Origin of the sequence: Rossellomorea sp. GAMAL-10_SWC (assembly GCF_049568075.1) — a bacterium.
Classification (GTDB): Bacteria; Bacillota; Bacilli; order Bacillales; family Bacillaceae_G; genus Gottfriedia.
Window position 1 is genome coordinate 2,363,555 of sequence record NZ_CP144911.1, and the last position, 57,671, is coordinate 2,421,225.

Annotated in this window: 62 protein-coding genes and 1 other annotated feature (2 of these 63 running past the window's edge); of the genes, 4 read left to right on the forward strand and 58 right to left on the reverse strand. The window is 32.3% G+C overall.

Translation table 11 applies throughout. The features are described 5' to 3' along the window. Together V5E38_RS11600 and V5E38_RS11605 are read right to left on the reverse strand one after the other, a co-directional pair. A protein-coding gene (locus V5E38_RS11600; RefSeq protein ID WP_097978862.1) for a hypothetical protein crosses the window boundary here: on the reverse strand, positions 1-169 show its 5' portion. 83 nt of this gene lie to the left of the window's left edge; 169 of the gene's 252 nt are visible here — the first part of the coding sequence; it begins with the start codon at positions 167-169; its stop codon lies beyond the left edge, outside the window. 409 nt (positions 170-578) lie between these two features. Further along, positions 579-1,589, reverse strand: coding sequence for a DUF2515 family protein (locus V5E38_RS11605; RefSeq protein WP_499213402.1), 1,011 nt, complete (start codon positions 1,587-1,589; stop codon positions 579-581). A gap of 94 nt (positions 1,590-1,683) precedes the next feature. Here V5E38_RS11605 and recU point away from each other — a divergent pair, with 94 nt between their 5' ends. Then, positions 1,684-2,295 (forward strand): Holliday junction resolvase RecU, encoded by a 612-nt coding sequence (gene recU, locus V5E38_RS11610; protein ID WP_056466590.1) that lies wholly within the window; start codon positions 1,684-1,686, stop codon positions 2,293-2,295. Positions 2,296-2,345: 50 nt separating this feature from the next. After that, positions 2,346-5,078 (forward strand): transglycosylase domain-containing protein, encoded by a 2,733-nt coding sequence (locus V5E38_RS11615; RefSeq protein WP_499213403.1) that lies wholly within the window; start codon positions 2,346-2,348, stop codon positions 5,076-5,078. 99 nt (positions 5,079-5,177) lie between these two features. Here V5E38_RS11615 and V5E38_RS11620 read toward each other — a convergent pair whose 3' ends face one another. The 17 genes from V5E38_RS11620 to V5E38_RS11700 form a co-directional block, all read right to left on the reverse strand. After that, on the reverse strand, positions 5,178-5,681 hold the full coding sequence (locus V5E38_RS11620; RefSeq protein ID WP_499213404.1) for a YpoC family protein: 504 nt from the start codon (positions 5,679-5,681) through the stop codon (positions 5,178-5,180). Continuing rightward, complete coding sequence (gene nth, locus V5E38_RS11625; protein WP_387326847.1) at positions 5,671-6,333, reverse strand: endonuclease III; 663 nt, start codon at positions 6,331-6,333, stop codon at positions 5,671-5,673. Before nth ends, V5E38_RS11620 begins: the two co-directional genes overlap by 11 nt. Before the next feature lie 229 nt (positions 6,334-6,562). After that, complete coding sequence (locus V5E38_RS11630; protein ID WP_499213405.1) at positions 6,563-7,273, reverse strand: DnaD domain protein; 711 nt, start codon at positions 7,271-7,273, stop codon at positions 6,563-6,565. A 288-nt stretch (positions 7,274-7,561) separates the two neighbouring features. After that, complete coding sequence (locus tag V5E38_RS11635) at positions 7,562-8,749, reverse strand: pyridoxal phosphate-dependent aminotransferase (protein WP_499213406.1); 1,188 nt, start codon at positions 8,747-8,749, stop codon at positions 7,562-7,564. 15 nt (positions 8,750-8,764) lie between these two features. Beyond that, positions 8,765-9,229, reverse strand: a complete 465-nt coding sequence (locus tag V5E38_RS11640) for a cell wall elongation regulator TseB-like domain-containing protein (RefSeq protein ID WP_499213407.1) — start codon at positions 9,227-9,229, stop codon at positions 8,765-8,767. 11 nt (positions 9,230-9,240) lie between these two features. Next, entirely contained in the window at positions 9,241-9,411 is a 171-nt protein-coding gene (locus V5E38_RS11645; RefSeq protein ID WP_082459338.1) for a YpmA family protein, read from the reverse strand. Between the two features lie 107 nt (positions 9,412-9,518). Then, positions 9,519-12,308 (reverse strand): ATP-dependent DNA helicase DinG, encoded by a 2,790-nt coding sequence (gene dinG / locus V5E38_RS11650; RefSeq protein ID WP_499213408.1) that lies wholly within the window; start codon positions 12,306-12,308, stop codon positions 9,519-9,521. 201 nt (positions 12,309-12,509) lie between these two features. Further along, positions 12,510-12,893: an aspartate 1-decarboxylase gene (gene panD / locus V5E38_RS11655; RefSeq protein ID WP_025671415.1), complete on the reverse strand. Its 384-nt coding sequence runs from the start codon at positions 12,891-12,893 to the stop codon at positions 12,510-12,512. A 26-nt stretch (positions 12,894-12,919) separates the two neighbouring features. After that, on the reverse strand, positions 12,920-13,765 hold the full coding sequence (panC, locus tag V5E38_RS11660) for a 4-phosphopantoate--beta-alanine ligase (RefSeq protein ID WP_499213409.1): 846 nt from the start codon (positions 13,763-13,765) through the stop codon (positions 12,920-12,922). After that, positions 13,762-14,604: a 3-methyl-2-oxobutanoate hydroxymethyltransferase gene (gene panB / locus V5E38_RS11665; protein ID WP_097978873.1), complete on the reverse strand. Its 843-nt coding sequence runs from the start codon at positions 14,602-14,604 to the stop codon at positions 13,762-13,764. The genes panC and panB overlap by 4 nt, the downstream gene beginning before the upstream one ends. Before the next feature lie 379 nt (positions 14,605-14,983). Next, on the reverse strand, positions 14,984-15,967 hold the full coding sequence (locus tag V5E38_RS11670) for a biotin--[acetyl-CoA-carboxylase] ligase (protein WP_097978874.1): 984 nt from the start codon (positions 15,965-15,967) through the stop codon (positions 14,984-14,986). Then, the gene (locus V5E38_RS11675) at positions 15,952-17,145 is read right to left on the reverse strand and encodes a CCA tRNA nucleotidyltransferase (RefSeq protein ID WP_499213410.1); all 1,194 of its coding nucleotides are present in this window, start codon (positions 17,143-17,145) and stop codon (positions 15,952-15,954) included. The genes V5E38_RS11670 and V5E38_RS11675 overlap by 16 nt, the downstream gene beginning before the upstream one ends. Position 17,146: 1 nt before the next feature. Continuing rightward, positions 17,147-18,277, reverse strand: coding sequence for an N-acetyl-alpha-D-glucosaminyl L-malate synthase BshA (gene bshA / locus V5E38_RS11680; protein ID WP_499213411.1), 1,131 nt, complete (start codon positions 18,275-18,277; stop codon positions 17,147-17,149). A 30-nt stretch (positions 18,278-18,307) separates the two neighbouring features. Continuing rightward, on the reverse strand, positions 18,308-19,009 hold the full coding sequence (bshB1, locus tag V5E38_RS11685; RefSeq protein WP_499213412.1) for a bacillithiol biosynthesis deacetylase BshB1: 702 nt from the start codon (positions 19,007-19,009) through the stop codon (positions 18,308-18,310). 20 nt (positions 19,010-19,029) lie between these two features. Continuing rightward, entirely contained in the window at positions 19,030-19,392 is a 363-nt protein-coding gene (mgsA, locus tag V5E38_RS11690) for a methylglyoxal synthase (protein ID WP_097978877.1), read from the reverse strand. A gap of 14 nt (positions 19,393-19,406) precedes the next feature. After that, positions 19,407-20,210, reverse strand: coding sequence for a 4-hydroxy-tetrahydrodipicolinate reductase (gene dapB / locus V5E38_RS11695; RefSeq protein ID WP_499213413.1), 804 nt, complete (start codon positions 20,208-20,210; stop codon positions 19,407-19,409). Position 20,211: 1 nt separating this feature from the next. Next, entirely contained in the window at positions 20,212-20,541 is a 330-nt protein-coding gene (locus V5E38_RS11700; RefSeq protein WP_499213414.1) for a nucleotide pyrophosphohydrolase, read from the reverse strand. 136 nt (positions 20,542-20,677) lie between these two features. On the opposite strand from V5E38_RS11700, the gene V5E38_RS11705 reads away from it, so the two are divergent. Further along, positions 20,678-21,550, forward strand: a complete 873-nt coding sequence (locus tag V5E38_RS11705; RefSeq protein WP_097978879.1) for a YitT family protein — start codon at positions 20,678-20,680, stop codon at positions 21,548-21,550. A 68-nt stretch (positions 21,551-21,618) separates the two neighbouring features. Here V5E38_RS11705 and V5E38_RS11710 read toward each other — a convergent pair whose 3' ends face one another. The 26 genes from V5E38_RS11710 to V5E38_RS11835 all read right to left on the reverse strand — a co-directional run bounded on the left by V5E38_RS11710 (position 21,619) and on the right by V5E38_RS11835 (position 46,426). After that, positions 21,619-22,299, reverse strand: coding sequence for a zinc metallopeptidase (locus V5E38_RS11710; protein ID WP_069031878.1), 681 nt, complete (start codon positions 22,297-22,299; stop codon positions 21,619-21,621). 58 nt (positions 22,300-22,357) lie between these two features. Next, positions 22,358-23,140 carry a sporulation protein YpjB gene (locus V5E38_RS11715; RefSeq protein WP_499213415.1) on the reverse strand — a complete coding sequence of 261 codons (783 nt, stop codon included), beginning with the start codon at positions 23,138-23,140 and terminating at the stop codon, positions 22,358-22,360. A gap of 59 nt (positions 23,141-23,199) precedes the next feature. Then, positions 23,200-23,784: a DUF1405 domain-containing protein gene (locus tag V5E38_RS11720; RefSeq protein WP_097978882.1), complete on the reverse strand. Its 585-nt coding sequence runs from the start codon at positions 23,782-23,784 to the stop codon at positions 23,200-23,202. A gap of 151 nt (positions 23,785-23,935) precedes the next feature. Further along, the gene (locus V5E38_RS11725) at positions 23,936-24,712 is read right to left on the reverse strand and encodes a menaquinol-cytochrome c reductase cytochrome b/c subunit (RefSeq protein ID WP_056466650.1); all 777 of its coding nucleotides are present in this window, start codon (positions 24,710-24,712) and stop codon (positions 23,936-23,938) included. A gap of 63 nt (positions 24,713-24,775) precedes the next feature. Then, a complete protein-coding gene (gene qcrB, locus V5E38_RS11730) occupies positions 24,776-25,450 on the reverse strand; it encodes a menaquinol-cytochrome c reductase cytochrome b subunit (protein WP_025671403.1) in 675 nt (224 codons plus the stop codon). Positions 25,451-25,452: 2 nt separating this feature from the next. Next, positions 25,453-25,956, reverse strand: coding sequence for a QcrA and Rieske domain-containing protein (locus tag V5E38_RS11735; RefSeq protein WP_097978883.1), 504 nt, complete (start codon positions 25,954-25,956; stop codon positions 25,453-25,455). A gap of 143 nt (positions 25,957-26,099) precedes the next feature. Continuing rightward, complete coding sequence (locus tag V5E38_RS11740) at positions 26,100-26,549, reverse strand: DUF2487 family protein (protein WP_387326896.1); 450 nt, start codon at positions 26,547-26,549, stop codon at positions 26,100-26,102. A gap of 601 nt (positions 26,550-27,150) precedes the next feature. Next, entirely contained in the window at positions 27,151-27,690 is a 540-nt protein-coding gene (locus V5E38_RS11745; RefSeq protein WP_499213416.1) for a YpiB family protein, read from the reverse strand. Positions 27,691-27,744: 54 nt separating this feature from the next. After that, positions 27,745-29,004 (reverse strand): tetratricopeptide repeat protein, encoded by a 1,260-nt coding sequence (locus tag V5E38_RS11750; protein WP_499213417.1) that lies wholly within the window; start codon positions 29,002-29,004, stop codon positions 27,745-27,747. 17 nt (positions 29,005-29,021) lie between these two features. Next, entirely contained in the window at positions 29,022-30,305 is a 1,284-nt protein-coding gene (gene aroA / locus V5E38_RS11755; RefSeq protein WP_499213418.1) for a 3-phosphoshikimate 1-carboxyvinyltransferase, read from the reverse strand. 196 nt (positions 30,306-30,501) lie between these two features. Further along, positions 30,502-31,587: a 3-dehydroquinate synthase family protein gene (aroB, locus tag V5E38_RS11760; RefSeq protein ID WP_499213419.1), complete on the reverse strand. Its 1,086-nt coding sequence runs from the start codon at positions 31,585-31,587 to the stop codon at positions 30,502-30,504. Further along, the gene (aroC, locus tag V5E38_RS11765) at positions 31,587-32,756 is read right to left on the reverse strand and encodes a chorismate synthase (protein ID WP_499213420.1); all 1,170 of its coding nucleotides are present in this window, start codon (positions 32,754-32,756) and stop codon (positions 31,587-31,589) included. The genes aroB and aroC overlap by 1 nt, the downstream gene beginning before the upstream one ends. A 425-nt stretch (positions 32,757-33,181) precedes the next feature. Further along, positions 33,182-34,267, reverse strand: a complete 1,086-nt coding sequence (locus tag V5E38_RS11770; RefSeq protein WP_499213421.1) for a bifunctional 3-deoxy-7-phosphoheptulonate synthase/chorismate mutase — start codon at positions 34,265-34,267, stop codon at positions 33,182-33,184. 107 nt (positions 34,268-34,374) lie between these two features. Continuing rightward, positions 34,375-34,601, reverse strand: a binding site (T-box leader). A 230-nt stretch (positions 34,602-34,831) separates the two neighbouring features. Continuing rightward, positions 34,832-35,278, reverse strand: coding sequence for a nucleoside-diphosphate kinase (gene ndk, locus V5E38_RS11775; RefSeq protein ID WP_025671395.1), 447 nt, complete (start codon positions 35,276-35,278; stop codon positions 34,832-34,834). A 226-nt stretch (positions 35,279-35,504) separates the two neighbouring features. After that, positions 35,505-36,467, reverse strand: coding sequence for a heptaprenyl diphosphate synthase component II (gene hepT, locus V5E38_RS11780; protein WP_387327841.1), 963 nt, complete (start codon positions 36,465-36,467; stop codon positions 35,505-35,507). A 44-nt stretch (positions 36,468-36,511) separates the two neighbouring features. Then, a complete protein-coding gene (locus tag V5E38_RS11785) occupies positions 36,512-37,222 on the reverse strand; it encodes a class I SAM-dependent methyltransferase (protein ID WP_499213422.1) in 711 nt (236 codons plus the stop codon). 41 nt (positions 37,223-37,263) lie between these two features. Next, positions 37,264-37,935: a heptaprenyl diphosphate synthase component 1 gene (locus V5E38_RS11790; RefSeq protein ID WP_499213423.1), complete on the reverse strand. Its 672-nt coding sequence runs from the start codon at positions 37,933-37,935 to the stop codon at positions 37,264-37,266. Between the two features lie 175 nt (positions 37,936-38,110). Continuing rightward, positions 38,111-38,683 (reverse strand): GTP cyclohydrolase I FolE, encoded by a 573-nt coding sequence (gene folE, locus V5E38_RS11795; RefSeq protein WP_335414089.1) that lies wholly within the window; start codon positions 38,681-38,683, stop codon positions 38,111-38,113. Positions 38,684-38,925: 242 nt separating this feature from the next. Beyond that, complete coding sequence (locus V5E38_RS11800; protein WP_056466694.1) at positions 38,926-39,198, reverse strand: non-specific DNA-binding protein Hbs; 273 nt, start codon at positions 39,196-39,198, stop codon at positions 38,926-38,928. A 470-nt stretch (positions 39,199-39,668) separates the two neighbouring features. Continuing rightward, complete coding sequence (gene spoIVA, locus V5E38_RS11805) at positions 39,669-41,147, reverse strand: stage IV sporulation protein A (protein ID WP_499213424.1); 1,479 nt, start codon at positions 41,145-41,147, stop codon at positions 39,669-39,671. A gap of 196 nt (positions 41,148-41,343) precedes the next feature. Further along, entirely contained in the window at positions 41,344-42,060 is a 717-nt protein-coding gene (locus V5E38_RS11810) for a YphF family lipoprotein (protein WP_499213425.1), read from the reverse strand. Between the two features lie 20 nt (positions 42,061-42,080). After that, positions 42,081-42,278 carry a DUF2768 domain-containing protein gene (locus V5E38_RS11815; protein ID WP_056466707.1) on the reverse strand — a complete coding sequence of 66 codons (198 nt, stop codon included), beginning with the start codon at positions 42,276-42,278 and terminating at the stop codon, positions 42,081-42,083. Positions 42,279-42,720: 442 nt separating this feature from the next. Then, on the reverse strand, positions 42,721-42,990 hold the full coding sequence (locus tag V5E38_RS11820; RefSeq protein WP_056466710.1) for a stage VI sporulation protein F: 270 nt from the start codon (positions 42,988-42,990) through the stop codon (positions 42,721-42,723). Positions 42,991-43,312: 322 nt separating this feature from the next. Further along, complete coding sequence (locus V5E38_RS11825; protein ID WP_499213426.1) at positions 43,313-44,350, reverse strand: NAD(P)H-dependent glycerol-3-phosphate dehydrogenase; 1,038 nt, start codon at positions 44,348-44,350, stop codon at positions 43,313-43,315. 42 nt (positions 44,351-44,392) lie between these two features. Next, a complete protein-coding gene (gene der, locus V5E38_RS11830) occupies positions 44,393-45,703 on the reverse strand; it encodes a ribosome biogenesis GTPase Der (protein WP_097979290.1) in 1,311 nt (436 codons plus the stop codon). A 132-nt stretch (positions 45,704-45,835) separates the two neighbouring features. Next, on the reverse strand, positions 45,836-46,426 hold the full coding sequence (locus tag V5E38_RS11835) for a YphA family membrane protein (protein ID WP_499213427.1): 591 nt from the start codon (positions 46,424-46,426) through the stop codon (positions 45,836-45,838). A gap of 128 nt (positions 46,427-46,554) precedes the next feature. Between V5E38_RS11835 and V5E38_RS11840 the strand changes: the two genes are divergently transcribed. Beyond that, a complete protein-coding gene (locus V5E38_RS11840) occupies positions 46,555-46,692 on the forward strand; it encodes a YpzI family protein (RefSeq protein ID WP_069031858.1) in 138 nt (45 codons plus the stop codon). A 47-nt stretch (positions 46,693-46,739) separates the two neighbouring features. Here V5E38_RS11840 and rpsA read toward each other — a convergent pair whose 3' ends face one another. The 13 genes from rpsA to V5E38_RS11905 form a co-directional block, all read right to left on the reverse strand. After that, positions 46,740-47,858, reverse strand: coding sequence for a 30S ribosomal protein S1 (gene rpsA, locus V5E38_RS11845; protein WP_499213428.1), 1,119 nt, complete (start codon positions 47,856-47,858; stop codon positions 46,740-46,742). Between the two features lie 108 nt (positions 47,859-47,966). After that, the gene (gene cmk, locus V5E38_RS11850) at positions 47,967-48,647 is read right to left on the reverse strand and encodes a (d)CMP kinase (RefSeq protein WP_097979287.1); all 681 of its coding nucleotides are present in this window, start codon (positions 48,645-48,647) and stop codon (positions 47,967-47,969) included. A 138-nt stretch (positions 48,648-48,785) separates the two neighbouring features. Next, complete coding sequence (locus V5E38_RS11855; protein ID WP_069031855.1) at positions 48,786-48,971, reverse strand: DUF5359 family protein; 186 nt, start codon at positions 48,969-48,971, stop codon at positions 48,786-48,788. A 157-nt stretch (positions 48,972-49,128) separates the two neighbouring features. Further along, positions 49,129-50,097: an asparaginase gene (locus V5E38_RS11860; RefSeq protein WP_499213429.1), complete on the reverse strand. Its 969-nt coding sequence runs from the start codon at positions 50,095-50,097 to the stop codon at positions 49,129-49,131. 118 nt (positions 50,098-50,215) lie between these two features. After that, entirely contained in the window at positions 50,216-51,190 is a 975-nt protein-coding gene (locus tag V5E38_RS11865; RefSeq protein ID WP_499213430.1) for a YpdA family putative bacillithiol disulfide reductase, read from the reverse strand. A 142-nt stretch (positions 51,191-51,332) separates the two neighbouring features. Further along, the gene (locus V5E38_RS11870; RefSeq protein WP_098233016.1) at positions 51,333-52,613 is read right to left on the reverse strand and encodes a Glu/Leu/Phe/Val family dehydrogenase; all 1,281 of its coding nucleotides are present in this window, start codon (positions 52,611-52,613) and stop codon (positions 51,333-51,335) included. Between the two features lie 237 nt (positions 52,614-52,850). After that, positions 52,851-53,459, reverse strand: a complete 609-nt coding sequence (locus V5E38_RS11875) for a genetic competence negative regulator (RefSeq protein WP_025672362.1) — start codon at positions 53,457-53,459, stop codon at positions 52,851-52,853. Positions 53,460-53,535: 76 nt separating this feature from the next. Next, on the reverse strand, positions 53,536-54,444 hold the full coding sequence (locus V5E38_RS11880) for a MerR family transcriptional regulator (RefSeq protein ID WP_335447919.1): 909 nt from the start codon (positions 54,442-54,444) through the stop codon (positions 53,536-53,538). A 34-nt stretch (positions 54,445-54,478) separates the two neighbouring features. Then, positions 54,479-55,129 (reverse strand): hypothetical protein, encoded by a 651-nt coding sequence (locus V5E38_RS11885; protein WP_499213431.1) that lies wholly within the window; start codon positions 55,127-55,129, stop codon positions 54,479-54,481. 372 nt (positions 55,130-55,501) lie between these two features. After that, positions 55,502-56,158: a CBS domain-containing protein gene (locus V5E38_RS11890; protein WP_499213432.1), complete on the reverse strand. Its 657-nt coding sequence runs from the start codon at positions 56,156-56,158 to the stop codon at positions 55,502-55,504. Positions 56,159-56,270: 112 nt separating this feature from the next. Beyond that, positions 56,271-56,888, reverse strand: coding sequence for a LysM peptidoglycan-binding domain-containing protein (locus tag V5E38_RS11895; RefSeq protein WP_499213433.1), 618 nt, complete (start codon positions 56,886-56,888; stop codon positions 56,271-56,273). Continuing rightward, positions 56,885-57,469, reverse strand: coding sequence for a CPBP family intramembrane glutamic endopeptidase (locus V5E38_RS11900; RefSeq protein WP_499213434.1), 585 nt, complete (start codon positions 57,467-57,469; stop codon positions 56,885-56,887). Before V5E38_RS11900 ends, V5E38_RS11895 begins: the two co-directional genes overlap by 4 nt. Positions 57,470-57,478: 9 nt before the next feature. After that, on the reverse strand, positions 57,479-57,671 hold the final stretch of the coding sequence (locus V5E38_RS11905; RefSeq protein WP_499213435.1) for a RecQ family ATP-dependent DNA helicase. 1,325 nt of this gene lie beyond the right edge of the window; the window shows 193 of its 1,518 coding nt (coding positions 1,326-1,518); its start codon lies beyond the right edge, outside the window; it ends in the stop codon at positions 57,479-57,481.

Here is a 57,671-nt window from a genome sequence, read left to right on the forward strand (position 1 = left end):
CAAAATGATGAAGATGCACTGTTGTTGACTGGATCTTATTTAAAAGTAAATTCTTTTCTTCATCACATTTTTGATCAATTCTTAAAGCTAAGGAGTGCTCAATAAATTCTACCTCATTTAAAAATTCATCAATTGCTCGAAAAAATTCATCTCTTTGAATTAACTCCATACAGTTCAACTCCTCTTCCTATTTTTCTATACAGAATAAATTCAACAACAGTTCATCTACCTCCTTCCCTAGTGACAAAACTAGAACTATTTCGCTAAACAAAGTGAATAAAGGTATTTTCATCTATAATTTCGACAAAAAAACTTGTAACGTGGAACAGAATTGGGAAAGGTATATTACATGGAGGTGTTTCAAAATGGCAAAAAACAAAAATGAAAAAAAGAAAAAACAAGAAAAAAGTAAAAGTCAACAAACTGGTAATCCAAAATTAGATGGTCCTAATTTCCCTGCTACATAAATAGTGGGAAAACTGGTTTTCATCGACATACTTTCTATTGAAAATCGATTTAAAAGAAAAAAGTTAGCATTTGTGTGCTAGCTTTTTTCAGCGAAAATTTATAACCCATTTTTATTGAAAGATCGATTTCAATTTTAACAATGAACCAAGCAGCTCTTGTTTTATTAAAAAAGACTGCTTAAAACTATCTCCATTAATAACTTCCTCATATTCATACCATTCATTTAAAATTTTACTATTTGTATACCAATCATCTAGAGCAGTTCGTGTATGAGGAATTATTGGATAAACATCTCTTAATTTCGGATTATTTGAACTTGTAATTCCAACTAATCCTTCATAATCACTTCTACTGCCTGTGTGAATAGTTTGCATGGCAAAATCGATAAATTCATTGTGTAAATCCTCATGAAATAAAATGGAATATAATTGTTTACCAATTTGAATTCTTTTCGTTAAATCCTCAAATTGGTAAACACCAAGTCCATATAGTTCACCATTTCTTGTTGGAAATATAACATAACTAAGTTTTAATTGTTCCTGTAGTTTAAATGCTAAAGAATTAAAAACTTCACTTTTAAAAAATTTATTTTGAATGACTGGTCTTTCAATCATATTTTGTTCATTAATAATTAATGAATAAACTAGTCTTTTCTTATCACGATCCGTCCAATATTTCTCCCATTCAATTTCCATAAAACTAGATACTGAAAAATATTTCAATAAATAAAATAATGGCTTATTATTCACTTTTGAATATTCAAAAAGAAGTAACTGTGGGAATGCATCTAAAAAAATAATCCAATTTGCCCGTTCATATGTCATAAAAAGCTGTTTTCTTTGTTTTACACTTAGTCCATTAACGAATATTTGGTTTTCCAAATCTGTCATGTTATAGCCTGCATTACGTGACACCATACTTGCAAGAAAAGACCACTCGATTTCACTTTGTCTTAAAAAATATTCTTGGTATGCAATCGTTCTGGAAATATTATCAGCATTATATTTAACTGTTTCTTTCTTTATTAAATCAATAAGTTTTGCTTCTTCCTTTGATAAATTGTGGTGCTCTTCTCTTCTTTCTTTTATGAAACCTTTCCAGCTTTCATGGTTTGCATTCATTGACTCACCCCAAGCAATCTGGTATTTTTTTACACGAACATCTGTTTTAGTGCTATAATACAAGTTGTATGTAAATTAAGGTGGAGTTGGTTTTATGACGATAAGTTACCCAAATCGAAGAAATAATGTAGTTCAAAAAAGTCAAAAAAATAACGAAATACAAGTAAAATCAAATAATACTTATAGTAATCGCGGAATGTCCCTTGAAGATGATTTAAATGCTACTAATACGTATTATTTATCAAATAACATCGCAAACATACATAAAAAACCAACACCTGTACAAATCGTAAAAGTAGACTATCCAAAAAGAAGTGCTGCAGTGATTAGAGAAGCCTATTTTAAGCAACCATCAACTACTGACTATAATGGCATCTATAAAGGGAAGTATATTGATTTTGAAGCTAAGGAAACCAATAATAAGACTAGTTTTCCTTTACAAAATTTCCATTTACACCAAATAGAGCATATGGAAAATGTACTGAATCACGGTGGAATTTCGTTTGTCATATTAAAATTTTCATTATATAATGAAATTTATTTTATGAAAGCCACTGATATTCTTACCTTTTGGAAAAGGCAAACAGATGGTGGAAGAAAATCAATTTCTAGAGAAGAATGCAAAGAGTATGGAACGTTACTTAAACCAAGTTATCCAATCATAGTTCCTTACTTAAAATGTATCGATGAACTTTTTGTAATTTAATATTTTCATAATTTCATTAAGTTCATTTGAAAGGCAGGAGAAACAAAAAAATGGCAAAAGAGTATAGTTCACGACAAGAACGAAAACAAATGGAAATGGAAAAGCCTTCAAATGTCAAACCAAAAAAACGTGAAGGTTTATGGAAAAAGATTACTTTATCAATATTAACTTTAGCGGTACTTTGTATTCTTGGGGGTGTTGGAACTTTCTATTATTTAGTAAGTGATGCACCTAAACTTGATGAATCAAAGCTTAAAGTACCTTTATCGTCTACGATTCTAGATAAAAATGGCAATGTTATTGCTGAGCTAGGAACTGAACAAAGAACGAAAGTTTCATATAACGAGATTCCTAAAGTAGTAGAAGATGCATTTATTGCTACTGAGGACGTACGTTTTTATAAGCATAAGGGTGTTGATATCCGCCGTGTGCTTGGCGCAGTTTTAGCTAATATTACTGGTGGATTTGGATCACAAGGTGGTAGTACAATTACTCAACAAGTTGTCAAAAACTCATTCTTGTCTCCACAAAAAACAATTAAACGTAAAGTACAAGAATGGTATTTATCATTCCAGCTTGAACAAAAATATTCTAAACAACAAATTTTAGAAATGTATTTAAATAAAGTTTACTTCTCAAATGGTTTAAAAGGCCGAGGAGTTTATGGTGTAGCAAAAGCAAGTGAAACATATTTTAGTAAAGATTTATCGAAAATTACATTACCTGAAGCAGCTACACTTGCTGGTATGGTACAAAGTCCAAACAACTACAATCCAGCAAAACATCCAGCTGAATCAGAAGCTAGAAGAAATGTTGTATTAAGCCAGATGAAAAAATATGGATTTATAACGAATGAACAATATGCTAGTGCAAAAGCAATTCCAGAGAAATCAATAGTAAAAGTTCATGAAAGTGGTCAAACAAAGTATCAAGCATTCATTGATGTTGTTATGGATGAGGTAAAAAAATACGGGGATGCAGATATAAATACAGATGGACTAACAATTGAAACAACTATAGATCCAAAAGCACAAGCTAAAGCAGATGAAATTATTAATCGTGGATCTGACTTTTATCCAAGTGATGATTTCCAAACTGGTTTTGTATTAACTGACACTAAAACAGGTGAAATTAAAGCTGTAGGTGCTGGAAGAAACACAACAAGTGGTGGTTTAAATTTTGCAACAGATATTAAAAGACAACCTGGATCAACTATTAAACCAATCCTAGACTACGGTCCTGCGATCCAATATTTAAAATGGTCTACTAATCATCAACTTGTTGATGAGCCATACCAATATTCTGATGGGACACCTATTCGAAACGCTGATAAATCCTATAAAGGTAAATTATCGATTCGTAAGGCGTTAATCGGTTCAAGAAATATTCCTGCATTAAAAACTATGCAGCAAGTTGGATTAGATAAATCACGTGAATTTGGAAACGGACTTGGATTTAACTTCCAAAAGGACAGTTTTTATGAGTCTCATGCAATCGGTGGATTTACAGGTGTATCTGCAATGGATATGGCAGGTGCATATGCAGCCTTTGGTAATGGCGGTGTATATATAAAACCACATGCTGTTACAAAAATTATCTATCAAGATAAAACTGAAAAAGTATTAGCTCCTGAACCAAAACAAGCTATGAGCGATTACACTGCATATATGATTACAGATATGCTACGTGACGTTGTTAAGGCTCCAGGTGGTACTGGTGGTAGAGCTAATGTACCTGGTCTGGATATGGCAGGTAAAACTGGTACGACAAACTACCCACAAGAAGTAAAAGACAAATATGGCTTCCCTTCAAACGCAACTCGAGATAGTTGGTTTGTTGGTTATACTCCAGATGTAACTATTTCGGTATGGACTGGATATGAGAAAAATAAAGAAGGTCATTATTTAAGTAAAACATCAACAAATTTAGCTAAATATATTGCTAGAGATATGTTAGCAGCAACAGCTGATCGTTCATCTGAGTTCCATAAACCAAGTTCAGTTGTAAAAGTACAAGACGAATTATATATTAAAGGTGAAAAAATGGATGATCTACCAACACCTGATACATTAGATCCAGCTAAAAGTGTTACAGCGAAATATGATGAAAAAACGAGCAGTGTTTCATTAAATTGGCAGTATCCTTCTGAGTTACTTGCTTCTACTACTTTTGAAGTAAACTATGATATTAACGGTGTTAAAGGTCAAACTCAAAAAGTAAATGGAACATCAGCAAAAATCAATGGTATCGTCGCTGGAAACAAAGTAAAAATTACAATCGTGGCAACTAATGGCGATACTAAGAGTGCGGCGGTTACTGTTACAGTCGATTTATCTACTACCCAAGAGCCTACTACCCCACCAGCTGATAATAATGGTAATGGCAATGGTAATGGTAATGGTAATGGTAATGGTAATGGTAATGGCAATGGCAATGGCAATGGTAATGGCAATGGTAATGGCAATGGTAACGGTAACGGCACGGGTACTGGCAACGGTGACGGCACGGGTACTGGCAACGGTGACGGCACGGGTACTGGCAACGGTGACGGCACGGGTACTGGCAATGGTGATGGTACGGGTACTGGCAACGGTGACGGCACGGGTACTGGTACAGGTGATGGTGGCGGAGCTGGAGATGGTAATACAAATCCAACTACACCTCCTACTACACCAGATCCAAATAAACCTTCAAAACCAACAAATACGAATCCAACTTCGTATAACTCAGATTCATACTCTAATAATCGATTTAATAAGTTGGAACGTAATATCATTGCATAAATTAAAACCTCCTCGTTTTTTGAGGAGGTTTTTCTATGTAATTAATCTAAACATTAAGCCTAAGAATAAATGATCTACTCTAAATATAAATAAGCCTCCTCATCTTGAGGAGGTTATTTTTTGCTTATAATAAAGCTTTTCCAACTCCGTATATAAGCCAGAAAGTTGAATGAATGAGTGATAGTGATCTGGTTGATTTAATACAAAACTAATACGCTCGTCTAAATTGATTGGCTTAATCTTTAATTTATCTAACTCAAATAATAAATTATTTAAATTAAGCAGCATTTGGCCATTTATCCAAGTAAGAATTGATATAAAATTAGCTAAGCCTCTTATCATTGGTTCACTCGCAAGTTTTCGATTCCGTTGTTTAAAGTAGTTAGAAATGTGTTCAGACTCCTCTTTCCATTCATTAATCATCTCTTTAATAATTTCATCGCATTCATTCGGGATGTTAGTGCTCTTATTAACTAGAATCTGATTGCTTTCATAAAAAAACGGTTTATTTTTAATTTTAATTTCTTCATTGATTATTTGGTCATTAGCATTTTCTTTATAAAATGGCGTAACGATAAAATCCTTATAAATACTATTTGTCATTTACTTTCTTCACTTTCATACGTTTTTTTCCTTCTCTACACAGATCAAGTAAAGGACATACCTCACAACTCGGCCTTTGTGCTTTACAATGGTATCTACCAAAAAATATGAGTCGATGATGTGTTACTCCCCAGTCTTCGATTGGAACTTTTTTCATTAATGTCTCTTCTACTTCTAATACAGAATCTTTCCAACGGCATATAGCTAATCTTTTTGAAACTCTTTCAACATGAGTATCTACAGCAATTGCTGGTATATTAAATGCGACTGACATTACTACATTAGCTGTCTTTCTACCAACTCCAGGCAATTTAACGAGTTCTTCCCTAGTACGTGGAACTTCACCATTAAATTCATTAATAATCATTTCACTTAATTTTTGGATATTTTTTGCTTTGTTCCTAAAAAGTCCGATTGACCGAATATCATTTTGTAATTCCTCTAAAGTAACATTTAAATAATCCTGAGGTTCTTTATATTTTTCAAATAGATTTTTTGTTACCTTATTTACTAAAACATCAGTACATTGAGCGGATAAAGCAACCGCTACTACTAATTCAAACGGATTCTTATGGTTTAATTCACAATGTGCATCAGGGAACATATCACCAATTATATTAAGAACCTCATTTATTTGTTGTTTATTTAACATCCCAAAACACTCCTTACTAAACAAAAGCGAGGAGCATGTCCTCGCTTCAGACTACCTGACAATCGCCGCTTTCTTCGTTGTTTCGGCTGCCCTGTAGTGCTCATTACCCTTTAAAGGTTACTCCGCTCTTCACCAAGCTTCACGCCTCGAAAGACAAACGCTTTTTTGACAGTCTGTTTAAATTTTTTGTACATTGTTTACACAATAAAGCGAGGAGCATGTCCTCGCTTTATTTTTCAAGCCAATTATAAAAAGGAATTGATCCTGTATACTTTGTTTCGTTATGTGGTTCTCTTGTTTCTTTTTTTCTAAAATGCTTACTATAATTCATTGCTTGGTCTACTTGCTTTATTCCATTTTTCTTCCACTCAAAAAGAATACGATCTATATAACGAAAATTTAATTTCCCACTTATAACTGCTTCTTTAAGTGCTGTTTTTATTAGTTTTTCATTATGATCATCTTGGTCCATCCACATTGTTAAAGTTTCAATCTCAAAAGGAGACAATAATCTACCAAATTCTTTTTCAAACACTAAGTAAATTGATTCCTCTTCTTGTTCAATAATTGAAGGAATAGTATGTTTTTCATTTGATTGTTGACCATTCTGGGTCAAATCAATTAATTTTAACCATAGCGGAGATAGTGAATATGCCTCACAACGTAAATTATGATGGTCAATTTCTTCTGTAATTTCTAATAAACCTTTTTTTAGAAGTTCTCGAATAACTTCCATACATTTTTGTTCATTTATTGACATAATCTTTGCTAATTGAGTAGGTGTTGGAAACGTATGACCTTGTTGTTGAAAAGAGAAAAGCTGTAGTATCATGACTAGTTCTTCTTCATTTATGTTTAAAGAAGAATAATGACTGAGAAGTATATTTGGAATACTAATATTCCCAAATTGAATCCAGTTTAGAATGCTATTATTATTCACTTCGAACACCTCTAGCATAGTATAGCATGATTACATAAAATATACAGTAAAAGAAACTCGTGAAATAAAAATAAATAGAGGCATGTAAATCACACCTCTATTTTAGTATATCTATTTAGTATTTAAAAAACCAACTAATAAATTATTTAATTAAGGATATAGTCAGTTTAATAAATTGGAAATGCTTTTGCTTAGTGGTGCTTAAAATTAATACAAAAAATGTATTGAAAAAAGCTAAGCATTTGCTTAGCTTTTTTATTAAAAAATATGAGTTACCAACGATTGAAATTAACTTAAGATACTTGCTTTCATAAATTGCTCAATGCGATCTAAAGCTTTATCTAACTGTACTTGAGATGTTGCATATGATAGGCGGATATTATCAGGTGAACCAAATCCTGAACCAGGGATTACCGCTACATTAGCTTTTTCAAGTAATTCAGTAGAGAATTCATCAACATTTTGATATCCAGCCATTTTAGCTGCCTCAGTCACATTTGGGAATAAATAAAATGCACCCTTCGGTTTAACACAGCTAAATCCTGGAATTGTAATTAAGCGCTCATAAGTTTTATTTAAACGATCTTCAAACGCTACTCTCATTTCCTCAACAGGACCATCGCCTAACTCATATGCTTTAATCGTAGCGATTTGAGCCATTGTAGTAGGATTTGAAGTAGAGTGGCTAGCAAGATTTGTCATGGCATTAATTATTTCCTTATTACCAACAGCATATCCAATTCTCCATCCTGTCATTGAATGAGATTTTGATACACCATTGATAATAATCGTTTGCTCTTTAAGCTCTGGGCTTAACGAAGCAATTGAAACATGTTTTGCACCATCATATACTAATTTCTCATATATTTCGTCAGAAACGATTAATATATCATGTTTTAAACAAATTTCTCCGATTGCTTTTAATTCTTGCTCATCGTAAATCATACCAGTTGGATTACTTGGTGAATTAATAATGATCGCTTTTGTATTCTCTGTAATCGCTGCTTCGATTTGTTCAGGAGTTACTTTAAATTGTTGATGTTCATAACCTTCAATAAATACTGGTACACCTTCTGCTAATATAACTTGCTCAGGATAGCTTACCCAGTAAGGTGTCGGAATAATTACTTCGTGACCAGGATCTAAAATCGCTTGGAAAAGTGTGTAAAGTGCATGTTTTGCACCATTTGTTACAACAACCTCTCCTGGGGAGTAAGTTAATCCTTGATCTTTCAATAACTTATCACAAATCGTTTGTCTTAAAGCTGGTAAACCGTTTGAAGGAGTATATTTAGTTTGGCCTTTAAGCATTGCTGAATAAGCTTCTTCAATAATTTCAACTGGTGTATTAAAATCAGGCTCACCTGCTCCTAATCCTATTACATCAATTCCTTGATCCTTCATCTCTTTTGCTTTTGCTGTAATAGCTAGTGTTGTAGATGGTGTTAGTGCACTTACTCTTTTTGCTAGTTTCATCTTGTTAATTTCCCCCTAAATACTATAACGTTTTAAAAGCTCTCCATTTTCGAAAGCAGCGTAGTAAAAATTATATCGGCCGTCTTGGTCTATATATATTACTTCCCAAAGTGGTATTTTGTTCTCTATTCCTAACTTTACTTTATGTATTTTTTTTGGGTTTCTCTCACTGACAACTTTGTCAATGATTTGTTTTTGGGTCAATCCTTCACTTTTCTTTCGTGTAATAACTTCTCCATCCTGTACCCACGCGATCATTTCATTATTTGCATCATCTTTACCACTTACAACGATCGCTTGTTCTTTTCCATGGAAATAATCAGAAGTTTCCACAGATTTTAAATACCCTTGATTTAAAACAAGCTCTTCGGCATGTTTTTTATCATCACTTAGCTTTGAAATTGATGATTGATAGGTGGCGATTAAAAATAATGATAGAAAAATGATGCTTAATCCAAGGATGACTAACCATTTTTTCATATATACCTCATTTATGTTCGATAAATTGTAAATACCGCATATTCTTGATCTTCTTTATCAAGTGCAAGTCCAAACATTAAATCTTTTTCTTTTAAAGTACGATTTAAACTATCAACAATTTTGTATAAATCTCTAGTATATTCAATTTTTGTTGTTGATAATACTTCAATATTTGAATTCATGTTGCTCCTCCTAAAAATGTATTATAAATACATTACAATTTATGTCATTATACCACACGTCTAACCTTAAATCCCCTACTATTCTTATGCTAAATTTTGAAAAACTCCTAAAAATCTTTTAATAATTCATCCATTGTATTAATTTTTATTTTGTTTTTCGGGATTAACTTTAAAAATTCTGAACCATAACTAGTATTTATTATGCGATTATCTAAAACAAATAATGAACCTTGATCTTTTTCATTTCGGATAAGACGACCATAACCTTGTCTGAACTTAAATACTGCTAATGGTAAAGCTAAACTTGAGAAAGAATTTTCTCCAGCTTTTTTTAATAAATTTGATTTAGCAATAAACATAGGCTTTTCAGGGTTTGTAAACGGTAAGCGTACAATGATTAAACAATCTAATTCTTCATTAGGTAGATCAATTCCTTCCCAAAAAGTGTTCGTACCTAATAAAATTGTTTGTTTAGATTGTAAAAACTGTTTTATTAACTTTTGTTTTCCACCAGGAGAAACACCTTGAGCTAATACAGATGAATTCAGTGAGTCTAAATCTTGTATTAATTGATCATAAGTCTGTTTTAATAAATCAAAAGCTGTAAATAAAACTAATGTTCTACCTTTTATTTCCGTAACAATTTTGCGAATTGTATTCGAAGTTTGTAATGCATACTCTTCTTGTGTAATCTCTTTTATTCCCATTAAATCTGAAGGAATATAGACCCTCATCCCTTGGGCAAAATCATTTGGGACAGGGTAGATTTTTTCAATAACATTGTTATTTTCACTAATTCCTAATGATGACTTTATAAATGAGAAGGATGAATCAATCGACATTGTAGCAGATGTTAGTACAATAGAATTTCTTCCACTAATTAAATAATTTTGTATTAAATCTGCATTTTCAACTTTCTCACTATAAAGCATTGTCGTATGAAATGAACCTTTTGCTTCAGTTTCCATCCAACAAATATAATGATCATTTTTATCGAATAATATTTCATAAAGACCATTTTTCATGCTTTTTAATTGGTCAATAATCATTTTAAACTCCGTAACGATTGAACGGTGAAACGCTGATACCTTATTATCTTCAATTAAATTTAAATATTGCTCGCAACCCGTGAATAAAGTGTTATTCACATGTATTAATCTATTCGCACATTCTTGAATAACCTTCCAATTTTGGCTAGCAGTATTTTTATCACTTAATGTTATTGACTGTCTAATATTTTCTTTATCAAGTTCATTTTGTTTACTTAAAATAAAATCACGTAATAACCTAAATAACTCATCTGATTCATACTTTATTTCTTTTACTAAATGATCAACTTTTTTCCACCATTTTTCACGATTTGGTATTCCCTCATCAAATTTATATAATCGGTGAACAAGTTCATTACTATCAGTAGTACTTAATCTACTTAAATATTGATAATATTTTAAACAAGAAAAAGTAATTCCAAAAGTTTTTGATGCAGTCTCCTCAAGAGTATGTGCCTCATCAATTACAATCGTTTTAACAGAATTAATTAAGTGATCTTTATTTTTTAAAGTAGACAATAAATATGCATGGTTTGTAATAATTATATCGGCTAACATTAATTGATTTTTAGCCTTTTGATAAAAACATTTATGAAACCAAGGATTTGCTTTTTTATTTTCACTTTCTTCGTTACAACAAACACGATCCCATAAATGTAAGCCACCTGAAGGAAGTGATAATTCATCTAATTCCCCAGTTTCAGTTTCAGTTAACCAAACTGTAATCATAGCCTTAGATAAAATACTATCGTAATTATCATCAAATTGTTCGCCAACAATATACTCAAATTTTTGCAGACATAGATAATTTCTTTTACTTTGTATAGAAGCTATTTTTAACTGAAATGGAACTATTTTTTCAACCGTTTTTATATGTTTTTTAAGTAATTGTTTTTGTAACGCGATGGTACTTGTACTAATGACAACTTGTTTGCCAAATTGTTTTGAGAAAAATGCTGATGGAATTAAATAACCAAATGTCTTGCCAACACCTGTCCCAGCCTCAGCTAAGAGAATATTATTCTGGCTAAATGCATCGAACACATCGTGCATATACGCAAATTGTTCATCTCTTTTTATAAAATTTGGAATTTCTACAGCCATCTGATCTACAAGCTCACGTTTAAGATGCTCGTCGAATTCTACAAAATCTTCTTCTTCTTGAGGTAAACTAAAGCTTCTTTTTTTAAGCGCTATTCGTCTAAATTCTTCATAATCAACAGATTCATTTGAAAAGGATTCAGATTGCTTTTGAAGTAGATCCGAAATATAGTATGTAATGTCACTTTTAAAGCTAGTGCTAAGTTTTTCTAATATTTTTAATGATGCATATGGCAAGCTCTCAAGTTTTTTTAATAAAATGGTTAATAATTCGGCAGTTACTTCAGCATCACTATCAGCTTGATGTGGGTTTTCATGTTGTATATTGAATACTTTTGCTAAATCGGATAATTTATAACTAGTTAAAGTTGGATATAAAATTCTTGTTAACTCCACTGTATCAATAGCTAACGGTGAAATTTTTGGTAAACCAATCCGCTCAAATTCTTTTTGCAAAAATGTTAAGTCAAAATGCACATTGTGTGCAACAAAATAAGCGTCATCAAACATCGGGTATAATTCTTCGACTATTTGTTCAAATTGAGGAGCATATTGAACCATTTCATCTGAAATCCCTGTTAGTTCAGAAATAAAGGTTGGAATATTCATATTTGGATTAATAAAACTTGAAAACTGTTCAATAACTTCTCCACTTTCCAATAAAAAGGCTGCAATTTGAATAATTCGATCTTGACCTCTATTATTATTTCCGGTTGTTTCTAAGTCAACGACCACAAATTTATTCATATTTTGCCACCTCCAAATTCTCTATATAGATATTATTTTGCATAAACTGATTAAACAATGCAACCAACAAAAAAATCCCCTAAAGAAGGGGATTTCAAATTGCCCTCAAACGCTCGTTTTCTTCGCTGTTTCTCTTGTTGTGTTAAATACTTTTGATCATCATCATGTAACTTCATGCTTCGAAATTCAAAAGTTGACTTTTTACTTAACTGTACCTGCAATTTCTTTGCCAATCATTTCGACAATTTCATTTGCATCATTTAAAATAGCAATCTTTGGTTCATGTTGATCCAGTTTCTCTTCCTCTACCTGACCATATGCAATAATAATTACTTTGTCGCCTTCTTGAACCAATCTAGCTGCTGCACCGTTAAGACAAATTACACCACTTCCACGTTTTCCTGGAATAACATATGTCTCAAGTCGTGCACCGTTATTATTATTTACAATTTGAACTTTTTCGTTTTCAAGTACATCAACTGCATCCATTAAATCTTGATCAATTGTAATACTTCCAACATAATTTAAATTAGCTTCTGTAACTGTAGCTCTATGAAGTTTTGCTCTCATCATTGTGCGAATCATGTCATTTCCCCCTAGTTGTTCAATCCTTAAATAGAAATTAAAATATTATCGATTAAGCGAGCATTAGAAAATTTAACTGCTAACGCAATAATTACTTTTCCATTTATTTTATTTAAAGGCTCTAAATCTGGATAAGAATAAATACTTACGTAATCTACTGTTCCAGATGTTTCACTTTGTATTGTAGAAATAATATTTTGCATAAGTTGATTTGGATTTAAATTCCCATTATTTATCTCTTCAACTGCTTTTTGTAAACTTTTATAAAGAACTGGTGCTTCTTGTCTTTCTTTGTCTGTTAAATAGACATTTCTAGAACTTTTAGCTAATCCATCTTCTTCTCTAATAGTTGGAACTGGATTAATTTTTACAGGAATATTAAAGTCTTCAACTAAACCTTCAATTACAGCGACTTGCTGAGCATCCTTTAATCCAAAATAAGCCTGGTCTGGTTGAACAATATTAAATAATTTTGTTACAACTAATGCAACACCATCAAAATGTCCAGGTCTTTTTTCACCACAAAGGACATCTACTCGTTTTGTTACTTTCATAGTTGATTTTAATTCATTAGGATACATTTCTTCAACTGTTGGATAAAAGAGGCAATCAACACCAGCATTTAGTGCAACTTTTTCATCTCGTTCAAAGTCCCTTGGATATCGATCAAAATCTTCATTCGGGCCAAATTGAGTCGGATTAACAAAAATACTTAAAACGACGATATCATTATTTTTTCTAGCTTCTTCTAATAATGACGCATGACCTTCATGTAAAAATCCCATTGTTGGAACAAATCCAATCGATTTTTCATTTTTTCTGTGAATTTTTAATTCATTTCTTAAATCATTTATCGTGTGAAACACTTTCATTGCGAACTTCCCCCGTATAATGCCTTTAACTGTTCTTCTTTCATCGTAAAAGAATGTTTAGTATCTGGAAATTGTCTAGTTTTAACTTCTTGTACATATGAAGCAATTGCATTTTCAATTGTTGTAGAGACATTTGCATACTGTTTAACAAACTTAGCTACACGACCAACACCATATGTTATTAAATCATGGTAAACAAGTACTTGACCATCTGTATCAACACCAGCACCTATTCCTATTGTTGGAATGGAAAGATCCTTGGTAATATCCTTTGCAATTTGCTTTGGTACACATTCAAGTACGATTGCAAATGCACCTGCTTCTTCACATTTTTTTGCATCGTTAAACAATTTCATCGCACTTTCAGAGTCACGTGCTTGTACTTTATAGCCACCTAATACACCTACAGATTGAGGAGTCAATCCTAAATGAGCTACAACTGGTACTCCCGCGATTGTTAATGCTTTAATCACATCTAAGACATTTTCATCTGCACCTTCAACTTTAACAGCGTGTGCATCACCTTCTTGCATAATGCGACATGCACTACGTAATGCTTCTTCTTTTGAAAAGTGGTAAGACATGAATGGCATATCTGTCACTATAAACGTATTTTTTGCCCCTCGTTTAACAGCTTTTGAGTGATGAATCATGTCATCTACAGTCACCTTAATTGTAGAATCATATCCTAGGACAACATTCCCAAGTGAGTCACCGACTAAAATCATATCTACTTCACTTGCTTCTGCTAATAGTGCTGAAGGGTAATCATAAGCAGTAATCATGACAATTGGGTCATTATTTTGTTTCATGTTTAAAAAATCTTTTGTTGTTTTCATCTTTTTTCCTCCTTTTAAATGAAGAGGAAATGGGGGCTACAATAAAAAAACTTTGCTCAAAAGAGAACAAAGGAAAATTGTAAACCGTCTCATTCCTCTGTCCCAGTCCTTATAGGATCAAGGCAGACACATTTTTAGAATTGATTTTTTAAAACCTGGTGTAGTTCTTCTTAGGATACTAAAGTTTGATTAACCCTATTCAGATACCACCCTTGAAGTATCAGCGATAGTCGCGACCCTTCCAATACAGTTTATAGTAAGAATAGCAATTAAGTAAAGAAAAAACTTGGTATTATTTACAAATATACGTGGCAATTATACAACAAATAAAATAACTCTCTTTCAAATATAAAAGAGAGTTGTTTTATTTCGTATTACATTATTTATTTATCGAAATATCCGCTGAATAAATTGTATGAACATTACCTAAGTGGTCTTCAATCAATAATTGACCTTCATCAGTAATTCCAATGGCATTACCGACAATTTCTTCGGTTAAAGTCGTGGCTTTTATTTGTTTCCCTAGCGAAATTGCATAGCTTTCCCATAAAATTTTTATCGGTTTAAAACCTTTTTCTAAAAATATTTCATAGAACTTTTCAAATTCAGCTAATATAGCTTGAATTAAATTTGCCCTCAGAAAGGTTTGTCCTTTTTCAATACGTAATGATGTAGCAATATCTGACAGTTCTAATGGGTAATCTTCTTCAACTTGATTTACGTTGATCCCAATACCTATGACAACGCTTTTAATGCAATCAGCGTCACCTTGCATTTCAGTTAAGATTCCACAAACTTTTTTATTATTGATTAAAATATCATTTGGCCATTTTATATTTGGATGTAAACCGGTCACTTTTTCGATGGCTGAAGCAATGACTACAGCCGTTAATAATGTTAGCTGAGGTGCTACTCTAGGTGAAATAGCTGGTCTAAGGATAACACTCATTGCTATTGCTTTTCCATCAGAAGTTAACCAGTTTCTTTGTAATCTGCCTCGACCTAATAATTGACGCTCAGCCAAAACGATCGTACCTTCTGGAGCATCATTTAGCACTAATTCATTAGCAATCGTTTGGGTTGAATTAGTTTCTTCTTGGTACACGACATTTCTTCCAAATTTTTTCGTTTCTAAACCAAGTTGAATATCCGTTGGAGTTAATCGATCAGATTTGCCTGTAATTTTATATCCAACCTTCCTTACTGCTTCAACTTCAATTCCCTCATCTTGCAATTCTTTCATGTATTTCCATATTGCAGTACGTGAAATTCCTAATTTATCACTCAAAAATTGACCTGACAAATATTCATTACTATTTTCCGTAAACAATTGTATAATTCTTTCTTTTACTTTTGAAGCCAATTTATGAACCACTCCTTAACAGCAAGTTGGTTATTCTCAAGCTGTTTCTCTACTAATTGAAATTCTATTTCACTTAATACTTCTTTCAACCATGGACCACCTTTTAATTGTGACCATTCTAATAAATCATTACCTGTAATACATATATCTGACTTAGAATAAATCGGTAATTGATTATATATATTTTTTAATAATTCCTCATTAAATTCATTTGCATTGATATGATCAATGACACACTGTAAACGCTCATATTTTATTGCATCCTGTAATCCAACTTGATATAACTTTGTATTGCTCCATTTAATTTTCGTTTCATTTAACAAATGATATATCTTTAATATTTGTTTCATGCGACTATTCGACATCTTCCAATTTCTTAAAACCTGTTCTGGGTTATCAACATTACATTTATATATTATTAGCGCCCAAATCTCTTCAATTGTTTTTAATGATTGAATAGGAAGTTCTAATAGATCATTAAACTGATTTTTATATTCTTTTAAGCTTGGAAGATGATTTACTAAATTTGTTTGTATTAATAGTCCGATGCCTTTTTTAGGTGACTTTCCTATTAACATTTTTTCTATTTCAACCGAAATGCGTTCAATGGCTATATTTTCAATTAAATGTTTATTTGATTTAATTGCGTTAATCGTTTCATCATGTAAACGAAAATCTAATTGGCTTACAAACCGTATACCTCTTAGCATTCTAAGAGCATCTTCTTGAAATCTTTCCTTAGCTTCACCAACACATCTAATTAGCCCATCATAAAGATCAATTGTACCATTAAAAGGATCTATTATTTCATTATTCGTCGTCATAGCAATGGCATTCATTGTAAAATCTCTTCGTTTTAAATCTTCTTCGATTGATTTTACGAATGTAACCTCCGATGGTCTACGAAAATCATGATATGTTGATTCAGTTCGGAATGTTGTAATCTCATATGGCTCACTATTTTGTATAACTAAAACAGTTCCGTGCTGTAATCCAGTAGGAACGGTTTTTGGAAATATTGACATAACCTCTTCAGGTAAAGCTGAAGTTGCAATATCAATATCTCCAATTGTTCTATTTAATAATTTATCTCTTACACAACCGCCGACAAAATAGGCCTCGAAACCATTTTTTATTAATTGATCTAATATCGGCTTTGCTTTATCAAAAATTTCCATATTATTTCATTCCTAATAACTCATTATAAATGGATAAATATTGTGAAACGATTTTATTTGATTGAAATCTTTCTTTAACAATTTCAATCGAGCGACTCGCTATGCGTTTATATAGTTCTTCATCTTGTAATAAGTTGAGTGTATAATAAGCGATTTGTTCAATATCTCCTAGTTCACAAATAAATCCGTTTTCTCCATGTTCGATTACTTCTGGAATCCCACCAACTCTAGTACCGATACATGGAACTCCACAAGCCATCGCCTCAAGTAACACTAATCCAAAGCTTTCTTTTGACGAAAGAAGTAATTTTATATCGCTCATTGAAAGTAACTCTTCAACATTTTCTTGCTTTCCTAAAAATAAAACATCATCCTCAATACGAAGCTCTCTTACTAATTTACATAAACTTGAGATTTCCGGACCATCTCCAACTAATAGTAACTTAGATGGAATTTCTTTTCTTACTAAATTAAATACATCTACTACATCTTTTGTTCGTTTAACTTGGCGGAAATTAGAAATATGTATAATGACTTTTTCATGCTCTAAAATCCCGTACTCTGCTTTTAATGCCCGGCAATTTCTTTTGTAATACACTCTTTCATCAATAAAATTATACACAGTTTTTATTTCTTTATCAGGGTTAACTAATTCCTCTGTTTGACGAATTAAATCATTTGAGACCGCAGTTACAACATCTGATTTTTCAATCCCGAACTTAATTAACTCTGTTAAAGATGAGTCATAACCAAGGACAGTTATATCTGTACCATGTAATGTCGTTACAATTTTAATATCATGATGAATCATTTGTTTTGCTAGAACAGCACATATTGCATGCGGAATCGCATAATGTACATGTAAAATATCTAATTTTTCACGGTTTGCAATTTCAGCCATCTTACTCGCCAATGCTAAATCATATGGAGGATATTGGAAAACTGAATATTGATTTACTTCAACTGCATGATAATAAATATTAGGATATACTTTATTTAAACGAAACGGCATACTTGATGAAATAAAATGAATTTCATGTCCTAGTTCTGCTAATAACTTTCCTAGCTCAGTTGCAATCACACCAGAACCGCCTACTGAAGGATAACATGTAATCCCAATTTTTAATTTCATTTTATCTCTCCTAAACTTCTTCATTTCTTCTTAAACTAACCAATCTGCATTTAATAGGAGTGGTCTTTTTGCCATAAACCCTTCCCCATATGGCACTCCGGCTTCTTTCCCAAAAATTTTTTCTCTTGCAATTACGCTATTTACATAGTCGTTTGTTAAAGGCGTAACGACACCATCTGGACCGGGAGTAAATTGACTTTCATATGTTTCTAAAGCTGCTCTTTTGACTTCAATCGTTTCAGAAACATCAACTATAAAATTAGGTCGATGAAACCCATTAATCATATATTGAAAAACGTGTTTTACCTTGTGAGCTTCATGATTTGTATTTACATTAAATTTTCTAATCCCAGATGAAAAAACGGCTTCTTCTACTATTTTTGTACAATTACCATGATCAGGATGACGATCCACTTCATATGGCGAGAAAATAATACTAGGCTTCGTCATTCGAATTAATGCAGCTACTTGTTTAATCGCTTCCTCAGATAAGTATAGCCCCCTATCTGGTAATGATAAATTAAAACGCTTTGAAACCCCTAAAATCTTATCTGCTTCTTCAGCTTCTTTTCTTCTAATAAAAGTATCTCCATTTGATGAGAGCTCCGCTTCCGTTAAATCACAAATAGCAACCTTATAGCCTAACTTAGTAAACTTAGCAATCGTACCTGCCATTCCAATCTCAACATCATCTGGATGCGCTCCAAACGCTAGTACATCAAAATATTCCACTTATCTCACTCTCTTTCAAACTAACTAAAAAATTTCACAACTGCCTTAGCGGTTTGAATGTTCGTTGCCACCGGGACATGAAAAACATCGCATAGCCTTAATAAAGCATTTACATCTGGTTCATGCGGTTGAGCAGTTAATGGATCCCTAAAAAAGAAAATTGCGTCCATTTTCCCTTTAGCAATTAATGCACCTATTTCTTGATCTCCTCCGAGTGGACCAGATTGAAAACGATAAACGTTTAAAGTTGTATTTTCCATTACACGTAGTCCTGTAGTACCTGTTGAAAATAGTTCATGCTGCTGAAAAAAAGATTCATTTTCTTGAACGAACGTTACTAATGCGTCTTTTCTGTTATCGTGAGCAATTAGAGCTATTTTCACTACCTACCCCACCTTTAGTCCATTATATTTTCTAATCCGTAGACTAGCTCTGTAAGCTTCATTACTTCCTCAACGGCTACTTTAACTCCAGACATAAAAGAAGCTCGATTCATTGAATCATGTCGAATTGTTAATAGTTGACCATCACCACCGAATAAAACTTGTTGATGCGCAACTAAACCAGGTAATCTCACGCTATGAACTCTCATTCCATTTAGATCTGCACCTCTAGCTCCAGCTTCAGTTTCAACTTCATTTGGATGTCCTTGTATTTTCGATTCACGAACTTCCTCAATCATTTGAACTGTTTTAAGAGCAGTACCTGAAGGCGCATCTAATTTTTGGTCATGATGTAACTCAATAATTTCGATATCTTTAAAATATTTGGCTGCCATTGCAGAGAATTTCATCATTAATATAGCACCAATTGCAAAATTTGGCGCAATAATACAACCTAGCTCATTATTTGAAGCTAACTCTTTTAAATCATCAAGCTCCTCTTTTGTAAAACCAGTTGTACCGATTACAGGGCGAATACCATTTTTTAATGCTAAAAATGCATGTTTTTTTCCAATTTCAGGTGTTGTTAAATCAACAAGTACATCAAAGCTTTCATTTTCAATACATTGCTCTAATGTTTCATATACTTTTGCTTCATCTTTAAAGCCAGGGCTAACCTTTTGGATTTGTTCTCCACCTAATTTATAATCTACTGCAGCTACAAGGTGAAAATGCTCAGTTCGATCGATTAATTGTAAAGCTTCAATTCCCATTTTACCTCTTGGTCCTGCTAATACTACTCTAATTACTTTTTCCATTTTAAACTTCCTTCCTTGTCCAACGATCTTTATCTCGAGTATTAAACTTCTTCATCACCATATCATGAGCTTCTTGTAAGTCTATATTTAGGCTATTTGCTAAACAAATCATAACAAATAAGACATCACCTAACTCTTCTTCAATTAGCTTTTCTTCTTCTGTGCTTTTCTTAGGCTTTTCACCATAAGTATGATTGATTTCTCTAGCTAACTCACCCATTTCTTCAGTTAACCTAGCCATCATTGCTAAAGGACTAAAATACCCTTCTTTAAATTGACTTATATATGTATCGACTTCTTTTTGCATTTCTTTCATCGTTTTTTCGTGCATACTAATAACAACTCCTCAATTAAATCTTATCGAATTGACCACTTTTTGACAAATTATATATTATTTTACTTGAAAAAAATACAAGATAAGATAAAAATAAGAGTTTAGGGTAATTTTTATAGTATGGAGGAAGTATATGATTTTTAAATTGAAGTTACGCAATATCTTATTTATTATTTTAGGTTCTGCAATTTTTTCTTTTGGAATTATGAATATAAATATTCCAAACAATCTAGCTGAAGGTGGCTTTACGGGAATTAACTTAATTCTTTTAGCTGAACTAAATATTCCCGTTTGGATCTCAAACTTAGTCTTAAACGTCCCTTTATTTTTTATTGGTTGGAGATTACTTGGTACAGTAACAATGCTTTATACAATCATTGGTACTGTTGCAGTCTCATTTTTCTTAAAATTATTTGAGAAATTTACTTTCAATATAGATGTTCATGGCGATTTAATGTTAGCTTCATTATTTGCGGGTGTATTTATTGGTGTAGGTTTAGGAATTATTTTTAGATTTGGTGGAACTACTGGTGGTGTCGATATCATTGCACGTTTAGCATATAAATACAAAGGTATTAATATGGGTAAAACGATGTTTATTTTTGACTTTGTTGTCATTACACTTTCACTTTTAACTTACTTAAAAGCATATGAAGCAATGTATACGCTAGTTGCAGTTTTCGTCGGAGCAAGAATTATTGATTTTATGCAAGAAGGTGCATATGCTGCTCGTGGAGCAAATATTATTTCTGAGAAAAATGATTTAATAGCCGCTCGAATTATGAAAGAAATGGAACGAGGCGCGACTTATTTAAAAGCAACAGGAACATTTACTGGAGAAAGCAAAGACGTATTATTTTGTGTCGTTCCTAAAAACGAATTAGTTCATTTAAAAAACATTATTCAGGATATCGATCCACACGCTTTTGTTGCCGTTACAGAGGTGCATGATGTACTAGGTGAGGGCTTTACATTAGATGAAAATAAAGTCCCTCTTCACCCTTAATTTTAACTGAAACAAAAAAGAGGTTCTTGGCATTAATTGCCAGAACCTCTTTTTGTTTTATATTGATATTAATCATCACTACGTGTCATACCAGTATAAATTAAAATTAATCTTAATAATTCTGCTACGGCTACTGCTGCCGCTGCAACATAGGTCAATGCAGCTGCATTTAAAACACGTTTTGCATAAACATGCTCATTCGAATTGATAATACCTAAAGTTGTAATCTGTTTTAAAGCTCTACTTGAGGCATTAAATTCAACAGGAAGTGTAACAACTTGGAACAATACACCTAGTGCTAATAAAACTATCCCTATTAATAATGCACCTGATAAGCGAGAAAACATGCCAATTAAAATAAATATATAAGAAAAATTGGAACTGAAATTGGCAACAGGTACTAATGAATGACGGAATCTTAAAAAGCTATAGTCATTCGCATCTTGAATTGCATGTCCTACTTCATGAGCAGCAACTGCAGTACCCGCTACTGAATATCCATGATAATTTTCAGTTGATAATCTTACAACTTTTGCACGTGGATCATAATGGTCAGATAAATATCCTCGAGTTTCCTCTACTGCTACATTGTATAATCCATTTTCATTTAAAATTTTTCTCGCTACTTCTGCACCCGTTAAATGTGATGTAGAACCAACTTGAGAATACTTTCTAAAAGTTGATTTAACCTTCATTTGCGCATATAAAGGTACGAGCAACAATATTAAAAAGTAAATTAGATAACTCATTGTAATTCCTCCAAGGAGTGTGATTTTACGATATTGTAATAACTTTTAGAGAAATTTGTCAATCATTATGTTCTCTTCTTTTTTTGTTCTTATTTCGATCACCTATATATTTTCTCCAACCAACATAACTTAATGTACCGACAATAATGATCCCTGTTGTAAATATTGTCCAAATAGAAACAGGCGGAATAATTGAATTACCTTGATCAAAAATGAATGATAATTCACTTTTTGTCTCATCCAACTTTTGTTGAAAAGCCGGTATAGATTCTTGGTTAATACGATAATCATCTAAAAACGAAACAAGTGAATTTATTTTTTTTACTTCATCATATGGAAGGTCCATGATAAGACTTGGATAAATAATCTCAAATTGATGTAAGAATTGATTTAATTGCGTTTCATATGCTTCAGAATTACCTCGTTTATATGCTGACTCCATATTCTGTAGTGGGGTCATAACTGACTTTTTCATTTCCTTCCACATCGGCTGCATAGTCGTTTCTCCAGCATCAATCAATAATCTCAAACCAAGTACATCGGCAACTTTTTCTTGCGGATCAATTGCATCATTTGTTAAAGATACAAGCGCATTTTGAAAAGTAACTGAAATGGTTTCTAACTCCTTTGGTGTGAAATCCTTATTCTTTTTTGCTGACGCCATATACTTAGATTCTAATTGTTCTAATAAATTTGCGCCATGAACATAATCACCATCTTGTACTAAAGAGAGCGATTGTTCAATTAACGAAGTTTCTTGATCTATTTTAGCGTACCCTTTTACGGTATTGAATGAAAAGAAAATAAAAAAAACGCTTATCCCCGCAACTAATTTTTTCATCAAACCCCTCCCTCATAACTACTAATAATTATGAGAGAAAGGACAAGATTAGAACTTGTTCAAGCACGAGCTCTATTTTTAAAAATTAACTGGTAATAAGCGATTAAAATAACAAATATAGTTAACCAAAATGTCACTAAAGCAATCCATATTCTGTAATCAGAAAGCATATAGTATTCTGGCATTGTTCCAAAAACATAGTCTAAAATAAGATCTTGTAAGATCCAAATACTAGCAACTGTCAAGTGCCATTTTTTAACTTTAAATGTCGGTGCATACAATACAGCCTGGATCGCCATAGCACCATGCGAAAAAATTAATAAGTATGCAACCGCATCAAGTCCACCTGATAAATAAAGAACCATTCCATTCATCAACACTGCCCATATGCCATATTTGACCAAGCTTACATATGCTAGTGCCTCTATTAGTCCATTCCGTTTATTTAGAATGAACAGTAGCAATACAATACAAAAAAATAATGATGCAGTTGGACTATCAGGAACAAATATTTTTAACCAACCAGGAGTAAAATCAAGTTGAGATCGATACCAATAATATCCATAGATTGTTCCAAGTACATTTATGATAAATAAAGCAATTAAGTTAGGTTTAAGCCGTAGCATACTGTAGAGTATGTTCATTATTTCACTTCATCTCACTTTCACTGAGGAGATTTAATAAATTTATAACACAAAGTTCACAATTTATATGTATCATCACATTTTTTACATGTTATTATTTCAGTATACAATACAACATAAAAAAAGAGTCGAAAATTCGACTCTCTTTTAATTACTCTGTTTTACCTGCTTTTGAAACGAATTCAGCTAGCACTTTAAGTTCTGCGTCAGTACCTTTAAATACGCCAGATGGCATCGCTTTTCGACCGTTTCTTGCGATATGAGCGATTTCTTCAGGTTTTAAACCATTATTTTGAAGACTTGGAGCTGCTGCGCCACCTTCAAGATTATCGCCATGACAAGATACACAAGTATTTTTTTGCAATAGTTTATATGCTGGATCTTCTTTATTTAATTCAACAAAAGTACGGATTTTACCTTGTTCTTTTTGTTTTTTCCAGTCATGGTGAGCCGCAGCTTCCCATGTTAAATAAATTACACCAGATAAAGCTAATAACATAAATCCTGTAGCTAATGGACGTTTAATTGGTTTTCTATGTGGACTACGATCTAAGAATGGCGCTAATAATAAGCCACCAAATGCTAATCCAGGAATTACGAAAGCACCAATTACGTTATAGTCACCAGAAGCATAGCTATATTTTAAGAATTGATATAAGAATAAGAAATACCAGTCTGGAAGTGGCGTATAGCCAGTATCAGTTGGGTCTGCAACCCTCTCAAGTGGAGATGGATGTGCAATTGTTAATGTTAAGTATCCAATTAAGAAAACTGCTCCTACCATCCATTCTTTTAATAAGAAGTTTGGCCAGAATGCTTCAGTTTTACCAGGATATTCTGAATAATCCTTTGGTACATTAGGTTTACGTCCTGCCATTGCAGGTACACGTGAGTCACCTACAAATTTCATTCCTTTACCGCGATGCATGTTCTCCCTCCTTTATTTCGACACACTTTAGTCATTTTTTACTAAAGCCCCATGCACTAAATCTTATAGTGGACCTGAAATACCTTGCTTACGAATAATTAAGAAATGGGCACCCATAAGAGCAAGTAAAGCACCAGGTAAGAAGAATACATGGATTGCGAAGAAACGAGTTAATGTTTGTGCACCGATGATATCCGGATTACCTGCAATTAACGTTTTCACTTGCTTACCAATAAATGGTGTTTGTTCAGCAATTTGCAGACCTACTTTAGTCGCAAATAACGCTTTCATATCCCAAGGTAATAAATATCCTGTAAAACCTAATCCAAGCATTACGAAGAAGATTAAAACCCCTACAACCCAGTTAAGCTCACGAGGCTTTTTATATGCGCCTTGGAAGAATACACGTAAAGTATGTAAAAACATCATAACAATTACTAAACTTGCACCCCAGTGATGCATACCACGAACGATTTGTCCGTATGCAACGTTGTTTTGTAAGTAATAAACTGATTCCCATGCATTTTTGATATCTGGAACATAGTACATTGTTAAAAACATTCCAGATAAAATTTGAATTACTGTAACGAAAAATGTTAACCCACCGAAGCAATATACGAATGCTGAAAAATGGTGTGCTGGATTAACGTGTTCTGGTACTTCATGATCAGCGATATCTCTCCAAAGAGGCGTAATTTCTAATCGCTCATCTACCCAGTCGTAAATTTTGTTAAGCACGATTATTTACCTCCTGTATTTGGTTGTAGTTTACCAAGATAGAAAGAATCACCTTTCACTTTTACTGCATAGTTGTCTAGTGGACCAAGCGGTGGTGTACCTTTAATGTTTTTACCATCCTTATGGTAACGACCGCCATGACATGGACAGAAGAATTGATTTGGAAAATCTTTATTGTCGTTCCAACCAACTGTACAGCCTAAATGCTTACAAGTAGGTGATAACGCTACGATGTCTCCATTTGAATTCTTGTACACCCATGCAATGTGTGACGCGTCAGATTTAACCCAACCATCTACCTGCTTAACTTTAAAGTCAAAGCGTTTTGGGTCAGTCGTTAAATCTTTAACTAGTCCAACTTGCACCATTGCTCCAGCTTCTTCTTTTTGTAAAACTGGGTCAATGGCAAAACGAGCCAATGGCATTAGCATTCCTGCCGCCATAAAGCCGCCTACACCTGTTAAAGTGTAGTTTAAAAACTGGCGTCTTGAAACCTTTTCACTCATGAAAATTCCCCCCTCTATCACAAGTACTCCTGTACGGACAACAGCTATAATAATAAAACTAGGACACTTTCATAATATAATAACAAATTTAGAAGGTCAATAATATCCTAATAATAATCATAGTAATAATGTTGTTTTTATTTTTATCCCCATATTTTAGAAAATAATGCATTTATGTGAGATAATTGTTTATCTACTATTACACGTTGTGATGATTCATCTAAGCTATTGATATTTAAATTAGGTAACCAAATTAATGATTGATCCATTTCAGCTTCTGACTGTCTCCAATCAAAATCACATGTTAAATAAAAAACATGCTTAATCCCACTAGCTTTAAACTCTTCATTCCAAGCTTTTAATCGGCTTATTTTATTAGAATCTTCAGGTAAATAAGTAAATTCCGGAGCGATTACAACTCTGCCTTTATATGTACGTTCAAGTTCTGAAGTAAGAATTATTAAGTCCTCTCTTTGCTCGGCTAGACCAATATTTTCTTTTTTCAAAGAAACAGGACAAAGTGGAATAATGATCGTATCGATGTATTCCAGATTCTCAATAACTTGATTTAATTCATTAGTTGTCCATTTCATCAAAATTACCTCTTTCTATTAAAATAATTTATTTATAATTGTGAAATTTTTGTGAACAAATTTCTATTTTCCATTTAACCATACATTACTATTTTAAGAAAGAAAAAAAGCCCGCTAATATAGGATTTTTCAGTCAGTGGAAAGGGATCTTTGTATTCAACTCAGTAATCCGATAAAAGTTTACTGATTAGTATAAAAAATTCAGTTGAACTTCGATCCATTACGAAGCAAATATTTCTATTAGATCAATCAATAATTCAAAAATCTTTCTATGTTAAGTGACTTTTTTACTATTTTTTTATATGAGTATTTTTTTATGAGGAATTTGCTAATCTTAAGTTTACAAACTTTAATTTTTAACTTGTAAAAATTAATTGATTCGCTCGACTCCTGTGGAATACACCAGAAGTCTAAGGACCTACTAGAATTGCATCGAATGATTAAGATCATGAATCTGACCACACTTTAAAGAGAGGGTACTAAAATGGAAATTAACCCCACATATCTTATTTAACAATAAAATTTAATTGTGTTCAATTAGCAAATACCTTTTCAACAGTAAAAAAGCCCCCATATAATGAGGACTTTTTTCAGATTAACATTAAGCTAATGAATTCAGTTGCTTAGTTAATTCTTGGAAAAGCTTTTTGTCTTGTTTATCTAGAGCTTCGTCAATCATTTTCATCAATCTGTCTTTTTGGAAATTAATAATTGAATCTGACAATAGTTTTTCAGCAATTACGCGATCTTTTTCGTTACTATTTAAGTTTTTTGGTATATGTGGGTTCTCCTCTAAAACTGAAACAAACATCGGATATTGAAAAGAAGATTTAAAATTGAGCTGGATATAAATATCCTCATCCCTATTTAGTCGAATATCGTGAAATGACTTCTCTGCATCCGTCGTCATAACATTTTGTTTATAAAAATGAAATGGGACCTCTTTAACACAGTTTGTCGACATCACTAACCCGCGTGGACAATATTTAGACTGTTCTACGAAATGAACCTTTTTCATTAAATAGTCATGGCTCATTAGGTAATTTAAAATCCAAACACATTCTCTTTGCTTTAACTGGAAATTACTTAGAAACCACTTAACAAAATCTTTCTTCTCATTCACAGATACAGGGGTTGCCATTATTAAATCCCTCCTCTGTCCTTAAAATTTGTCCCCTTTTCTGAATAAAGAATACTACAGAATTTCATTTATTCTTTCAAGACGCTCTCTTACTTCTTCCTGTAGATACTCATCGTCTACAAGTTTACTGTAAACCTCTTTTGCTTCTTGTACTAAGCCTTCTTCAAACAATAGGTCTCCGTATTCCTTTAAGAAGGAAATTTCCTGGTTAAAGTCATTATATGCTAGACGATATTGATTTAATGCCAATTCATAATTTTCATTTCCATAATATGCTTTACCTAAGTCCCAATTAAAATGAGGATCTGAAGCTCCATGCTCAATTGCTAGTTCAATTATACTAATTATGTCATCAAAATCTTCTTCTTCGAAAAGAATTCCGACTAATAACTGAACTGCCTCTATTAGCGAAGGATCATAAATTAATGCTTCCTGTAAATGTTTTTTACTTGCATCTAAATTCTTCAATTTACGAGCTAATTTTGCTGCTGATAAAAGGCATTCTACATTTGTTTCATCAACAAGTAAAGCTTTTTGTAATATATCATAGCCTTCTTCAATTTGGCCTTCAAGATCATGTGCTTTACTTAGCCATAAATGTGCTACTAAATATTCAGGATCAAAGAAGATTGCTTCCTCGAATACTGGAATTGAGGCTGCATAACGTTCAGCTTGAAATAGTGTAATGCCATATCCTAATAGTGTATGGAAGTCTTTTGTTTTCTGAATTCCTTTTTCATAATATGAAATTGCATCTTCCCATTCACCTTCAGCACTTAAACATTCAGCAAGTCTTAAATCTTTATTTACTCCACTCACTTCAATTTCTTGATTAGCAAGTTTTTCGTAAAATGGAATTGCTTTTTTATAATCATATTTACTAAAATAATACTCCCCTAGTGCAAAATCTACTACAGGTTCATTCGGTAAAATTCTTTTTGCTTCAAATAATTTTTGTTCTGCTACTTCATCAAGACCTTGAACTTGATATAGATCAGCCATTAATAATAGTGCTTGAACTCGACTTTCACTCTCATCTTTTATGGCAAGTAAAATCTCTAAAGCGTCGTCTTCTAAATCAAGATCCAACAATATTTCTGCATACATTATTTTAAGATCATCGTCGTCATCATATAAGTAAACTAAATCTTCAATGATATTTTTCGCATCTTCCACAAATCCTAATGATTGAAAAAGAAGTGCTGCTTCGTATTTTTCTTCATCGTTAGCGCTTTTTAAATTCTTTCTTAATAAATTTAATCCCTTTTCAGTTTGACCGTTCTCTATTAACTGAACAGCTTCGTATAAACTCATTCTTACACCTCATATGACTACTTAATTAATTCATTTAATTGCTCTTTAAAGTTCGGAAAAGATACAGCTATACATTCTGTATTTTCAATAATTGTATCACCTTTAGCAAGTAATGCAGCAATTGAAAGCATCATTCCCATTCGATGATCTCCATGTGAATTTACATTAGCACCTATTAAAGAACTATTCCCTTGTATAATCATACCATCTTTTGTTGCTTCAATGCTTACACCAAGATTTGTAAGTTCTGTTACAACAGTCTGGATACGATCCGTTTCCTTTACTCTTAACTCTTCAGCATCCTTAATAATGGTCTCTCCATCTGCTAAAGCTGCTGCTAAGGCCAAGATTGGTAATTCATCGATACATGTAGGAATTTCAGCCCCACCGATTACAGTTGATTTTAAATTGGATGATTTCACTCGTATATTCGCTATTGGTTCTCCGTTTACAACTTTTTCATCCTCTAAAGTAATATTGGCGCCCATTCTTTCTAGAACTGTTAATATCCCTGTTCTGGTAGGGTTTACCCCTACATTTTTTAACAATATTTCGCTATTAGGAACAATCGAACCTGCTACTAAGAAAAATGCAGCTGATGAAATGTCTCCTGGTACAATAACATCTGTTGCAGTTAATTCTTGGTTTCCGTTAATCGAGACTTTGTTTCCATCAACTACTAACTCACAACCAAATGCATTTAGCATTCTTTCAGTATGGTCACGAGACTTTTCTGGTTCAGTCACAGTCGTTGTACCTTTTGCGAATAAACCAGCTAGTAAAATTGAAGATTTAACTTGTGCACTTGAAACAGGAGAAGCATAAGAAATACTATTCAGTGAACCTCCTCTAATAGAAATAGGTGTATATGTAGCGTCTTCACGTCCATCTATAGAAGTTCCCATCATTTTTAAAGGTTTTGTAACTCGTTTCATTGGTCTTTTACCAATGGATTCATCACCAATAATAACTGAATGGAAAGGTAAACCACATAATATTCCCATCATTAATCTTGCTGTTGTTCCCGAATTTCCTACATCAAGTACTTCATGTGCCTCTTTAAGTCCTTCAATCCCTTTACCATAAACGGCTACTTCATCTTCTGATACTTCGATTTGTACACCTAATTTTCTAAAACACGCAATCGTACTTAAACAATCTTCACCTAATAGAAAGTTAGTAATTTTTGTAGTCCCTTTCGCTAATGATCCAAACATAATTGCTCTATGAGATATTGATTTATCTCCTGGAATTGTCACATCACCAACTAAACGGATTTTTTCTAACTGGGAATTTCTCATCATAGTCACCTTATCTAACCTTTCTATATGTATTTACATTCCATTTTTTATTAAATCAAACCTTTTTTTTCTCTGAAATTCTATTCGACGAATTGTCCTATGAATTTCATTTTTATTGATTTAGTTAGCCTAATTTAGAAAAAGAAAATGATATTTTGATTTAACTTTTGATCAAAACACCATTTTCAGGTAAGTATTATGAAATTATTTGTTTTAAAAAACGATCTAAATTTTCTTTTATAAAGTCTTCCTCTAATTCACAAATCACTGGATTCCCAAAACTTTTTAAGATTATATATTTTATTTTCAAATCGATATTTTTCTTATCTTGTTTCATTAGATTTAAAATTGGTTCTAATTCTAAATTTGAATAAACAGGATAATTCAATCGATTATACCAATTTAAGATCTCATTAAATCTTAAGTCAACCTTAAAGAACTGTTCACTCAAATAGATTGAAAATAAAGTTCCAAATGCAATTGCTTCACCATGAGTTGTTTTAGCATAGCCTAAATAAGCTTCAATTGCATGCCCAAGTGTATGGCCTAAGTTTAAAAATGCTCTTTCTCCTGTTTCTCTTTCGTCCTTGGATACAATTTCATTTTTTACACTTATTCCCATCGTCACACATTTTTCAACTAACTCATCATCTAACTCTTCAAGTGAAAGAATATGCTCCATTAACCAATTCAAATTGTCGTTAGAAGAAATCATAGCTTCCTTACTTATTTCAGCAAAACCTGATCTCCATTCCTCTATTGGCAAAGTAGTTAAAAAGCTTAATTCATACAATACTAATTCCGGCTGATAAAATGCGCCAACTATATTTTTAGCTTTTGCAAGGTTTATAGCTACTTTACCACCTATAGCACTATCGTGGGCTAGTAAAGTAGTAGGTAATTGGATAAAACGAATACCACGCATATAAGTAGCTGCAACAAATCCTGCTAAATCACCAACTACTCCCCCACCTAAAGCAATTATTAAACTATTACGATCTAATTGGACATCAAAACAATAGGTTAAACAATTTTCGTATATAGCAAAACTCTTACTTTTTTCACCATGTGGAATGATAAAGTGTTCAATTTTATTTTTTTTACTACAATTTAGTAGTACTTCTTCTAAATAAAGTGGAGCAACTTGATCATCTGTAATGATTAGTATTTTGGAAACTTTAGGAACTAAGCTGTCCAACTTTGACTGTAGTTCACTTAATACTCCAAACCCTATACAAACATCGTATTGTTTAGAGCTTGTATTTACAGTTATCACATTCATTAAAAATTCCTCGCATACTCACGGAAATCTTCAATATTACGTTTTAAACGCTCAAGTTGATCTGATTCAAATTGTTCAATAATTGCTTTTGCAACTTCCCAAGCAACAATATGCTCTGCTACGACACTTGCTGCAGGAACAGCACAGCTATCAGAACGTTCGATACTAGCTTCATAAACTTCTTTTGTTTCAATATCAACGCTCTTTAGCGGCTTGTAAAGCGTTGGGATAGGCTTCATTACTGCTCGAACGACAATTGGCATACCAGTTGTCATACCGCCCTCAAAACCGCCAGCACGGTTCGATAATCGGTAGTAGCCTTGTTCTTCTGAATATGCAATCTCATCATGAACTTCACTACCTGGTAAGGATCCAGCTTGAAACCCGATTCCGAATTCTACACCTTTAAAGGCATTGATGCTTACAATTGCACCTGCAATTTTTGAATCAAGTTTTCTATCATAATGAACGTAGCTACCAACACCAGCTGGCATACCTTCAACGACAACTTCTACAATCCCACCAACTGAATCTCCATTTTGTTTTGCATCATCAATTAATGTTTTCATATTTTCTGTAGCTTCTGCATCTATACATCTTACTTCTGAGTTTTCAGCTCTATTATGTAAGTCTTCTACATTTTTATAATCTAAATTTTTTGCTTTAACGCCACCAATTTCAATAACATGGCTTGCAATTGTGATTCCTAGCTCACTCAACAATTTTTTTGCCACTGCTCCAGCTGCAACACGTACAGTCGTTTCACGAGCTGAAGATCGCTCTAAAACATTCCTCACATCTCTAAAACCATATTTTATAGCTCCATTTAAATCGGCATGCCCTGGTCGAGGTTTTGTAATGCTTCTTTTTCCTTCGTATTCTAGATTGTCCAAAGGTTCAGGACCCATAATATTAGTCCAATGTTTAAAGTCGTTATTTTCAACAACCAATGCGATAGGAGAGCCTAATGTATAACCATGTCGAACACCGCTAGTAATTTGAGCAGTATCCTTTTCTATTTGCATTCTACGCCCTCTTCCATATCCACCTTGACGTCTACGAAGTTCAACATTTATTTCTTCTGCTAAAATTGGCAAGCCTGCTGGAACGCCTTCAATAATTGTAGTTAATTGTGGACCATGTGATTCACCAGCTGTTAAATAACGCATTTCAACACCTTCTCTTTATGTAAGTTTAAAATTATTTAGTTACTACTATAGCACAACCTATTCTGAATTTAATATTAAAAAAGAGCCATATTTGGGCACTTTTTTGTTTTTTTTCAAAAAAATGAATTATTCAGTAGAAAAACTTAATTTTCAACATTTTGATTGTGCAATCTTTTTAGCAATATTTCAAAACAAGAAAAACTGATTCGATGAGCCTTCTCGGCACAGTCTTTAAGCTGTACCGAGATTTCATCCAACACTTGAATTCTTTTACCTATTTTAAGTTGATATTCGTTTTTATCCTATTCAATTATTTTTTGTCATGAACCATTCTCATTGCTAAGGCATTTGAGTCTTTCGATTAATCCTGTACCATTTATAAGATCGTTTTTAATTTCACCGCTCTCTTTTAGTAGATAATTTTACTATGATTGAAGCTTTGCACGGAAGTCTTTTAACTCAAACATGAATTCTTCAAATTGTGGGATATTCATTTGTTGAGCTGAATCTGATAAAGCAACTGCTGGATCAGGGTGTACTTCAGCCATTACTGCATCTGCTCCAATTGCTAATGCTGCTTTTGCTGTCGGTAATAATAAGTCCTTACGACCTGTTGAATGGGTAACATCTACAACTACTGGTAAATGTGTTTCTTTCTTCAAAATAGGTACTGCTGAGATATCTAATGTATTTCTTGTAGCTTTCTCGTAAGTACGAATTCCTCTTTCACAAAGAATAATTTGGTCATTTCCTTGCGAAATAATGTATTCTGCAGCATTTATAAATTCTTCAATTGTTGCTGAAAGTCCACGTTTTAATAATACAGGTTTATTTACTTGCCCCACTGTTCTAAGTAAATCAAAGTTTTGCATATTACGTGCACCAATTTGAATTACATCAACGTATTCTAAAGATCTTTCAACATCATTTGGATTTAGTATTTCACTTATTACTGCTAAATCAAATTCATTTGCCACTTCTCTTAAAATTTGTAGTCCTTCGTATCCAAGTCCTTGGAAATCGTATGGAGAAGTTCTAGGTTTAAATGCACCGCCTCGCATCATTGTTAAACCTTGTTGTTTCATAGCTTGTGCTACTGCACGTACTTGTTCGTAGCTCTCAACTGCACAAGGCCCCATTATAAATGATTGAGAACCATCACCAAGGACAATATCATTTTTCACTTTGACAATTGTATTGTCAGGCTTTTTCTTTCTTGAAACTAAAAGAGCTTTTCTGTGATCATCCTCTTGTAGTTCTAAGCTTGCTTGGAAGATGGTCTTGAAAATATGTTGTAATGTTGAAGTTTCAAATGGACCTTCGTTTACATTTGCAATCATATCTAACACTTCACGCTCACGAACTGGATCGAAACGCTTAATACCATGTTTAATCTTTTGCTGACCAATTTCTTGAACAACTTTTCCACGCTCGTTTAATAATTCAACGATTTTTAAATTAATCTCATCAACCTTATCACGTAATTTCACTAACTCATTATTTGTACTCATTTCCTTATCCCCCTTAAAATTTAAAAATACAATTGTCCAACACCTCTTCATTTCATCAAGAAGTAGGCATGTAAAAAATAAAAACAAAAAGTCCCTACTGAATAAACAGTAGGGACGAATTATTTAATCGCGGTACCACCCTAGTTGTGAACAAAAACTCTGTTCACCACCTTCATTTTGTTAACGATCAAAATGACCGTTTCTATTTTCATTAAATGAAATAGAAATTGCTCCAAGAATGTAATTCAGCATACCTTATGTACTGACTCGCAGCTTCCGTCAGCTCTCTTAAACAGGGAAGTTATGCCTACTGTGCTCTTATCAACGCAATATATTAAATTATCAAAAGATTCATTAAAAAAGTTATTAATGATGATTATAAGCAGATTTAAAGAGGCTGTCAATGCATTATTTTTTTACATTTTTTAACTTTTCCACTTTTTGCTTACTCATAACAATCCTTCTTAAATTCATACGAAAATTTATCCACAAGTCTAGATTTTAATAATTTCATAAATAAAAAAGCCAGCAATTAAGCTGACTTCTTCGAGTAAAACTATTTTATTAGTATACCCACTCTTTAATAAGCTTAGAGTATTCAACTAATTCATTTTGATTGAAGAAAATTCCGATTTCACGTTCTGCACTAGCAGGTGAATCTGAACCGTGAATAATGTTTTTACCTACAGTTGCAGCATACTCACCACGGATTGTTCCTGGTGCTGAATCTTTTGGATTTGTTGCTCCCATCATTTGACGAGCGGTAGCGATTACATTTTCGCCTTCCCAAACCATAGCGAATACTGGGCTTGAAGTGATGAAGTCTACTAACTCACCAAAGAAAGGACGTTCTTTGTGCTCAGCATAGTGAGTTTCAGCTTGTTCTTTACTCACTTGCATTAATTTAGCTCCAACTAATTGGAAACCCTTTTTTTCAAAACGTGAAACGATTTCACCAATTAAGTTACGTTGTACACCATCAGGTTTTACCATTAAATAAGTTCTTTCCATTATGCTCTACCTCACTTGATTTCAATTATGTATAAACAACACAGTTAGAATAGTAACATCAATTTATAAAATTATCAATAGTTTAAAATCTTGTTATATTGTAAAAATTGAAATCGCTTCCAGATTTTTGATTAACTTTACTAAATATAACTAAATAACAGGAATTCTATACGTATCTAAAAAGCCAAAAGAGGCAGTTGTAAATGCACTAGCATTTTCCCCGCCTCTAGTTTTTTCGATTTCCAATATTTTTAGCAATTAATATTAACATTTCCTTTGCTTCACTATTAGGAAGGCTATTGATACTGTTTAAAGATTTTTGTAAATATGCTTCACTAACTTTTCTTGCTTCTTTAATATATGTACTTTTCCGAATTTGATTGATAAGAGGTTTAACAGTTTCCGGATCGATTCCTTCATAAATAGATTCAATTTTCTCTTTAAGAGCTAAATCATTCATCGCAAATAAGACAGGTAGTGTAATATTCCCTTGAATTAAGTCACTACCTGATGGTTTCCCTAATTCCTTCTCAGAAGCCGTAAAATCAAGAATATCGTCCATAATTTGAAATGACATACCTAAATAGTATCCGTAATCTTTTAAACATTTTTGAAAAGCTGGAGAGGCTCCTGATGCAATTGCACCAATTTCACAACTCGCTGAAATTAAAAGTGCAGTTTTTCGTTTAATTCTTCTTAAATAACATTTTAAATTTTGGTCAAAATTATATTTATCCTTTATTTGTTCAATCTCACCTAAACAAATCTCTAAAATAGTCTCAGATAATTTTTGATGGGCCAATGGGATTTCGATTTCTGACATACATTCCAATGCTTTTGCAAATAAAAAATCCCCTGCATACATAGCAACACGATCATTGTAAGTTGAATTGATTGTCGGTTTACCTCTTCGTAAACTAGCTTCATCAATTACATCATCATGAACTAAAGATGCCATATGTATGATTTCCAAAGTAGCTGCTACATTTTTAATCGATTGAAGGTTATATTGTCCAAATTTAGCACTAAGCAATACAAAAACTGGTCTAATTCTTTTCCCACCAGATTCAAGCAACTGTATAGATGCATTTTTCAAAATTGGCTGCGTTGAATTGACTACTTTATGAAGCGTGCTTTCAATCTCATTAATGTCCTTTTTTAAATAAGAATATTTCCATTTAACCTTCATTCCGTTCACCTTACTATTCATCCCATTTTCTCGCTTTTTTGTAACTAGCTTTTTGGCTTAACACCTAAGTGCATTGCTGCTACACCAAAAGTATAAGGTTTAATTTTTATTTTTTCTAACCCTGCTTTTTTGAAAAGATTTGCAAGTTCATTCATTCCTGGAAACGTGCTTGCACTTTCTTGTAACCAAGAATATTCTTTAAAACTTTTAGCAAATATTTTCCCAAAAATCGGCATGATGTATTTAAAATACGCTTTATACACATGTCTAACACCAAATGCAGTCGGTTGTGATGTTTCTAAACAGACCACAATACCTCCAGACTTAACGACTCTTGTCATTTCCTTCAACACTGTATAATAATCTGGAACATTTCTTAAACCAAATCCAATTGTAACAACATCAAAATAGTTGTCCTCAAATGGTAACTCCATAGCATTTCCATGAATTAATTTTACTTGTTCTAAGTGCATATTTTTAACTTTTTCTTCACCGATAGATAGCATATTTTTACTAAAGTCTAAACCTACTACTTCTCCATCTTTTCCAACTGTATTTGCAAGTGCAATTGTCCATTCACCAGTACCACAGCATACATCAAGCGCTTTCATACCTTTTTGAACATTCATAATTTTCATAGTTTGTTTACGCCATGCAATATGTCGTCTAAAACTAATAATACCATTCATTGTATCATATTTATTGTAAATCTTTTCAAACACGTCATGTACGCGTTCTTCTTTTGATTGAGTCATATAAACCCCCACTAAACTAATTACGATTACTTCTATGTAGATTAATTTTGTAATTGTATTATTTTTGATAATTCTTCTTTTGTTTTAGCTAAATCAACAATCCCCATTATTCTTTGAAATTGGGTAATAAAATCAGAGCAGTTTTCAACTGATGATCGTTCGAATTCTTTTTTCAGTCTTGACATTAAACATTCTTGCTCAATATGCTTTATTGATTCTTCAGCTGATATAAATTTTGCAAAATGTACAAGTATAGTTGATTCGATTATAGTTATGCAGTTGAAAAGATCTTCTAAGGAACTAAATTGTTCGTGAACTAGATTGATCTTCTCTTCATTCATTTCCTTAACAGCATATGAAAGTTCTCGTATTAATCCAATTTCACCAGTTTTAGATAGAGCATCGTAATATAGTCCACTATATAGGTCCCCTTCTAAAACGGTTAATTGTTTCTTTTCACGATCCATTGGTGTAACTTCATATGTTGATACCTTTTCATGTGTATCTAATGCAATTTGATGAATCATCAAGGCTTTACAATAATGCACAATTTTATCACTCGTAAAATTGTGTTCTTTTAATAAATTTATTAATAAAGTAACCTTTACATCATCAATGGTCGGTGCCTGAAGATGTTGATTTAAATATGGGTGTCTAATCGTATGTAATATTTGAGTGATTACTTCATTTTTTAACTCGTGAATACTATTCATTATTTCCATCCATTCCATTTATAACTGATTTTTTCATTATACCATAAGTAGTTTAGATGGTATAAGTTGATTGCTCAATCAACTTGCATTATTTATAAATGAATATTTTAAAAAAAGCAGGACTCCCGGCTTTTTAGACTGCCTGTCAAACGCCCTGCTTTTTGCTTATTTGATTCTATTTAGTTGAATGAATCATTGCAAGGATTTCATTTCTTCCTTGCACATCCTCTTTAAGTGAGCCACGCACAGCAGTCGTAACAGTTTTTGAGCCTGGTTTTCTTACTCCACGCATAGACATACACATATGTTCTGCTTCTACAACTACCATTGCTCCATGTGGCTGTAGTACTTCCATAATAGCATCAACTACCGAGGAAGTAATACGCTCTTGTAGCTGAGGTCTTTTAGCTACTGTTTCTACAGTACGTGCTAATTTACTTAAACCAGTTACTCTACCATTTCTAGGTATGTACGCTACATGTGCAACTCCGTAAAATGGTAATAGATGATGCTCGCACATTGAATGGAATGGAATATCTTTAACAAGAACTAATTCTTCATGATCTTCACCAAATACTTTATGTAAATGAGCTTTTTCGTCTTGGCGCATACCAGAGAATACTTCAGCATACATTTTCGCAACCCGTTTTGGCGTTTCGTAAATTCCTTCTCTATTTGGATCATCACCGATAGCTTCGAGAATTAGACGAACCGCTTGTTCAATTTTTTCTAAATTAACTTCATTCATTAATTGATCCCCCATGCTAAAAAAAATTCTAATATTCACTATCAGATTCGTTTTATTTTAACATAATTCTTTTTTTATAGGCAAAAAAAAGAAGGATACTTTCTTTTTTGACACCTAAACTTAAGCCTTTCTTTGTCCAAAATTATTTATTGGTCCCAAAAACAGAAGACTTTTTGGACTTTTTTAGCAAAAAAAGAAGGATGCTTTTATTAGCATCCTTCTTTTTCGCTTAAATTATGTAATTATTTTACTGCATCCTTAAGCGCTTTACCAGGTTTGAAAGCTGGAACTTTACTAGCTGCGATTTCGATTTCCTCGCCAGTTTGTGGATTACGTCCTTTACGAGCTGCACGCTCACGAACTTCAAAGTTACCAAATCCGATTAATTGTACTTTATCCCCGTTTTGTAACGCACCAAGAATTGATTCGAATACAGCGTCTACTGCTAAAGTAGCTTGTTTTTTAGTTAATTCACCAGCTTCAGCAACTGCATTGATTAAATCTGTTTTGTTCATGTCTTTCACCTCCTCCCAAAATTTTAGATGTTTCTTAATTTCATTTGTGACCAAAATTTTAAATTTTATACAACAAATTCCAATTAATTTCTTTGTCATGCCTTATATTATACGATTCTACGGCTTTTTTCAATATGTTTTATAAGAAAATGTTGGAATTACTCGAAAACAGGTGGTGATTTTTCTGAAAAGTTCATTTTTCTTCTTCAATTTTCTTATAAGTACTTCTGAAAGTATGATAGTTACTGAATTAATCGGCATTTTTTTAATTTTTTTGATGATTTTTAATAAATTTATTTTTGTTGAATTTTGTCGAATGAAATTTATTTTTCTTTGCTAATTTTCTGTGATTTTTTTAAAAATTTCATTTCACCAAATAAAATAGGACTTTCAGATTTTTTAAAAATTAGTCTTTATATTTCGCTAAAACAAAAAAATCAGATGGTTTTTACCACCTGATCAATTAATGATTAAAGGATAATTGCAATTAAGCCGCCACTTCCTTCGTTAATAATTCTTTCTAAAGTTTCTTTCAATTTATATCTTGCATTTTCTGGCATTAGTGAAAGTTTCGCTTGGATGCCTTCTCGTACGATTGAACTTAAAGAACGTCCAAATATATCTGAGTTCCAAATTGATAATGGATTATCTTCAAAATCTTGCATTAAGTATTTAACAAGTTCTTCACTTTGTTTTTCAGTTCCGATGATTGGTTCAAACGTTGACTCAACATCAACTTTAATCATATGAATTGAAGGTGCTACTGCTTTTAATTTGACCCCAAATCTTGAACCATGGCGTATAATTTCTGGCTCATCTAAGCTCATATCTAAAAGCGAAGGTGCAGCAACTCCATAGCCGGTTTGTTTAACCATTTTTAAGGCATCTGCTACTTGATCATATTCTTGTTTAGCATGAGCAAAGTCTTGCATTAATTCTAATAGATGATCTTTACCGCGAATTTCTACTCCCACTACTTCTTTTAAGACTCGATCATATAACTCATCTGGTGCAGATAAATCAATTTCTGCAACCCCTTGCCCCATATCTATTCCAGCAAGTTGAGCATGTTCAATAAATTCATAATCACTAAATTGGCCAACTACATAATCTACATCTCTTAATCGCTTAATATCTTTAACTGTTTCTTGAATTGCTTCTTGGTAGCTTTGGCGTAGCCAGTGATTTTCTTTTAAAACTAATACCCAGCTAGGTAAGTTTACGTTCACTTCAAGGACTGGGAATTCGTATAAAGCTTCGCGAAGTACGTTCATTACATCTCCTTCGCGCATTGCTTCAACACTTAATGCGATGACAGGAATATCGTACTTTTCTGATAGTTCTTGTCTAAGTGCTTCTGTATTAGGATGATATGGCTGAGAAGAGTTAATCACCATAATGAAAGGCTTTCCAACTTCTTTTAATTCAGCAACTACTCGTTCCTCTGCTTCGATATAATCGTATCTAGCTATCTCTCCGATTGTGCCATCAGTTGTTACAACAACTCCAATTGTAGAATGCTCTTGAATAACTTTTCTTGTACCGATTTCTGCCGCTTCATTAAATGGAATCGGTTCTTCATACCAAGGAGTGCTAATCATTCTAGGACCATTTTCATCCTCATATCCTTTAGCCCCTGGCACACTATAACCAACGCAATCTACTAATCGAATATTTACATCTAACCCATCCGCTACATGAATTTTTACGCCTTGATTCGGAACGAATTTTGGTTCAGTTGTCATTATTGTTTTACCTGCAGCGCTTTGAGGTAATTCATCATGTGCTCTAGCACGATCAGCTTCATTTTGAATATTAGGGATTACAACAGCTTCCATAAAGCGTTTAATAAATGTTGATTTACCAGTACGCACAGCACCTACAACACCTAAGTAGATATCTCCTCCTGTGCGCTCGGCAATGTCTTTAAAAATATCTATCTTTTCCATGTGTTCCCCTCCCGATTTATCAATACATGGGAATAATTGACTTGAAGTAGTATACCTATGACAATATCATTCTATGATGTTGTCCTAGTGAGTTATGACAAGATTTTTTATTTTTTCTTTTTATTCACTTGGGATCAAATAAAATAATCCTTCGATAAAATGTATTCTTTTATCAAAGGATTATGATTTATATTATTTATTTTTGTTCTAAAAACACTGGTTGTCCATCTTTAATCGTATATGGAAGTGAGTATGCAGGCACGATTGGAGAGTCTTTTACTAAAATAGAACGAATATCTTCACCGAACTTATAATTTTTCGCTTCTTTTATTTTTGCATATAAATCACTTGAATAGTCAACATAGAACTCCCCATCATTCCCCATGATAATTGGTAAGTTCTTATTGCTATAAGGACTTACTACGAACGGTTCTTCCTTGAAACCCATCTTTTTATAGTTTAATAGAAAAACACCATTAGCCAATGTTTTCTTGATTGGTGGGTATGTATGTTTATCTTTATAAACTTGTACTCTTAATGAAACATCTCTTAGTTTCTCTGCAATTCTAAGATCGACTAATTTAACAGTCGGATTCTTCTCTGCATCTACTAATACGTACTGGAAGATACCACCATTTTCATAAGAATTACCGGGTGCATCACTTAAATAACCAGGTGTTAGTTTTGTAAAATCAATTGGATATTTAATATAAATAGGTGTATTCATATCCTTGTTTTTTATAGGTAACATTCCTGAATTGTTTTCCTTAAATTTATTAATTGCAGTTTGAACTGATTGCAATTGATCATCATATGGTACTTGATTTTGTGCAAGTTTATCTTGTGGATATAAACAGCCACTTAATAGACTTATAACAAAACACATTAGAATGGAAAGAAATAGCTTTTTCATGTTAGTCCCCTTTATTCTCATTAACTAGGCCAGCTTAATACGATATATGTAATTAAAATCCCTGAAATAATTAAAGACATATATGCAATGAAAGCTGTAATCATTTTTAAAAATTTTATTTTTATTTTGTTTCTACTCAAGAAAATTAAAAATAATGATAAAAGCATTAATCCGATTCCTACAAAAGAAATAATTTCATTAATATGTGCCGCGTTCATTATGTTCCCCCTATGTATTTTCTACCATTATTATAGTATCAAAATAATCACATGATTTGAATTAAAATCTTTTTAATCCTATTAAGACATTATCGACTTATTTAATGCTTACGTATACTTGTCTGCTATAAATTTATTTCCAGCTTCATAAAAAATCCATTAGAACATATTCACTAGTTACAACCTTTACAACACCATCAAAATACCTCCTTGATAAAAACCAACCAAGGAGGACTTTATGACCATTCACATATTTAAAGGGACAAAATAAAAAGAAAGAAAAAGTAAAAATATACTTCTTCTTTCTTCGAAGCAAACTGGGGCAATTGCTTCGTAATCATCCTCGACTAACACCCACCAGAATACATCCGGTATAAGTCATTCTATAGTATGCGAAAATGTATGATTATGCACTAAATACATCGCTGAAGAATAAGCCCAATTATTTTTGTTTAAACATATTTGTTAATGATTGAAAATCTAATGGCATATTATTTGTAACAATTGCTTGAACGATTTTGTCTTCTTTTTCCTTAGAAACTTGACGACCTGTCATCAATGCAATTTGACGAACTAGTTTTCTAACAGTTGCTTCATCTTTAAAGTTTGCATCTTTTACTGAATCAGCGACTTTAAAAATATCTGATTTGCTTACATTTGCTTTCTTTTCAATCTTATCGAAGAAACCATTTGGATTATTATTAGTCACCATTCAAACCTCCTTCTTTTCTATACAACATATGCTATGCAAAAAAAGAGAAATGGTGAAACGCCTATTTTAGTCCAAAAAAGAAAAAGCACTAAAACAAAGTTTTAATGCTTTCAGACTGTTGACAAACGCTCGCTTTCTTCGTTACTTCGCCTGTCTGCGGTGCTCATTACCGTCTAATTCCGCTCCTCACCAGGCTTCGCGCCTCGAAAGACAAGCGCTTGCAATCAGTCTGAAAATCAATGTTTTTGTACTTTGTTAACAAATTAAAAGCACTAAAACAAAGTTTTAATGCTTTTAATCTGATTGTATTTACATAAATTAATTACTCAGCAAGATCGCTTATATAATTTGAAGTACTTTCGCCCTCATGTTTTTTTACACGGGACATAAGTGCATCAACTGCTAATTTTGGATTTTTATTTTCAAATAATACTGCGTGTAATTCATTAACAATTGGCATCTCTACATTTACTTGTTTTGCTAATTGATATGCAGCCTTAGTCGTGCGAACACCTTCAACGACCATGCCCATATTATCTAATACTTCGTCTAAAGATTTGCCTTTCCCTAATAAATTACCAGCTCTCCAGTTACGGCTATGGACACTCGTACAAGTTACGATTAAATCGCCCATTCCTGTTAAACCAGCAAAAGTTTGAGTATTAGCTCCCATAGCCTTACCTAAACGGATTATTTCTGCAAGTCCTCGTGTCATTAAAGCCGCCTTCGCGTTGTCGCCATATCCAAGCCCGTCAGTAATACCAGCAGCAAGAGCGATAATATTCTTTAATGCTCCACCAATTTCTACACCAATTACATCTTCGTTTGTGTATACACGGAAATAACCATTTGAGAATAATTCTTGAACAATTTCCGCATCTTCCATATTTTTAGATGCCGATGTTACAGTCGTTGGATGTCTTAAAGCAACTTCTTCAGCATGACTTGGACCTGATAATACAACTACTGATTTTAAGAATTTCGATTCAATTTCTTCAGCGATCATTTCTGAAACACGCTTAGATGTGTCAGGCTCAATCCCTTTACTTGCATGGATTATTGTAACCTCGTTCGTTAATTCATTATTTAATTGTTGGCAAACTTCTCTTATTGCTTTAGTTGGAACAACAAGCAAAATATAGTTAGCTCCATTTATAGCTTCCTTTAAATTAACCGATGCCTTTAAATTTTGAGGTAAATTAATTTCTGGCAAGTATCTTTTATTAGTATGCTGTTCATTTATTTCATTGATTTGTTCGGATTTATTTCCCCATAAAGTAACCGTATGCCCATTATCTGATAAAACCATGGCTAAAGCAGTACCCCAACTACCTGCACCTAAAACAGCGATTTTTTCCAATTCAACACTCCCCTTCATAAAGAATCCATATGTTACATCGAATTAAGCTCGTGCACGACCGATAATCCTTATTGGAGATCCCTCAAAATCAAAAGCATCTCTAATACGATTTTCTAAGAAACGCTCATAACTAAAGTGAAGTAATTCAGGATCATTTACAAAAACAACAAATGTAGGTGGTTTAATTGCTACTTGAGTTGCATAATACACTCTTAATCTTTGCCCATTATGTGTTGGTGTTGGATTCATCGCAATTGCATCCATGATAACATCATTTAATACATTTGTTGGAACGCGTAAACTATGGCTTTCACATGCTTTATTAATCATTGGTAATAAAGTTTGAGTTCTTTTCTTCGTTTTAGCTGATAGGAATACAATTGGAGCATAATCTAAGAACTGGAAATGTGCTCGAATGTTTTCAATGAATTCATTCATCGTTTTTTCATCTTTTTCTACTGCATCCCATTTATTTACGACAATAACAACTGATCTACCTGCTTGATGTGCATATCCAGCAATTTTCTTATCTTGTTCGATAATACCTTCTTCACCATCTAATACGACTAAGACGACATCTGATCTTTCAATTGCACGTAAAGCACGTAATACGCTGTATTTTTCCGTACTTTCATATACTTTACCTTTTTTTCTCATACCAGCTGTATCGATAATGACATAGTCTTGGCCATCTTTTGAATAAGGTGTATCGACAGCATCACGTGTAGTTCCAGCAACATTACTTACAATTACACGTTCTTGACCTAATAATGCATTTACTAAAGAAGACTTCCCTACGTTTGGACGACCAATTAAACTAAATTTAATTGTCTCTTCATCGTAATTTTCATCTTCTTGATCAGGGAAGTGTTTTACAACTTCATCAAGCAAATCACCCAGTCCTAAACCATGTGAACCTGAGATTGGAAATACTTCTCCAAATCCTAATGCATAAAAATCGTAAATATCGCTTCTCATTTCAGGATTATCGACTTTATTAACTGCTAATACTACCGGTTTTTTTGTTTTATAAAGAATTTTAGCAACTTCCTCATCTGCCGCTGTAACACCCTCACGGCCATTTGTTAGAAAAATAATAACATCCGCTTCATCAATTGCGATTTCAGCTTGTTGACGAATTTGCTCTAAAAATGGCTCATCACCAATGTCAATTCCACCTGTATCGATTAAACTAAATTCTTGATTTAACCATTCTCCTGAACTGTAAATACGATCACGAGTAACCCCTGGAATATCTTCTACAATTGAAATTCTTTCTCCCACTATCCTATTAAAAATAGTTGATTTCCCTACATTTGGTCGTCCAACTATTGCAACTGTCGGTTTAGACATTTAATTCATCCTTCCTAGCATAACTATGTACCATTTAAATCATCTAAATGAGTTTTAGTTTAGTTTTAAAAATTGATTTATTTAAATAACTTATCTATTTTAACAAAAAATATGAGAAAAGACCAATACACTTCAACTTTTTAGTAATTTTCTATTTTTGAGACTTAATTTTGATCCATAAATTACTATGAATTGAATTGCTGACAATAATAAAATGGACATAAATAACGTATCAAACCAATTCAAATCTCCAATTATATATTTAAAATTAATCGACTTAAACGTAATATAATTAAAAATGTCTCCCTGAACTAGACCAATCGTTATATAACGCATTTTTTCATAATAGGATTTACTTAAAAAGAAAGTAAGTAGTATTACTAAAAATGAACTAATTATCTTCTCATCAATAAAAAAACTTGCAGGATCATAAATCGAAAGCATTGTAACTACACTAAATGTCATGCCTATAATCAGGCCTTTAAAGAAATGAATAATTTGTTCAATTAAATTTAATAAACTAATAAAGTAGCTTATGATAAAAATTATAATGATATATGAAAAATTTATATCAATTGAAAATAGATCAATTGTGTAAGCTGAACAGCTGATTAATATAAGCACTCCCGCTAAATACAAGAAATTCTTCTTAGTTCGATCCCGATAAAGTAAAAGAATTAATACAATAATCCAAGAAGTAATGATAAATAGACTACCTTGCACACGAAAACCTCCTAATAGTACTAGTATGAACAATTCATATTTCAAAAATAATCAAATAGAAAAGAAAGTGTATAAGAAGTTGCATTTAAAACGAATCTATAAATGAGATTTTTTTGGAGGTGAATCGAGTGGGAAAAGATCGTCAAGAAAAGAAACTTAAACAATCTAGAAGAGTTGAATCTGATCGAGATCAAAGCATTCATAACAAAGGTGCTACGCGTTTAGACACACCTGAAGAAGCAAGAGCAGAAAATCAACATAACTAAAGTACTCTAAATAAAAATCCTTCAGCAAATGGCTGAAGGATTTTTTATTATTTTTTAAATTTATTTAATTTATCACCAAGTAGTTCGCTTAATTGGAAACCACTTTCACTTGGCTGTACGTATTTAGCAATATCTTCTTGAAGTTCAGCTTCACCAGCTTCTTTAATGCTTAATGATAAGCGTTTTTCAGTAGGATTAATATCTAAAACTTTAACTTTTACTTCTTGACCAACTGTTAGGACTTCGTTTGGATTTTTAATATGTTTATCAGCAATTTGAGAAACATGAACTAATCCTTCAATTCCATTTTGAACTTCTACAAATGCACCAAAGTTTGTAAGACGTTTTACAGTCCCTTCAACTACAGCCTCTGCTTTAATGCTTGGATTTAATTGATCCCATGGTCCTGGCTGAATTGCTTTCATTGATAAAGCAATACGGTTAGTATCTGTGTCAATTGAAAGAACTTGAACTTTTACAGTATCTCCTACAGCTACAATCTCTTCAGGCTTTGTAACTCGTTTATGAGACATTTGAGATACGTGGACTAATCCATCAATTCCACCAATATTTACAAACGCTCCGAAATTTGTTAATCTTTCTACTTTACCTTCAACAATTTGCCCAACCTTAATAGAAGAGTATGCTTGACGGCGATTTTCAACTTCATTTAATTGCTCAACAGCTTTATGAGATAGGATTACTCGATTTTTTTCGCGGTCTAGTTCTTCAATCACTACTTCAAGCGATTGACCAACATAGCTTCCTAAATCTTCAACGAATTTTTTTGAAACAAGTGAAGCCGGAATAAATCCACGAACGCCTACGTCTGCAATTAGTCCACCATTTACTTGCTCTGTAACGATCACTTCAAAAACTTCTTTACTAGCTAATTTTCCTTCTAATTGTTCCCAAGCTTTAACTGAATCTACGGCACGTTTAGAAAAAACAACTGAATCTTCCTCAACTTTAATAACCTTTAATTCAATTTCTTGTCCAACAGTTAGCGCGTCACTTACATTTTCAATATGTACGTTTGAAATTTCTTTTATTGGAAGAATACCATCTGTTTTTCCACCGAAACCTACGATTGCTTGCTTATCTTCAATTTGTTCTACTACACATGAGATAATTTCCCCAACTTCTGGCATTACTTTTTCAACCATGTCATATTCCTCCTTATGTTTTAAAAATGGATAGACCAATTATGTATTATCCTCTTTTACCTTCTAATAAATAAGCAGAAAAGTCAAGAAATCTGATGACTAATTCTTCTAAATATTTTTTATTTTACCTTCAACAATCGTTAATATTTCATTTACAACATCATCAATGTTTTTAGAAGTAGTATCTAATGAGATTGCATCATCAGCTTTTTTCAATGGTGAAACTTCTCTTTCCGAGTCAATTCGGTCTCTTGTTGCTATTTCTATTTTCAATTGCTCAAAGTCACTTTCAAAACCGTTTTTGACATTTTCGATATGTCTTCTTTGAGCTCGTTCATCAACAGAAGCAATCATAAATATCTTAACTTCTGCATCAATTAATACATGAGTCCCAATATCTCTACCATCCATTACAACCCCACCATTTACGGCATATTCACGTTGTAAATCCACCATTTTTTCACGAACTAAACTATGTTTTGCAACAAATGATACGTTTCTAGTTACTTCTGGTGTTCTTATTGGCTCTGAAACATCAACATCATCAATGAAAACTTTTTGAGTTCCTTCTTCTGGGATTAACTTAATCGTTATATTTGAAAGTAAGTTACTTAATTCCATCTCATTATTTACATCAATATTGTTTTTGATTGCTTTAAAGGTTAGAGCACGGTACATTGCACCAGTGTCGATATATACATATCCTAATTTTTTTGCAACAATTTTTGCAACTGTACTTTTACCAGCAGCTGCAGGTCCATCTATCGCTATACTAATTTTTTTACTCATAAGTCCTCCTACATAAAAAAAGTGCTACTTTAATAGCAACCTTTAATCTTATCATGTCCTAAAAATATAAAAACAAATAAAAATAAAGCAGGCTAGCCTGCTTTATTTTATATTACCATATGATTCCGACGAATTCATCTATTTACCAATATGATTATATACTTCTCTCGTTACGTCCTTAGCTTTTTGCGTAACGCCTTCATATAATTCAATTTTCGTTAAATAGACAGAAAGACTAGGGAATGATAAGACATATTGACTTATGACTAAACAAAATAATTGAATAATAATTAATTTAAATAGTATTCGTTCGATTCTTTTCATTTAAGATCATACCTTTTTTTATTACCAGTATGATTAGATTCAATTAATTTTATACACAATTTTGAATTTAATTTTTAATTCATCTAACTTTTAACAGTATTAAACCTAGTAAAAAACGTGCTATGCACGTTTTTCAAAAATGTATAAACAAGTAAGATTATTTAGAGAATCCTTCAAGAATATCATTCACTTCGGATGCTAACATAACAGTTAATTTAATTCTTGCCTTTTTACTATCATAATCTTTACCTAAAATTACACCTTTATTAACTAAATCATAGGCACTTCCGTAATAATCATAAGTAGGATATACTTCGCCTTCTTCAGAACTTGTTGTGATGATTACTTTAATGCCATCTTTTACAGCTTTTTCGATTTCTTCAGTCATATGTGGAGATACTTGTCCTCTTCCAACACCTTCAAGGACAATACCTTTAGCGCCATTTTCAACAGCTGCTTTAATTAAATATCCTTTTGCTTCAATATAACATTTAATTATATCTACTTGAGGTAATTCACTTGTAATTTTGTATTTATCCTTTAATACCGGTTTTTGATAGATATGTACTTTATCGTTATCGATAATACCTAGGTATCCGAAGCCAAATACGTTAAACCCTTGAATATTAGATGCATGTTCTTTTTTTACATATCTTGCAGTAAAAATACGTTCATTAAAGACAACAACTGTACCTACGTTTCGAGTATATTCGTCAGATGCAGTATAGATTGCATGTCTTAAATTGATAAAAGCATCGGTACCTAATTCACCTGGTGATCTTTGAGAGCCAGTAATAACAACTGGACGATCATCGTCAATTGTTAAATCTAAAAAATAAGCCGTTTCTTCTAACGTATCAGTTCCATGGGTAACGACAACCCCATCAATTGTTTCATCTTGATAATATTCTTCAATTTTATTCTTTAACAACATCCAATGTTCGAAGCCTATGTGCATACTTGGAACTTGGAAAAAAGAATCAACAATAACATTTATATCTTTTGGTAAATTGAGCATTTCTGCAATTTCTTGACCTGACAATGCCCCAGAATCTAATTTACCTGATTCTGCATTTGGTTTACTAGCAATCGTTCCACCCGTTGTTATTAATACTACTTTTTTCATTTTCAGCACCTCATTTCACAAGAAATTATAACATTTTAAAATTCTTTAAGTAAACAGAAAACGGCTTGAAAATCTTTAATAAAAAAAACGTAGCATAGCTACGTTTCATTTTTTGAAATTATTTATTACTAACTAAGTGAGAAACGATTAAGTCACCGTGAAAACGGCCATTTTCTATAAAAATTTCGTTTGCATTGTTTCCAGCAGCAATTACCCCTGCAATATAAATGCCTTCAATATTTGTTTCCATTGTTTCTGGGTTGAATAATGGTCTTCCTGTTAGATCATCTACTTTAACGCCCATACTTTTAATTAATGTATGATCAGGGTGGTAACCTGTCATGGCATAGACAAAGTCATTGTTAATCTCAACTATTTGTCCTTCTTTTTCGTATACTACTGATGATTCTTTTATTTCAAGTAAATTTGCGTTAAATTCCATTTTAATTGTTTCAGAACGGACAAGTGCCTCGAATTCTGGTAGTACCCATGGTTTAATACTTGGTGAATAAGAACTGCCTCTATAAAGTACAGTTACATCCGCTCCACACTTTTCTAGTTCTAGTGCTGCGTCCACACTTGAGTTTTTCCCACCAATAACGACAACTTTCTGATTAAAATGTTTATGGCCTTCAAAAAAGTAATGGGATACTTTATTAAGCTGTTCACCAGGTGTTAATAAGTAGTTTGGTTGGTCATAATATCCGGTTGCTACAATAACAGCTTTGGCTTCATAACGTTTTTCTTCACCGTTAATTGTAACTGATTCGATGATAAAATCACTTTTCTTACTAACCGTTTTTACCTCTTCATAAGCATTAATTTTTATTCTATTTCGTTTAACAACATCACGGTAATATGCTAGAGCTTGGTGTTTTTTTGGTTTTCTACCTTCAATAATAAATGGAATATTTCCCACTTCTAATTTTTCACTTGTACTAAAAAATGTTTGATGAGTTGGAAAACGACTGAGGGTATGAACTATATTTCCTTTTTCAATTATTAATGCAGAAATCCCCTTATTTTTTAATGCTAGATAAGCTGCAATACCACAGGGTCCTCCGCCAATGATTAGAACTTCAACTTTTTCCATTTGAAACATCTCCAATAAACTAGAGTCTTAATTATATTTACTATTACTATTTTACGTAAAATATTCAATTTGTCTAATAATAGCTAATCATAAAAAAACAAGATGGATTTTCTCCACCTTGTTTTTATCAGCAAATATAATCTTATACCCAGCCTCTGAATCGGCTAGCTTCAGCCATTTTACGCGCACCAACCATATAAGCAGCTAATCGCATATTCACTTTTCTATTTACACTTGTTTCATAAATATTATTAAATGAACGTACCATAACTTTTTCTAATCGCTCTTCTACCTCTTCTTCAGTCCAGTAGTAACCTTGGTTATTCTGCACCCATTCAAAGTAAGAAACAGTTACGCCACCAGCACTAGCTAATACGTCTGGTACTAGTAAAATACCGCGCTCTGTTAAAATCTTAGTAGCTTCAAGGGTTGTTGGTCCGTTAGCAGCTTCAACTACAATATTTGCTTTAATATTATGAGCATTATCTTTTGTAATTTGATTTTCAATCGCTGCTGGCACTAAGATATCACAATCTAATTCTAATAATTCTTTATTTGAAATTGTATTATTAAATAGTTTAGTAATTGTACCAAAACTATCTCTACGATCTAATAAATAATCAATGTCTAAGCCGTTTGGATCATGAAGTGCACCATAAGCATCAGAAATACCAATAACTTTTGCGCCAGCATCATGCATAAATTTCGCTAAGAAGCTACCTGCATTACCAAATCCTTGGATAACAACTCGTGCACCTTCTAAGTTAATACCTCTACGCTTTGCTGCTTCACGAATTACAATCGTTACACCTTTAGCAGTAGCTGTTTCGCGGCCATGAGATCCACCTAATACTAATGGTTTACCAGTAATAAAACCAGGTGAGTTAAATTCATCTATTCTAGAATATTCATCCATCATCCAAGCCATGATTTGTGAGTTTGTAAATACGTCTGGAGCTGGAATATCTTTAGTTGGTCCTACGATTTGGCTAATTGCACGTACATAACCGCGGCTAAGTCTCTCTAACTCACGGAATGACATATCACGTGGATCACAAACGATTCCACCTTTACCTCCACCATATGGTAAATCTACAATTCCACATTTTAAGCTCATCCAGATTGAAAGGGCTTTAACTTCATTTTCTGTTACATTTGGATGGAAACGGATACCACCTTTTGTTGGTCCTACCGCATCATTATGTTGAGCTCTGTAACCAGTGAAAATTTTCACTTGTCCATCATCCATGCGAACTGGAATTTTTACAGTCATCATACGAACTGGTTCTTTTAAAAGTTCATACATTTCATTTGAATATCCTAATTTTTCTAACGCTTCTTTAATAACTACTTGTGTAGGCGCTAGTACATCTAAATGTTCTTCTGTGTTGCTATTTTTCTCTGTAGATTTCTCGGCAACCATTGTAAACCCCCTAGAAATTTGAACTATGAAAAGATTCATTCATTCTGAAATTAGTATACAACTTTCCATCCCTTTTTGAAAGTTATAAACACATAGAAAACAAAATATAATATCCGTTTAATGTAAGCGTTTTCTAAGGTCATTATACTCCTATTTCCAAAATTTGAAAAGGAAAGAATATGAAGAAATACAATATATTAATAAAAAATTTACAAAAGTAAAACCTCTCGTAATAAATTACTGAGAGGCTTTATTTTTAACGAAATAAAAATGCAGTTGTTCAATAGCATTTTCTGAGATAAGTTCTTTACCATATTCAATAATACGGTAAATTGTTCTTGTGGAAGGATTACCATATTCAGCTAAGATCGCATAAAATGTTTCACGATCTAGTCTTCCAATTTCATTCTCCTCGAACTTTAAGTAAAACGTATTTTCAAAAGAGAATAATCTCCCACCTAAAGCATCACATGAAACCAATTTTTCAGAAAGTAGGATTAGATCATCTAAAGTAGAAAACTCGTACAATATATGTTCACTTTCATCTAGGATTACTTCCATCGAGATAAAATCGTCTTGAAATTCATCTTCCTCTTCTTCAATTTCATCGGATTTTGTTACAATTACAACCATTCCTTGAGCTTGAAGAGAGAAAACTTCAACGGATACTTTTCCATCTACTTCGAAACCTAGTTCTACGCTAGCTTCATGCATCATATCTTGAAAAAGCTGTTGAACTTTTGGCGCATTATACCATAAGTCTTCTTTTGTCAGACCACGTTCAGATAAATCATCAGATGTAAGAAAAACTTTTATTTTATTGTAGTTCAACCGTTCCAACCTCATGAACTAGCCTCCTTGCTGCATTTACCATAGTACAGTTTATGTTTTTATATAATTTTGGTGATTCTAAAGTCAAAATTCATTTATAATTAAAATTCTGCTTTAACCATTCATCCCAGTTCGATTGTTGACTACCAATATAAAATTCCTGTATGGAATCCATAATTGGGCTCTCACAAGTTGAAACTGCGTGTCCACCAATTCCGATAATGATATCAGGTTTAATTTTTTTAATTATGATGGCTAGATCAATTGTTTTCTTTAAATTTTCTCTTAAAGTACAAGTCATGATAAATCCAGCAGGATTCACTTCATTTATTACTTGTTCAACATCGTTTGAATCAATTGATGCTCCTAAATAAATTACTTGAAAACCGATTCTTCTTAAATAAATCGTAAAAATTAATAAACCTAATTCATGCTTTTCTTCTGGTCCACAAACTGCGATTAACTTTGGCAAATGTTTATTGTTAGGTGAATTTTGATAAATCATCCCTAATCTCGTTCTCAAAAAAGATGTTGCAAAATGTTCATGAGCACTTGTAATTTCACCATTACGACATTTATCACCGATTAATATAAAAACCTTAGAAATAATTTTAAATAATACTTTATCGACAGAAAAAAGACTAAAAGCGTCATTCACATAATTGTGGGCTTCACTTTCTTCAAAAGATAATAATGAAGAAACAATTCGATTTACTAGCGCATCTGATTGAAGATTTTCAGTAAGAGAGCTGTCATTTGACGACTTATGCTCTTTAGCTTCGTATAAATTAATTGCTTGTCCAATTGTAAACCCTTCATTAACTTTTTGAACGAGCCATTTTAAAATGTAAACATGTTCCTCTGTATAAAGTCGATGGCCAGCATCATTTCGTACAGGACTTATAATATTATATCTTCTTTCCCATGCTCTTAATGTGCCTGGTAAAATCCCAACAATGTTAGAAATTGCTTTAATATTGTACTTTCCTATTTGGGCCAATTTTTCTTTCCTCCTGCATGTAAACAACAAACACTTATTTCATAACTTCAAAATTTAGAACTGTTATTGTGTTTTGTTTGCGAATTCCTTTATTGTTGTGTAGCTCCAAATATACCGTTTTCTGATTACGATGTACATTTAATTGACTTCTTTCAAACAGATAAACTTGAATACTTTCAAAATTACTACGATGACTATCCGTGACTTCAGTATAGCTTGTTAATATACTAAGTTCATCTTCATAACGCTCTTCAAGTGCAAAGTCTAAATGATCTCTCTTTGTTTTCACATCATCTAAACCAACAATCGAAAACTTCGTACCATTTTCAGTTTCAAATGAAGCACTTTTATTTTCTAAAATTGTAACTTTACAATCTAGTAATAATGCATTTAGATCCCTATAATTGCCACTATAGTCAAAATCATTCCACAAAAAATAGACAGGAGCAATAGAAGATAAATAGTGAATGTTTTCATCTTTATATTTTTTTGACTTCTTTTTTGAGTAACCACTTAAAAGAATTAATGTATTATGATTGCAAATTTTTTCAATCTCACTCAATTTAAAAGGAATATCGCCTATATTTGGAATCCATATAAGCTGAATTGACTGTAATGAATCATCTAAATTATTTATTTTAATTTTTTTATGTATAATTTCTAGCTTACTTTTTCGATTAATCAACAGAATAATTGCTACAATTACTACGAATCCGATCAATGATATTATTTTTATTTTAATTTCCCCCTTGTAACTTAACCCATTAATGAAGTAAATGTCAGTAGTTTCTCTGATTTTACTTCATTCAAAAAATCAACTTAATTTATTTCTTTTTGTTTCTGTTCAAAGTGCTTTTTTTTATTATACAAAAACTAGTAGAAATTGAAAAATTTTAAACAACAAAAAAACTTATGTCCGATGATACAAAATGGGCATAAGTTTTTAATTTAAGTGAATTATGTTTTAATCGTTTTGAAAAGTCTATTTTCGTATGAGCAAAATAAGAGCATTAATCAATATTTAGTTTCAAAAAAATTGAAAAACAGATTTTCAATATTAGTGTTTAACTGTAGAATTTTCTATTTCATTCGTAACAGATACTATTCTTAGACCAAGTTCTTCAAATTTACGTAAAATTTTATCGATATTTTTATTATCATCTATTTTTAAGACAATTCTTCTTAATAAATGATCTTTTGAATCAAAAGTTACTAGCGAAATTATATTAATCCTAAAATGGTGAAGATACTCAAGTAATCTTGCTAATTGCCCTTCCTTCTCCATACTTGTCATTGAAATTCTTATTCCTCGACAGTCCTTTCCAAGTACTTCTTGAAAAATCTCAATTACGTCATATCTAATAACTAGTCCAACAAAATTTCTCTCATCATCAACTACCGCAATTGATGGATATTTTTTTAACGAATTCATTGTATCTTCATATGGCTCATCCGCTTTAACATAAATTGTTTTATGTGTTGCGATTTCACCTATTTTTATCATCGTAATATATTCTTCTTTTGGTAATTCATTATAAAAGCAACTTCTATAAATCTCTGCTTGAGAAATCATTCCAATATATTTATTACCCGCTAATACGGGTACACTATCAATTTGCTTTTCCAATAAAAGTTTTATTGCACTTTCTACAGTATCATTTGATTGGACCGTTATGACTTGATGTTTTTGAAGCATTCGATGTTTTGCTAACACTCTTTAACACTCCCTTCACTCTATTTATAACATAAAAAGAAAGCATCCGATTAAAGAGAATTTGTCTAGATTTCGAATTTCAATTTCATTGGATTTTATATATTACTTAACCTTATTTATCCACATCAACATTCAATGGGATTTTTAATATCTGGCCGGGCTTCACTTCGATCCCATTTAAATGATTTGCATCTTGAATAATTTCTTCTCCATCACGATTACCATAATATTTCATTGAAATAGTAAATAATGTTTCCCCTCTTTGAACTTCGTGATTAATCTCTTCAACACCTACAGTTTCACTTGAATCTGTTTGGGGTTTTATTATATTTTTTATCTCTTTTTTGATTGGAGCTTTTTTCTGTGAGTCATCTTTTTTTTGTTTTTTTAAATGATCGGTAGTTGCTAATTCAACCTTTTCAAATTTATTTGAAGGAATGATTAAACTTCCTTTTTCAGTAAAAATTTTATCGTATTTACTATGTACAAATTTCACTACTCCAAATGGTAGCATGATAAAGATTATGACTAAAGCAGTGATTAAAGGATATTTTATTTTCCACCAAGGCCTTCGTTGATCCTCTTTTATTTTCATTGTTTCACTTCTTGGTGGTAGATTTAACAAATCAACGGCTTTATTTTGGTCATTTATTTTCTTATTTTTAAATTTCCTATTTTTATTCTTTCGACTTAAGTCAGCTATACTATTAGTCTGAAGCTCATTTTTCATTCTTTGTCTTCACTTTCCAAACTAAATTTCATATACATTCCTAAAACATAATCTAAAATAAAATGTGCGATAAATACTATCACAATATTATTTGTTTTCAAATATAAGTATCCTAAGAAAAAACTTTCAATTAATACAATTGTAAGTAAAATTGGTTTTTTCACATATCGAAAATGAACTAAAGCGAATACAACTGATGCAATAATTAGTCCAAATTTAGCTTGAATAAATCCTCTAAAAAATAATTCTTCTGATAATGCGATTAAAATACAAAGAATCGTCATTTCAGGGACTGAAAGTGACGTAAAGAATCTTTTATTAAATCCACCATCATCTAACAAACGCTCCGGAATCGTATAATTTAATAAAATATTAAATAGGACGAGTGAGAATCCAGCACCGAATCCATATAAATATGTTTTATAACTTTTAAATATATGTAAATCATCTATAAATTTTTCTGTACCAATAAAAAAAGCAATACATAAAATAGCGATTACTAAAATGATAAACTGCGTACCATATACGCTTTTCTTCAAATAGTTAACTGGAATTTCTTGACGGTTTAATTCGCTTTCCATATAGATTCCTCACAGCCCCAATTTATTTCTTAATTCTTGTTTCCATGAAAGTACTTTATCATTTTCATTTTTCTCATGATCAGTTGAACAATAGTCTTCAAACGATATACCACAAATATTACAGCAATTTTTTGGTCTCTGTACTAATATTTCATCAAAAAGTAAAAGATATTTTTCGCGATAACAAGTGGATGAAGCTAGA

Coding starts and splice junctions, on each gene's coding strand:
- V5E38_RS11725 (WP_056466650.1), bottom strand. CDS start 24,712: ATGCATCGCGGTAAAGGAATGAAATTTGTAGGTGACTCACGTGTACCT.
- V5E38_RS11710 (WP_069031878.1), bottom strand. CDS start 22,299: ATGAGTTATCTAATTTACTTTTTAATATTGTTGCTCGTACCTTTATAT.
- V5E38_RS11740 (WP_387326896.1), bottom strand. CDS start 26,549: ATGAAATGGACAACTAATGAATTAAATCAAGTTATTGAGAATCTGGAA.
- V5E38_RS11900 (WP_499213434.1), bottom strand. CDS start 57,469: ATGGAAAGCGAATTAAACCGTCAAGAAATTCCAGTTAACTATTTGAAG.
- V5E38_RS11675 (WP_499213410.1), bottom strand. CDS start 17,145: ATGGAAATTTTTGATAAAGCAAAGCCGATATTAGATCAATTAATAAAA.
- nth (WP_387326847.1), bottom strand. CDS start 6,333: ATGTTAAATAAACAACAAATAAATGAGGTTCTTAATATAATTGGTGAT.
- panB (WP_097978873.1), bottom strand. CDS start 14,604: ATGAAAACAACAAAAGATTTTTTAAACATGAAACAAAATAATGACCCA.
- dapB (WP_499213413.1), bottom strand. CDS start 20,210: ATGGAAAAAGTAATTAGAGTAGTATTAGCAGGACCAAGAGGTAAAATG.
- V5E38_RS11770 (WP_499213421.1), bottom strand. CDS start 34,267: ATGAGTACAAATAATGAGTTAGTGAAATTACGTGATAAGGTTGATGAG.
- V5E38_RS11700 (WP_499213414.1), bottom strand. CDS start 20,541: ATGCACGAAAAAACGATGAAAGAAATGCAAAAAGAAGTCGATACATAT.
- cmk (WP_097979287.1), bottom strand. CDS start 48,647: ATGAGTAAAAAAATTAGTATAGCGATAGATGGACCTGCAGCTGCTGGT.
- dinG (WP_499213408.1), bottom strand. CDS start 12,308: ATGAATAAATTTGTGGTCGTTGACTTAGAAACAACCGGAAATAATAAT.
- folE (WP_335414089.1), bottom strand. CDS start 38,683: ATGAATGAAGTTAATTTAGAAAAAATTGAACAAGCGGTTCGTCTAATT.
- V5E38_RS11620 (WP_499213404.1), bottom strand. CDS start 5,681: ATGACAAATAGTATTTATAAGGATTTTATCGTTACGCCATTTTATAAA.
- V5E38_RS11750 (WP_499213417.1), bottom strand. CDS start 29,004: ATGAGTTTATACGAAGCTGTTCAGTTAATAGAGAACGGTCAAACTGAA.
- V5E38_RS11615 (WP_499213403.1), top strand. CDS start 2,346: ATGGCAAAAGAGTATAGTTCACGACAAGAACGAAAACAAATGGAAATG.
- panD (WP_025671415.1), bottom strand. CDS start 12,893: ATGATTCGCACAATGATGAGAGCAAAACTTCATAGAGCTACAGTTACA.
- V5E38_RS11865 (WP_499213430.1), bottom strand. CDS start 51,190: ATGGAAAAAGTTGAAGTTCTAATCATTGGCGGAGGACCCTGTGGTATT.
- recU (WP_056466590.1), top strand. CDS start 1,684: ATGACGATAAGTTACCCAAATCGAAGAAATAATGTAGTTCAAAAAAGT.
- V5E38_RS11640 (WP_499213407.1), bottom strand. CDS start 9,229: ATGAAAAAATGGTTAGTCATCCTTGGATTAAGCATCATTTTTCTATCA.
- hepT (WP_387327841.1), bottom strand. CDS start 36,467: ATGAAGGTTAAATGGAAATATTCTTATTTAAAAAAGGACATTAATGAG.
- V5E38_RS11895 (WP_499213433.1), bottom strand. CDS start 56,888: ATGAAAAATGAGCTTCAGACTAATAGTATAGCTGACTTAAGTCGAAAG.
- V5E38_RS11855 (WP_069031855.1), bottom strand. CDS start 48,971: ATGAAAAGAATCGAACGAATACTATTTAAATTAATTATTATTCAATTA.
- V5E38_RS11810 (WP_499213425.1), bottom strand. CDS start 42,060: ATGAAAAAGCTATTTCTTTCCATTCTAATGTGTTTTGTTATAAGTCTA.
- V5E38_RS11635 (WP_499213406.1), bottom strand. CDS start 8,749: ATGAAACTAGCAAAAAGAGTAAGTGCACTAACACCATCTACAACACTA.
- V5E38_RS11790 (WP_499213423.1), bottom strand. CDS start 37,935: ATGAATAGTATTCACGAGTTAAAAAATGAAGTAATCACTCAAATATTA.
- V5E38_RS11605 (WP_499213402.1), bottom strand. CDS start 1,589: ATGAATGCAAACCATGAAAGCTGGAAAGGTTTCATAAAAGAAAGAAGA.
- aroC (WP_499213420.1), bottom strand. CDS start 32,756: ATGCGTTATTTAACAGCTGGTGAATCACATGGTCCACAATTAACTACA.
- der (WP_097979290.1), bottom strand. CDS start 45,703: ATGTCTAAACCGACAGTTGCAATAGTTGGACGACCAAATGTAGGGAAA.
- V5E38_RS11715 (WP_499213415.1), bottom strand. CDS start 23,140: ATGAAAAAATTAGTTGCGGGGATAAGCGTTTTTTTTATTTTCTTTTCA.
- V5E38_RS11875 (WP_025672362.1), bottom strand. CDS start 53,459: ATGAGGTTGGAACGGTTGAACTACAATAAAATAAAAGTTTTTCTTACA.
- V5E38_RS11785 (WP_499213422.1), bottom strand. CDS start 37,222: ATGACTCAATCAAAAGAAGAACGCGTACATGACGTGTTTGAAAAGATT.
- V5E38_RS11645 (WP_082459338.1), bottom strand. CDS start 9,411: ATGAATTCAAATATTGAAGTATTATCAACAACAAAAATTGAATATACT.
- panC (WP_499213409.1), bottom strand. CDS start 13,765: ATGAAAGTGTTTCACACGATAAATGATTTAAGAAATGAATTAAAAATT.
- rpsA (WP_499213428.1), bottom strand. CDS start 47,858: ATGGTTGAAAAAGTAATGCCAGAAGTTGGGGAAATTATCTCATGTGTA.
- V5E38_RS11815 (WP_056466707.1), bottom strand. CDS start 42,278: ATGAACGCGGCACATATTAATGAAATTATTTCTTTTGTAGGAATCGGA.
- V5E38_RS11870 (WP_098233016.1), bottom strand. CDS start 52,613: ATGGTTGCCGAGAAATCTACAGAGAAAAATAGCAACACAGAAGAACAT.
- V5E38_RS11820 (WP_056466710.1), bottom strand. CDS start 42,990: ATGGTGACTAATAATAATCCAAATGGTTTCTTCGATAAGATTGAAAAG.
- aroA (WP_499213418.1), bottom strand. CDS start 30,305: ATGAGAAATTCCCAGTTAGAAAAAATCCGTTTAGTTGGTGATGTGACA.
- V5E38_RS11800 (WP_056466694.1), bottom strand. CDS start 39,198: ATGAACAAAACAGATTTAATCAATGCAGTTGCTGAAGCTGGTGAATTA.
- spoIVA (WP_499213424.1), bottom strand. CDS start 41,147: ATGGAAAAGATAGATATTTTTAAAGACATTGCCGAGCGCACAGGAGGA.
- aroB (WP_499213419.1), bottom strand. CDS start 31,587: ATGAATGTGATAACTGTAAATACAAGCTCTAAACAATACGATGTTTGT.
- V5E38_RS11720 (WP_097978882.1), bottom strand. CDS start 23,784: ATGAACATACTCTACAGTATGCTACGGCTTAAACCTAACTTAATTGCT.
- bshA (WP_499213411.1), bottom strand. CDS start 18,277: ATGAAATTAAAAATTGGGATTACATGTTATCCTTCAGTAGGCGGTTCT.
- V5E38_RS11745 (WP_499213416.1), bottom strand. CDS start 27,690: ATGGCAACCCCTGTATCTGTGAATGAGAAGAAAGATTTTGTTAAGTGG.
- V5E38_RS11705 (WP_097978879.1), top strand. CDS start 20,678: ATGATTTTTAAATTGAAGTTACGCAATATCTTATTTATTATTTTAGGT.
- V5E38_RS11735 (WP_097978883.1), bottom strand. CDS start 25,956: ATGAGTGAAAAGGTTTCAAGACGCCAGTTTTTAAACTACACTTTAACA.
- ndk (WP_025671395.1), bottom strand. CDS start 35,278: ATGGAAAGAACTTATTTAATGGTAAAACCTGATGGTGTACAACGTAAC.
- V5E38_RS11860 (WP_499213429.1), bottom strand. CDS start 50,097: ATGAAAAAAGTAGTATTAATAACAACGGGTGGAACGATTGCTAGTAAA.